The sequence below is a fragment of the Flavobacterium koreense genome (genome assembly GCF_054776075.1).
The window spans coordinates 57,672-115,342 of the sequence record NZ_BAAHCF010000034.1 but is presented as its reverse complement, the minus strand read 5'-3'; the positions used below and the strand labels follow the sequence as shown (position 1 = coordinate 115,342).

60 protein-coding genes and 1 pseudogene (2 of these 61 cut by a window edge) are annotated in these 57,671 nt (G+C 31.1%); 40 read left to right on the top strand and 21 right to left on the bottom strand.

Annotated elements, in window-relative coordinates:
* From ACYU7A_RS12905 to ACYU7A_RS12820, 18 genes are all read left to right on the top strand, one after another.
* Positions 1–697: the 3' portion of a hypothetical protein gene (locus tag ACYU7A_RS12905; RefSeq protein WP_460577174.1), read on the top strand. Its footprint begins 206 nt before the window's first position; the window shows 697 of its 903 coding nt (coding positions 207–903); the start codon falls outside the window, past its left edge; it ends in the stop codon at positions 695–697.
* Between the two features lie 70 nt (positions 698–767).
* Complete coding sequence (locus tag ACYU7A_RS12900; RefSeq protein ID WP_460577172.1) at positions 768–1,319, top strand: hypothetical protein; 552 nt, start codon at positions 768–770, stop codon at positions 1,317–1,319.
* Positions 1,320–1,529: 210 nt separating this feature from the next.
* A complete protein-coding gene (locus tag ACYU7A_RS12895) occupies positions 1,530–2,144 on the top strand; it encodes a hypothetical protein (RefSeq protein ID WP_460577170.1) in 615 nt (204 codons plus the stop codon).
* Positions 2,145–2,335: 191 nt separating this feature from the next.
* Positions 2,336–2,935, top strand: coding sequence for a hypothetical protein (locus ACYU7A_RS12890; RefSeq protein ID WP_460577169.1), 600 nt, complete (start codon positions 2,336–2,338; stop codon positions 2,933–2,935).
* A gap of 174 nt (positions 2,936–3,109) precedes the next feature.
* Positions 3,110–3,796, top strand: coding sequence for an HNH endonuclease (locus tag ACYU7A_RS12885; protein ID WP_460577167.1), 687 nt, complete (start codon positions 3,110–3,112; stop codon positions 3,794–3,796).
* Positions 3,797–3,875: 79 nt separating this feature from the next.
* Complete coding sequence (locus tag ACYU7A_RS12880) at positions 3,876–4,676, top strand: hypothetical protein (RefSeq protein ID WP_460577165.1); 801 nt, start codon at positions 3,876–3,878, stop codon at positions 4,674–4,676.
* A 14-nt stretch (positions 4,677–4,690) separates the two neighbouring features.
* On the top strand, positions 4,691–5,107 hold the full coding sequence (locus tag ACYU7A_RS12875) for a DUF4348 domain-containing protein (RefSeq protein WP_460577163.1): 417 nt from the start codon (positions 4,691–4,693) through the stop codon (positions 5,105–5,107).
* 186 nt (positions 5,108–5,293) lie between these two features.
* Positions 5,294–5,884: a hypothetical protein gene (locus ACYU7A_RS12870; protein ID WP_460577161.1), complete on the top strand. Its 591-nt coding sequence runs from the start codon at positions 5,294–5,296 to the stop codon at positions 5,882–5,884.
* A 46-nt stretch (positions 5,885–5,930) separates the two neighbouring features.
* A complete protein-coding gene (locus ACYU7A_RS12865; protein WP_460577159.1) occupies positions 5,931–6,332 on the top strand; it encodes a hypothetical protein in 402 nt (133 codons plus the stop codon).
* Between the two features lie 11 nt (positions 6,333–6,343).
* On the top strand, positions 6,344–6,721 hold the full coding sequence (locus tag ACYU7A_RS12860; protein ID WP_460577157.1) for an energy transducer TonB: 378 nt from the start codon (positions 6,344–6,346) through the stop codon (positions 6,719–6,721).
* Positions 6,722–6,771: 50 nt separating this feature from the next.
* Entirely contained in the window at positions 6,772–7,131 is a 360-nt protein-coding gene (locus ACYU7A_RS12855) for a hypothetical protein (RefSeq protein WP_460577155.1), read from the top strand.
* A 624-nt stretch (positions 7,132–7,755) separates the two neighbouring features.
* Positions 7,756–8,259 (top strand): hypothetical protein, encoded by a 504-nt coding sequence (locus ACYU7A_RS12850; protein WP_460577153.1) that lies wholly within the window; start codon positions 7,756–7,758, stop codon positions 8,257–8,259.
* Between the two features lie 65 nt (positions 8,260–8,324).
* Positions 8,325–9,065 carry a DUF2625 domain-containing protein gene (locus ACYU7A_RS12845; RefSeq protein WP_460577151.1) on the top strand — a complete coding sequence of 247 codons (741 nt, stop codon included), beginning with the start codon at positions 8,325–8,327 and terminating at the stop codon, positions 9,063–9,065.
* 25 nt (positions 9,066–9,090) lie between these two features.
* Positions 9,091–10,047, top strand: a complete 957-nt coding sequence (locus ACYU7A_RS12840) for a hypothetical protein (protein ID WP_460577149.1) — start codon at positions 9,091–9,093, stop codon at positions 10,045–10,047.
* A gap of 145 nt (positions 10,048–10,192) precedes the next feature.
* The gene (locus ACYU7A_RS12835; protein ID WP_460577147.1) at positions 10,193–10,816 is read left to right on the top strand and encodes a hypothetical protein; all 624 of its coding nucleotides are present in this window, start codon (positions 10,193–10,195) and stop codon (positions 10,814–10,816) included.
* 32 nt (positions 10,817–10,848) lie between these two features.
* Complete coding sequence (locus tag ACYU7A_RS12830) at positions 10,849–11,040, top strand: hypothetical protein (RefSeq protein WP_460577145.1); 192 nt, start codon at positions 10,849–10,851, stop codon at positions 11,038–11,040.
* Positions 11,040–11,435, top strand: a complete 396-nt coding sequence (locus tag ACYU7A_RS12825; protein ID WP_460577143.1) for an RDD family protein — start codon at positions 11,040–11,042, stop codon at positions 11,433–11,435. Before ACYU7A_RS12830 ends, ACYU7A_RS12825 begins: the two co-directional genes overlap by 1 nt.
* A 21-nt stretch (positions 11,436–11,456) precedes the next feature.
* Positions 11,457–12,167, top strand: a complete 711-nt coding sequence (locus ACYU7A_RS12820; RefSeq protein ID WP_460577141.1) for a hypothetical protein — start codon at positions 11,457–11,459, stop codon at positions 12,165–12,167.
* Positions 12,168–12,169: 2 nt separating this feature from the next.
* On the opposite strand, the gene ACYU7A_RS12815 is transcribed toward ACYU7A_RS12820, so the two are convergent.
* From ACYU7A_RS12815 to ACYU7A_RS12755, 13 genes are all read right to left on the bottom strand, one after another.
* Positions 12,170–13,450 (bottom strand): alpha/beta fold hydrolase, encoded by a 1,281-nt coding sequence (locus tag ACYU7A_RS12815; protein WP_460577139.1) that lies wholly within the window; start codon positions 13,448–13,450, stop codon positions 12,170–12,172.
* 100 nt (positions 13,451–13,550) lie between these two features.
* On the bottom strand, positions 13,551–15,458 hold the full coding sequence (acs, locus tag ACYU7A_RS12810) for an acetate--CoA ligase (RefSeq protein ID WP_460577137.1): 1,908 nt from the start codon (positions 15,456–15,458) through the stop codon (positions 13,551–13,553).
* Between the two features lie 231 nt (positions 15,459–15,689).
* Positions 15,690–16,160, bottom strand: a complete 471-nt coding sequence (locus ACYU7A_RS12805) for a hypothetical protein (protein ID WP_460577135.1) — start codon at positions 16,158–16,160, stop codon at positions 15,690–15,692.
* A 10-nt stretch (positions 16,161–16,170) separates the two neighbouring features.
* A complete protein-coding gene (locus tag ACYU7A_RS12800) occupies positions 16,171–16,857 on the bottom strand; it encodes a hypothetical protein (RefSeq protein WP_460577133.1) in 687 nt (228 codons plus the stop codon).
* Between the two features lie 141 nt (positions 16,858–16,998).
* A complete protein-coding gene (locus ACYU7A_RS12795; protein ID WP_460577131.1) occupies positions 16,999–18,894 on the bottom strand; it encodes a propionyl-CoA synthetase in 1,896 nt (631 codons plus the stop codon).
* Positions 18,895–19,025: 131 nt separating this feature from the next.
* On the bottom strand, positions 19,026–19,895 hold the full coding sequence (locus ACYU7A_RS12790) for a winged helix-turn-helix domain-containing protein (RefSeq protein WP_460577129.1): 870 nt from the start codon (positions 19,893–19,895) through the stop codon (positions 19,026–19,028).
* 100 nt (positions 19,896–19,995) lie between these two features.
* Positions 19,996–20,361: a response regulator transcription factor gene (locus tag ACYU7A_RS12785; protein WP_344816336.1), complete on the bottom strand. Its 366-nt coding sequence runs from the start codon at positions 20,359–20,361 to the stop codon at positions 19,996–19,998.
* Positions 20,362–20,363: 2 nt separating this feature from the next.
* Positions 20,364–23,057: an ATP-binding protein gene (locus tag ACYU7A_RS12780; protein ID WP_460577127.1), complete on the bottom strand. Its 2,694-nt coding sequence runs from the start codon at positions 23,055–23,057 to the stop codon at positions 20,364–20,366.
* Complete coding sequence (locus ACYU7A_RS12775; protein WP_298303928.1) at positions 23,050–23,244, bottom strand: hypothetical protein; 195 nt, start codon at positions 23,242–23,244, stop codon at positions 23,050–23,052. The genes ACYU7A_RS12780 and ACYU7A_RS12775 overlap by 8 nt, the downstream gene beginning before the upstream one ends.
* A gap of 167 nt (positions 23,245–23,411) precedes the next feature.
* The gene (locus ACYU7A_RS12770; RefSeq protein ID WP_396145471.1) at positions 23,412–23,627 is read right to left on the bottom strand and encodes a DUF6814 family protein; all 216 of its coding nucleotides are present in this window, start codon (positions 23,625–23,627) and stop codon (positions 23,412–23,414) included.
* Positions 23,628–23,638: 11 nt separating this feature from the next.
* On the bottom strand, positions 23,639–25,177 hold the full coding sequence (locus ACYU7A_RS12765; RefSeq protein ID WP_460577125.1) for an MFS transporter: 1,539 nt from the start codon (positions 25,175–25,177) through the stop codon (positions 23,639–23,641).
* Positions 25,178–25,205: 28 nt separating this feature from the next.
* Entirely contained in the window at positions 25,206–26,483 is a 1,278-nt protein-coding gene (locus tag ACYU7A_RS12760) for a hypothetical protein (protein WP_460577123.1), read from the bottom strand.
* Between the two features lie 99 nt (positions 26,484–26,582).
* Positions 26,583–27,002: an IS1/IS1595 family N-terminal zinc-binding domain-containing protein gene (locus ACYU7A_RS12755; protein WP_460577121.1), complete on the bottom strand. Its 420-nt coding sequence runs from the start codon at positions 27,000–27,002 to the stop codon at positions 26,583–26,585.
* A 257-nt stretch (positions 27,003–27,259) separates the two neighbouring features.
* Between ACYU7A_RS12755 and ACYU7A_RS12750 the strand changes: the two genes are divergently transcribed.
* The 13 genes from ACYU7A_RS12750 to ACYU7A_RS12690 all read left to right on the top strand — a co-directional run bounded on the left by ACYU7A_RS12750 (position 27,260) and on the right by ACYU7A_RS12690 (position 39,761).
* Positions 27,260–27,859, top strand: coding sequence for a flavin reductase family protein (locus ACYU7A_RS12750; protein WP_460577119.1), 600 nt, complete (start codon positions 27,260–27,262; stop codon positions 27,857–27,859).
* A gap of 62 nt (positions 27,860–27,921) precedes the next feature.
* Positions 27,922–30,222: an oxidoreductase gene (locus tag ACYU7A_RS12745; RefSeq protein ID WP_460577117.1), complete on the top strand. Its 2,301-nt coding sequence runs from the start codon at positions 27,922–27,924 to the stop codon at positions 30,220–30,222.
* 65 nt (positions 30,223–30,287) lie between these two features.
* Positions 30,288–31,877, top strand: a complete 1,590-nt coding sequence (locus ACYU7A_RS12740) for an AMP-binding protein (RefSeq protein WP_460577115.1) — start codon at positions 30,288–30,290, stop codon at positions 31,875–31,877.
* Between the two features lie 41 nt (positions 31,878–31,918).
* Complete coding sequence (locus ACYU7A_RS12735; RefSeq protein ID WP_460577113.1) at positions 31,919–33,499, top strand: FMN-binding glutamate synthase family protein; 1,581 nt, start codon at positions 31,919–31,921, stop codon at positions 33,497–33,499.
* 44 nt (positions 33,500–33,543) lie between these two features.
* Positions 33,544–33,966 (top strand): acyl-CoA thioesterase, encoded by a 423-nt coding sequence (locus ACYU7A_RS12730; RefSeq protein WP_460577111.1) that lies wholly within the window; start codon positions 33,544–33,546, stop codon positions 33,964–33,966.
* A 3-nt stretch (positions 33,967–33,969) separates the two neighbouring features.
* Positions 33,970–34,653 carry a hypothetical protein gene (locus tag ACYU7A_RS12725; protein WP_460577109.1) on the top strand — a complete coding sequence of 228 codons (684 nt, stop codon included), beginning with the start codon at positions 33,970–33,972 and terminating at the stop codon, positions 34,651–34,653.
* Between the two features lie 4 nt (positions 34,654–34,657).
* On the top strand, positions 34,658–35,638 hold the full coding sequence (locus tag ACYU7A_RS12720; RefSeq protein WP_460577107.1) for a carbon-nitrogen hydrolase family protein: 981 nt from the start codon (positions 34,658–34,660) through the stop codon (positions 35,636–35,638).
* Between the two features lie 4 nt (positions 35,639–35,642).
* Positions 35,643–36,212 (top strand): hypothetical protein, encoded by a 570-nt coding sequence (locus ACYU7A_RS12715; protein WP_460577105.1) that lies wholly within the window; start codon positions 35,643–35,645, stop codon positions 36,210–36,212.
* Positions 36,213–36,224: 12 nt separating this feature from the next.
* Positions 36,225–37,334 carry a cupin domain-containing protein gene (locus ACYU7A_RS12710; protein WP_460577103.1) on the top strand — a complete coding sequence of 370 codons (1,110 nt, stop codon included), beginning with the start codon at positions 36,225–36,227 and terminating at the stop codon, positions 37,332–37,334.
* A 55-nt stretch (positions 37,335–37,389) separates the two neighbouring features.
* Positions 37,390–38,298, top strand: a complete 909-nt coding sequence (locus tag ACYU7A_RS12705; protein WP_460577101.1) for a fumarylacetoacetate hydrolase family protein — start codon at positions 37,390–37,392, stop codon at positions 38,296–38,298.
* 44 nt (positions 38,299–38,342) lie between these two features.
* Positions 38,343–38,771 (top strand): hypothetical protein, encoded by a 429-nt coding sequence (locus ACYU7A_RS12700; RefSeq protein ID WP_460577099.1) that lies wholly within the window; start codon positions 38,343–38,345, stop codon positions 38,769–38,771.
* A 5-nt stretch (positions 38,772–38,776) separates the two neighbouring features.
* Positions 38,777–39,526, top strand: coding sequence for a maleate cis-trans isomerase family protein (locus tag ACYU7A_RS12695; protein ID WP_460577097.1), 750 nt, complete (start codon positions 38,777–38,779; stop codon positions 39,524–39,526).
* The gene (locus ACYU7A_RS12690) at positions 39,513–39,761 is read left to right on the top strand and encodes a 4a-hydroxytetrahydrobiopterin dehydratase (RefSeq protein ID WP_460577095.1); all 249 of its coding nucleotides are present in this window, start codon (positions 39,513–39,515) and stop codon (positions 39,759–39,761) included. The genes ACYU7A_RS12695 and ACYU7A_RS12690 overlap by 14 nt, the downstream gene beginning before the upstream one ends.
* 162 nt (positions 39,762–39,923) lie before the next feature.
* On the opposite strand, the gene ACYU7A_RS12685 is transcribed toward ACYU7A_RS12690, so the two are convergent.
* Positions 39,924–40,562: a M13-type metalloendopeptidase gene (locus tag ACYU7A_RS12685; protein ID WP_460577320.1), complete on the bottom strand. Its 639-nt coding sequence runs from the start codon at positions 40,560–40,562 to the stop codon at positions 39,924–39,926.
* Positions 40,563–40,757: 195 nt separating this feature from the next.
* Positions 40,758–41,947 (bottom strand): annotated as a pseudogene (locus ACYU7A_RS12680) (M13 family metallopeptidase); the annotation flags it as partial.
* Positions 41,948–42,085: 138 nt separating this feature from the next.
* Between ACYU7A_RS12680 and porX the strand changes: the two are divergent.
* From porX to ACYU7A_RS12660, 4 genes are all read left to right on the top strand, one after another.
* Positions 42,086–43,639, top strand: a complete 1,554-nt coding sequence (porX, locus tag ACYU7A_RS12675) for a T9SS response regulator signal transducer PorX (RefSeq protein WP_460577093.1) — start codon at positions 42,086–42,088, stop codon at positions 43,637–43,639.
* Between the two features lie 74 nt (positions 43,640–43,713).
* On the top strand, positions 43,714–44,121 hold the full coding sequence (tsaE, locus tag ACYU7A_RS12670) for a tRNA (adenosine(37)-N6)-threonylcarbamoyltransferase complex ATPase subunit type 1 TsaE (RefSeq protein ID WP_460577091.1): 408 nt from the start codon (positions 43,714–43,716) through the stop codon (positions 44,119–44,121).
* A 78-nt stretch (positions 44,122–44,199) separates the two neighbouring features.
* A complete protein-coding gene (locus tag ACYU7A_RS12665; RefSeq protein WP_345094667.1) occupies positions 44,200–45,393 on the top strand; it encodes an alanine dehydrogenase in 1,194 nt (397 codons plus the stop codon).
* A gap of 56 nt (positions 45,394–45,449) precedes the next feature.
* Positions 45,450–45,827, top strand: a complete 378-nt coding sequence (locus ACYU7A_RS12660) for a DUF4258 domain-containing protein (RefSeq protein ID WP_460577089.1) — start codon at positions 45,450–45,452, stop codon at positions 45,825–45,827.
* 51 nt (positions 45,828–45,878) lie between these two features.
* Here the strand turns inward: ACYU7A_RS12660 and ACYU7A_RS12655 are convergent, their stop codons facing one another.
* Positions 45,879–46,919 (bottom strand): PLP-dependent cysteine synthase family protein, encoded by a 1,041-nt coding sequence (locus ACYU7A_RS12655; RefSeq protein ID WP_460577087.1) that lies wholly within the window; start codon positions 46,917–46,919, stop codon positions 45,879–45,881.
* 70 nt (positions 46,920–46,989) lie between these two features.
* Positions 46,990–49,050 (bottom strand): S9 family peptidase, encoded by a 2,061-nt coding sequence (locus ACYU7A_RS12650; protein WP_460577085.1) that lies wholly within the window; start codon positions 49,048–49,050, stop codon positions 46,990–46,992.
* Between the two features lie 151 nt (positions 49,051–49,201).
* Between ACYU7A_RS12650 and ACYU7A_RS12645 the strand changes: the two genes are divergently transcribed.
* On the top strand, positions 49,202–49,525 hold the full coding sequence (locus ACYU7A_RS12645) for a YbaB/EbfC family nucleoid-associated protein (protein ID WP_460577083.1): 324 nt from the start codon (positions 49,202–49,204) through the stop codon (positions 49,523–49,525).
* 61 nt (positions 49,526–49,586) lie between these two features.
* Here ACYU7A_RS12645 and ACYU7A_RS12640 read toward each other — a convergent pair whose 3' ends face one another.
* A complete protein-coding gene (locus tag ACYU7A_RS12640; RefSeq protein WP_460577081.1) occupies positions 49,587–50,612 on the bottom strand; it encodes a threonine aldolase family protein in 1,026 nt (341 codons plus the stop codon).
* A 47-nt stretch (positions 50,613–50,659) separates the two neighbouring features.
* Here ACYU7A_RS12640 and prfB point away from each other — a divergent pair.
* A protein-coding gene (prfB, locus tag ACYU7A_RS12635) for a peptide chain release factor 2 (protein ID WP_460577079.1) occupies positions 50,660–51,755 on the top strand; the annotation gives its coding sequence in 2 pieces (ribosomal slippage) (positions 50,660–50,722 and positions 50,724–51,755; 1,095 coding nt in all).
* A gap of 156 nt (positions 51,756–51,911) precedes the next feature.
* Here prfB and ACYU7A_RS12630 read toward each other — a convergent pair.
* The 3 genes from ACYU7A_RS12630 to ACYU7A_RS12620 form a co-directional block, all read right to left on the bottom strand.
* Complete coding sequence (locus ACYU7A_RS12630; RefSeq protein WP_460577077.1) at positions 51,912–53,135, bottom strand: porin; 1,224 nt, start codon at positions 53,133–53,135, stop codon at positions 51,912–51,914.
* A 176-nt stretch (positions 53,136–53,311) separates the two neighbouring features.
* Complete coding sequence (locus tag ACYU7A_RS12625; protein WP_345094688.1) at positions 53,312–54,637, bottom strand: inorganic phosphate transporter; 1,326 nt, start codon at positions 54,635–54,637, stop codon at positions 53,312–53,314.
* Between the two features lie 25 nt (positions 54,638–54,662).
* Positions 54,663–55,307, bottom strand: coding sequence for a DUF47 domain-containing protein (locus tag ACYU7A_RS12620; protein WP_345094690.1), 645 nt, complete (start codon positions 55,305–55,307; stop codon positions 54,663–54,665).
* Between the two features lie 190 nt (positions 55,308–55,497).
* Between ACYU7A_RS12620 and ACYU7A_RS12615 the strand changes: the two genes are divergently transcribed.
* The 3 genes in view from ACYU7A_RS12615 to ACYU7A_RS12605 are tightly spaced (at most 45 nt apart) and all read left to right on the top strand, a layout consistent with a single transcriptional unit that may run on beyond the window.
* Complete coding sequence (locus ACYU7A_RS12615; RefSeq protein ID WP_460577074.1) at positions 55,498–57,126, top strand: acyl-CoA carboxylase subunit beta; 1,629 nt, start codon at positions 55,498–55,500, stop codon at positions 57,124–57,126.
* A gap of 32 nt (positions 57,127–57,158) precedes the next feature.
* Positions 57,159–57,452, top strand: coding sequence for a hypothetical protein (locus tag ACYU7A_RS12610; protein WP_460577072.1), 294 nt, complete (start codon positions 57,159–57,161; stop codon positions 57,450–57,452).
* A gap of 45 nt (positions 57,453–57,497) precedes the next feature.
* Positions 57,498–57,671, top strand: the 5' portion of a protein-coding gene (locus ACYU7A_RS12605; RefSeq protein ID WP_460577070.1) for a M1 family metallopeptidase. 1,443 nt of this gene lie beyond the right edge of the window; 174 of the gene's 1,617 nt are visible here — the first part of the coding sequence; the start codon lies at positions 57,498–57,500; its stop codon lies beyond the right edge, outside the window.

The window sequence follows — 57,671 nt, the reverse complement described above, 5'->3', positions numbered from 1 at the left end:
GTTGTGGAAACGCTACAAAGACAATAAAAAAATTCAAGCCATTGAAAAAGGAAGAGTTGAATTTCATGTAGATAATTTAATTATCGAAGGCAAAATGAGTCAGGACGTTGAAGACACCAAAATTATTTGGGAAGAGTTTAAAAATGAAGTAGCGCAAGATTTTACAATACGAAAAGCTAATGAGCACGAACTTCGTTATTATTGGTCAGTCATATCGTTTGACATTGATGAGCCGTTGCTGATTGTTGAAACTAAAGAGCATAATTACATTTTAAACATCCTAAAAAAAGATTTAAAATTGATGTGGTTAGACGAAGCTCCAAGAGTGAAAACCGAAAAAACTATAGCTGAAAAAGGAAAAAAAGAAACTAGGATTGAAAAAATTAAGTTGTTGAATACAGATGAAGAACTCAAAGAAAATACAAGCTTAGAAGATATTAAATTCATTCTAGACAGAACCAACTTAATTTTTGAAGAGCTATTCAAAACTTCTACTAAATCTGGAAGAATTTTTGTTCAATTTGAATTAAAAAAAGACACCAATGAAATGCGATATGCTGTAAAAGATGACATCGATGAGGAACTAATGAAAGAATTTGAGAAAAGAATCAACAACGAGAAGTTTCCCAATTCTAAAAAAGATGCTGTAAAATTTCAAATAGTTTTTATAGTGAATTCGGTTAGTGATATGGAGTAATTGATTTGTTATTAATTATATCTCAATTTTAAAATAGGTTTTTTAAACATTAATTATTTGGAGTTAAACAATGAAGAAAATTAACTACTATCAAATTATACCATATTTAATTACTACTCTAGTTGTTTTACTCAATGTTTTAGTTTTAAGACCTTATGTGAATTTATATTATTATGATCGGCAAGTAATTGAATTTAAAAAGTCTTCATGGTTTTTTACCATCGTTTTGGCTCTACTTTTACTATTTGCACTAATAATTTATGCCTACAAAAAAAGAAAACTTAATAAACCGTTTTTATTGAATAGTTTATTTATAGCAGTTTTATTTGCCTTCTTTATAAAAATATGGATTGATAATGCTTTGCTTTATATTAATACCAAATTCGATAACGGAACAATTGCAAAATCATATACCATAAGAAAATTTGTTGATTTGGATGCTCCTTTATTTTATGACAAAAAAAAAGGAATACTATTTTCTAAAGACCAATTGGAGAAAATAGATGCTATAAGAAAAATGAAAAACCTGAAATCAATTTATCTACTAAAAAACTACGACACCATAAATATCAATTACAAAACTGGTTTTTTAAAGATTAACTATTTAGAAATTAGAGACTAAACCCATATTTAAAATACTACACCACACAAATAGTTAAGATTATAAAAAAGTAATAGGTTTTTGAAAAAACAGGTGTTTTTACGTAGTTTTTATTTGTAGGAATTGGTTATATTTGGGAAGATTTATCATACATAGCGTTCTGTTTTTGGGTGTATATGTATGATGGAGTCGTACATATACAAAAGTTGTGGGCAATGTAAATAAACAATTATGACAGAAGAAGAACTAATTAAGGTAGCAAAAGAAATTTTAACTGTGAAGAATGATTATAGAGGATTGTTGTTTGAGAGTTTAGAATTTTTAAGAATTTATGCCGGCGAAAAAAGTGCATTTTACAAACAGATTTCTCAGATTAGTTTAGTTGCTACCGATTCGTTTATTACCAACGTTGTTAACTCGACAATGAATGCCTATATAAGATTCTTAGAAAAAGGATTGGCAGATGGAGTATCAATAGAAAGGAAAGCACAAATCGATGTTGTTTCAGATTTTTTAGAACAAGCAAATAAACTTATCAATTCTAAAGATGTACATCCAGCTGCTCCAACTGTTTTAATCGGCGCATCTTTAGAAGAGTTTTTGAGAAATTGGATAGAAGAAAAAGGATTAAGTATAGGTCAATCCAAGCCAAGTATAGATTCGTATTCTAAAACACTAAGAGAAGCTGAATTAATTACTAAGCAAGATTTTAAAGATATAACATCTTGGGCTGGACTCAGAAATCATGCAGCACATGGACAATGGAGTGAAATTGAAGATAAGCGTAGGATAAATTTAATGCTTGAAGGAGTTAACCTATTTATGCGAAAGTACGGAATGGAATAATACTCTGCCCACAACACATGCTAAAACTTCATGGCTAGTTTTTCGGTAAATTGTCCGTTTCTTTTTCCTAACTTCGCTTCTACTTGGTGAAAAAAAACTCGGTTCCCAAGCCGCCACGAGTTCTAGCATGGGAAAGTTAGTGGAAATGCAACTAAAAAATTGAAAATTATAATAAAATATATATATTGGAATTGAACAAAACACTTCATAAAATAATAGATCAAAAAGGAATAGAGATTGCGGGATTGGTATTATCAGTTTTTGCTTTATTATTTAGTGTTAAATCTTGTTCAGACTCTAGTGAAGCTATAACTATTTCAAGGAATCAATCGATGGCTTTTATACAAGTTACTGATGCAGAACTAATTGAACCAATAGATTCTTCTTCATTTATACAAATCAGATTAACCCTCAAAAATTTAGGTCAAGTTCCTGCACAAGATGTTAGAGCTGAATTTGATTACAGTGTACAAATTGGAGATTTTGAAACCGATGGAAATGCAACTACAAGAAAAGATATTGGAAGCATTGGACAAGGCTTTGAAAAAATTGTAATCTTAAAATCAAATAAAAGAAATATTGAAAAATGGAAAACTAGTTATCGAATTCCTGATGTCTTATGCTTTTATGGAACAGTTTTTTACAAAGACAAGTTGAACACCAATTTAGAAAATAAGGTAGATTGGTGCTATGAATTAAAATTAGATAACGAAAAAGTTTTAAAAATTAAAAAACTAGACCCATCAGAAAGTACTAAATTTAAATCCAAATACTCTCAACAAAATCAATAATCACTTCCACTAACAGCCGTTTTGAGAAATACCGAGGCTCAGGATTTATTTGAAATGGAAAGGTTTTTAATTTTAAGTTTTGATAAATTTGTGAAGGTTTGGTCTTGGTTCATCACCATTTCATGAAGCCGAAACGTTAGAAGCAAGCACTTCAAAAATGCGAAAATAAACGATATGGATAAAGAAAAATATTTTGAAATCAGCCAAGCTAATAATCTGCCTTTACGATGCCCAATACTAAATATTTGTTCAAGAAGAGCTTTTACAATATATTTCAATTCAAATTACGAAAAACACGATCCTCAAAATGATGTAATTAAAGCTCTTCAAAAAGACGGGACTTTATCCGCAGATTTTGAAAAGAATAAAATTGAATTACAGGGCGAAGCTCCAACTTGGGTTGGCGGAAACAATAATTTCTATTTTTCAGATATGTGTCCTGAAGTAAATTTGTTTGACAATAGTAATTCTCTTTTTCCAAATATAGCATGTGTTGAAGGTGATTATGATAGTTACAGAAGATCTAATAAAAAGAGAGTAATTAAGTGTGAACATTTCTCAAAATGCCCAGAATTTAATAAATTTATGTTTGACAGAAGCAGAAAATTAATTAATAAAAAAAGACGACCTGCAATTCCTCAAAAAATAAAATCTCTTTTACAAAAAGAAATAAATTCAAAATGTCCAATTTGTCCAAGTGAAGATGTTGAACATTTCCAGATTCATCACATAGACGAAAATCCTGAAAATAATAATTTTGAAAATTTATTAATGCTCTGCCCTACTTGTCATTCAAAAATTACAAAAAAAGATATTAATTTGAAAGAAGTAATTGAAATCAAGAATAGTTTACAAAAATAAGCAATCTGTTAAAAGCCGTTTCAATAAATGAAGAGGCACGTTAGCAAACACCATAAAAAACTTAATAACAAACAAATTTATGAAAATCACTATCTATCTTTTTATTGCATTATTTGGATTTAATTGTCTTGGACAATCAAAAATTGAAAAGGAAACAGCAAAAATTGTTGAAGAAGGAAAGATGTTATATAAATCTGAAATGGCTTCATGGTATGGAAGTGACATTTTTATGGAAAAATATAGTGAAAAAGAAAAAATTGGAGGCTATTTATCCTATACCGAAAATGAAATATCAACTTGCATTTTCTTCTCAAAAGGAGAAAATCCAAAAGTTTTAGGGACAATTGACTTTGATGCTACATTTAAAATTGAAACAGCAAAAACTAATTTAGTTGAAAGAGAACTAACCGAAAATGAATTTGTTTTATACAAAATGAGAACTGAAGCATTAAGAATCATTAATTCTGACACTTTATACAAAACATACAAAAACTCAAATCTCAACCTGATTCCAATAATCATCAATAAAGAGAAAAAAGTATTTGTCTTAACTGGCCCAAAAAACAATGGTGTAATGCTTTTTGGAAATGATTATTTACTCACTTTTGACAAAAACAATAAGTTATTAAAGCAAAAGAAATTACATAATAGTCTTATCCCTATCGAATTTGGCGATAAAAAAGAAATTGAAGCCTCAATTCATAGCCATGTATTAGATGATTTGATAACTTCAACAGACGTTTGTACGCTAATGTTATATGGGAAATTTGCAAAAATAAAAACTCATCTTGTTATGTCAAAAAAGTATGTCTCGATATGGGATTGCAAAAACGAAACTCTAACAGTAATGACCAGAGAAGCTTTTGAAAAAATTAAATAACAAAATAGCACAAAATGAAAAACATCTTTTTTACACTATTTATGATTACAACTTTAATTAGTTGTAAAAATGAAAAACAAAACTTTAGTAAAATTGATGAAGATTTTAAAGTGTTTCTCGAAAAATTTAGTAGGGATTCTTTGTTTCAAATAAGCCGAGTAAATTTTCCTTTGACAGTCAAAGAACTAAATGATGATTATGAATCGTTTGAAAAGAAAATTGAAAAAAATGAATACCAGAAAATGGATTTGCGATATCATGATTCTATTTCAAAGCGTGAATTAAGCAAATATACTCAGCAAATAAAGTTAAATAAAAACAAAGCAACTATAGAAATTCGTGGAATAGATAATGGAATTATGACTGATATTTACTTTGAAAAGCATGATGGTAAATGGATAATGGTAAGTTGGAATGATTCTTCAACTTAATTTAAATACAACAGCTGGAAACTCCATTTTTAGACTTGCTCATTGCTTTTAGCAAAAAATAAGCTGTTTACTACTACTCTATCTTTCTTAGAAATTTTGTAGATTTGTTTTGATCAGTGAGTGAAAATCAACACTAATGCAAACTTCAAAACTTTATATGCAATTTCTCAACACATAATCATGAATATGAAATTACTAACATTAATAACTCTTTTTTTTACATTTAATGCATTTTCCCAAGCTAATGAAGCTCGCATCAATCAACTTCGAAGCGATACAAAAATAGATAGTAATGATAAAGCTGTATTTGATTTATTAGACGAATTCTACATGCAAGCTTTACAATCAGATTTGGGTAATCTAAATCCAGATACTGGGAAAAAAATTGAAAAGATGTATCGAAGTAAAAAAACTAAAAATCGACATTTACTATTAATGTTTATGGCATATCAAGATCATGTAAGTAAAACAGCTGCAGTGGGAAAAAGACCAAATTCAAAATTTCAAGTAGAATTGATGACAGACTTAGCATATGAGTTTAAAAATATTTTCAATAAAATACCTGCAATAATTTATATTTATAAATTTGAAGCTTTGGATGGAAGTGGTCAAAATGAAGAAGCCATTAAAACAATTGATGAAGGATTAACTGAATATCCAGATTCAGTTCCTCTTAAAGTCTATAAATTCATTAGTTCAAAAGATGAGAATATAAAAGCTGATTTGATTAATAACCATTCTAATCATTGGATGGTGAAACAATTTGCAATAAAATAAACTGCTATAAAAGCCTTTACAGTTTGAATAAAATAATTTGAATACCATGAAAAAGCTACATATCGTTTTGTTCTTATTGTTTTTTAGTGTCAGCTCATTATTTGCACAAAATAAAGCACTTAATGATGGAAAATATCTTGTAAAATTAGATTCCAAAAGTAAAAAATCGGGATTTAAAGACTATGAGGTTTACATAGAAAAGGAAAGTGTTTACCTATTTTTAGCCAATAAACTGGAAAGGTTAGAAATAGTTTGGATAGATGATAATTTATTCAAAATACTAGGTCTTACCGAACCTTTAAACCCAACAGAACTTGAAAAGAAAATTTTAAAAGACATTGATATTTGCTTTGAAATTATTACTATTGTTGGCAATGAATGTTCTTTTAAATTAGAAGACAAAAAAAACAATAGAATACTATATTCTGGAACGTTTGTAAAAATATAAAAAATCAAAAAATGAAATATTTCTTATTAGTATTCTTATTAATCACTTCTAACATTTATTCACAAGAAAACAGTGATAAAGTCTATAATAGTTCAGAAGTTGACGAAAAACCTGAATTTGTCGGAGGTATGGAAAAATTTTATAAGTTCACAGCTAAGAATTTCAATGTACCTTCAGGAGAAGGAATAAAAGGAAAAATTATAGTTGAATTTATAATAGAAAAAGATGGATCAATAACTAACATCAATGTAATACAAGATATTGGTTATGGAACTGCAGAAGAGACAATTAGTTTTTTAAAAAAAAGTCCAAGATGGAAACCTGGTAAAAAGAATGGTGAAATAGTCAGGACATTGTATAGACTTCCAATTACACTTGCTGAAAAATAAACTGCAATAAGTTTCGTCAATTTTAAACCAAAAAACTAATTATGAATTATATGAAAAATTTTATCTTCACTTTTGCATTTCTTCTAATAGTTTGTTTTGCTCATGGTCAAATTCCAAAAAAAGGAATTTATTTATATACAATTCGTCATGCAGAATCGCCAAGTTTGATAACCAAAGTAAAATGTAGCGTAGAAATCGATGGCGATAAAGTAAAAGTAATTTTTCTGAGTGGAAATCTTTCAAAAGTAAAAAAAGGAGATGTTCTAGATGAGGGAATACTTATGAAGCATAAAAGTGGTAAATGGATAATTGGAAAGACAAAAAAAGATACTGAACTTGACGAAATTGGCGGTTGTACTGATGGACCAAGTGAAATTGATTTTAAAAAGAAAATTTATTGGATTTGCTAATATAAAAATGCCATAGCTCCAATTTCTTATAGCAGACATTGTAAAAAAATATTACATGCTTAAAAATATATTTTACATTAAATATCTTATTTCATTTTTACTACTTTCAATATTAATTATTCCAATTTTTGAAGTATGTAATCCATACGAAAATAAACCAGAAAAGGAATGTTGGGAGTTTCTATACATTTGGCAAGACTCACACTTATTTATATTCTATATTATCTTTGTACTAATTTGGGTTACTTTTTTAATTAAATCCTATAAATTTCTTAGCCCTATATTGATTGTCTATTCTTTGCTGAACTTAGTTTTGATTTATAATACAATAGCTTTCCCATCACCTGATTTTTCAATCTTTTGGGGAACAATGATTTACTCAATCGTCTCTTTACTATTGCCTTTTTACATTATTGTTGATTGGTTTAGAAAAAAAACTTCTTCTAAAAACCGGTTTGTGTAATTGTTGAGCTTGCTCGTGCTATTTTTGACTTCGTGAAAAATAAGATGGTGACTTCTACTCTACTTTTCTGATAAATTTTGTAGATTTGTTTTGGTCAGTTATTACAGCAGCAATAGACAAAAAACTGCAAACGTTACTCCACTTTTTAAACATTGCATGATATGAAACATCTGAAATTTATATTGGCTTTTTTCTGCTTGACAATAGGACAGATAACCTTTGCGTGCGATTGCGGTTCACAAGGTGAATTTTTAAAGGTTGCGAAAAAAACTCAATTTGTCGCTTTAGTAAAAGTTACCAAATATTTAACGTTCAAAGATATTTACAAAGAAAAAATGCCAATGTCAATGGAAGTTGAAATTATTGAAGTCTACAAAGGAAAAGAAACTCGAAAAAAAGTTACTGTTTGGGGCGATAATGGAATATTATGCAGACCTTATCTTTCAAAATTCAAAACTGGTAAATATTATGTAATTGCTTTTAATAATGCCTCAGAAACCTCAAGAGGACTAGCAAGTGAAAATGAAAAAGTAACGGACTATTCTATTTCAATTTGTGGAGAATATTGGTTAGACGCAGACATTAATAACAAAACTGCAGCTAGCGCATCAACAGAATACCAGACAAACTTTAAACTAAAAGAGTTAAAATCAGAATTAATGTAAATTATAAGAAATTGCATAAGAGCGGTTAGCCAGGAAACATTGATTATTCAAAGCCAAAACTACAAATGAAGAAATTCGCATTTATAATTTTACTACTATTTTCACAAACAACATTTTCACAGACAAAAATGCGACCAATTGAAGAACTAATAAACGAAACCGATTCGGGTTGGCCATTCGTAACAGAATGGATAAAATCAGCAAAAAATAAAGTTGAAATTTTGTCCGTTGATAAAGAAAAAGCAAAGGATGCTTTATATAAAACTCAAGTTACAACACGTTCGCCAATGGGTTCAATCATTTACGAAACCGGCGGAATATTAATTGACAATGGTTGGATAAGAATTTTAGGCTCAGGAAATGCAAAATTAAACCGAAGTTTACCTGAATGGAATCTTGGCAAAAGTTTTACAGAGTTTGGTCAACAAGCACCATTTCTACTAGTAGCAGACGATGCAATTGGTGGTTTTTTTATATTAAATGGTGGCGCACTTGGAAAAGACTTGGGCAAAATTTATTATTTTGCACCAGATAGTTTAGAATTTGAGCCACTTGATATAACCTATTCTGAATTTTTAAATTTTTGCTTCAACAACAATCTTGAAGAATTTTACAAAGGTTACAGATGGAACACTTGGAAAGAAGATGTTGCAAAACTAAATTGTGATGAAGTTTTTAATTTCTTTCCTTATTTGTGGGCAAAAGAAGGAAAAGATATCGAGAAAGCATCAAAAAAAGCGATTGCAATTGAAGAGCAGTATAACTTGAATTTAGACTTTAGAAAACAATTAGGAATAGAAAAATAATAATCAGAATCTTAAAAAAAAACAAATGAAAAAAAATATTCTACTTTTTTTAGTCTTATTTACTTTTAGTTGTGAAACAAATTCTCAAAGCATAAGTATTCCAGATAAGATTGAAATAAAAGATTTAGAAAAGAAAATAACTGTTCCTGGAACAAAAGTATTAATTGATAAATCAGAAAAGTACACATTTTACAATGAATTGAAAAGGTTTCAAAAAAACCAAAATAATTTCTTTCAAGTAATTGAATATATTGGACAAGATTGTAATGTACTTATTGAGAAAACATCAAATAAAATTGATGAATTACATAATAAAGGAGGAAATATAAGAGTAAAAAAGAAGTTTAAACTAGGCGAATACAATGCTTACTTTGGCATTGCTCCACAAGGTGAAACGGAACAAATTTTTCTCGTGTTTGGCGATAAATCATTTACGGTTATGCTTGCAGGAATTTATCCAAACAACGACAAAGAAAGGAAAGAAATAATGGATTTAGTTTTAAGTTCCTATTACAATAAAGATTTAAAAGTTAATGCTGAGGATAATTTATATTATTCAATAGATTTAAAAAAATCAAACTTCAAATTAAGTTCAGTTACATTAAATCTCGGAACTTACACTTTAGGAGGAGAAAAAATTGCAGATAGCAATACCCATTTTATTATTAGTACAATCCCTATTTCAAAAGATTTTGATTTGAAAGCCTATAGTGATAGATTAATTAATAAATATCAAAATAACATCTACAAAGAGAAAAGTATTAAAATTGAAATTTTATCCGAAAAAGACTATCGTGAAGGAGAAAATAGAATAATAAAAGTGGAAATACTTGGAGAATTGAATGGAAGAAAACAACAAATTTATCAATTCATAAAATATACTCCAAAAGGAATCTATCAATTCATAGGAACAGATTATTCAGATAATTTTGAATATATGAATGAATTCAAAACAATTGCAGAACAGGTAATTTTAAAATAATTAAAACTAACAGAAGTTTATAATAAATTGCAATTTAAAGCTAAATTAAAAGTTTGTTTTGTAGTTTTGATTATCGGTGTTTAATCGAAAATACTCCTACTTTAAAATTTTAAAAAAACTAAAAACCAAACCTAAAATTCAACAAATGAAAAAGACTTTATTATTGCTTTTATTAATGCCTTTACTTGCTTCAGCTAAATTTTATAAAGCTAAAATTACTTTTAATGATGGGAAAATAAAAAATGGTTTCCTCGAACTGCCTGATTATTATGATAATCCAAAAATTAAATTTAAGGAAGAGGAAAAAGGTAAAATTGAAAAAATTGGCATTGAAGAAGTTAGCGGTTTTGAAATAACAAATGACAAAAATGATGTCATTAAGTACGTAACTTTAAAATTAGCGGAACAAAATTCTTTTAATCTTAAAAAAATTAAACCTGGTGACAAAAAAATTTGGGCAAGAATAATTGTTGAAGGTAAAATATCTATTTATGCTGGTTATGTTGCTTACGAGCCATCAAATAGATCTGGCGGTGGCGGAATATACTACATCAAAAGACAAAATGAAGATTATGCATTATATTTAGATGAATTTGGTGGCGATGGTTTAAGTGTTTGCATGAATTGTTTCACTAGTTTAAAAAAGACATTGAAATTATATTTTGATGAAACTTGTCCACAATTTTCAGAACTATTGAACAAAGATGAATTAAAGAAAAATGGTGTTAAACACATCGTTGATTTGTATGAACAAAATTGCGGAAAATAACATAAGACACTCTGACGAAATAATCTAAACCCATGGAAAAAAACAACCCACCAGTATTTACCTTAACCATTGTCGCTATAATTGTTGGCGTAGCTTTGTTCAAGCAAATTGATTTTAAAAACTTAACAGTTGAGAAACCGGCGCTTTCGGCTGTCTACTTTGTTACTTTTGCGTTTTCGGTTTATGTTTTGGCAAAGCATTATATTGGTAAATCAAAGAAGTAATGACTACAAATTATCCTACCGTATTAGATAGAATTAAATCAACAACTATTGATACCTTGATTCTTATTGTTTGTATGTATTTCTTCTCAGATATTCTCAATTCTTATGAAAATGTTCCTAATTGGGTTAGAGCAGTTTTGTTTGGTTCGTTATTAATGTATGAGCCCATTTGTACAGCTTTTGGTGCTACTATAGGAAATCATAAAATGAATATCAGAGTTAGAAAAGTATCTAATGAAAACGAAAGAATCAATATTTTTCAATCAATAATTAGATTTTTTTTCAAAATCATATTGGGTTGGTTGTCGTTTATTACTGTTTTTACAAGTCCAAAAAGCAGAACGTTGCATGACATTATTTGCGGAAGTATTATGATAAAAGTTGAGGAGAAATAATCTATTAAAACACAAACCAAAATGATAGATAATTTACCTCTTTATATTTCATTACTTTTTGGTTGTACGACAATTGCCACTTTGCTCCTATTGGTTTGGACCATTAAAAACTCAACTTCCGAAAAGACTAGAAAATCTGCCAACTATATAGCTATTGTTAGTATTGTTTGGTTAGTAATTCAAGCGATTTTATGTTGGAATAGTGTTTATAATACCAATACCGAAGCTTTTCCTCCAAAGATAATTTTGTTTGGGGTTTTACCAATAATTTGCACTATTATCGTAGTTTTTTCAACTTCAAAAGGAAGACAATTTATTGATAATTTACCTCTCAAAAATCTGACTTATTTGCATGTTGTTCGAATTCCTGTTGAACTTGTTTTGTGTTGGTTGTTTCTAAACAAGACAATTCCGCAAATCATGACATTTGAAGGAACAAATTTTGACATTCTTGCAGGAATTTCTTCGCTATTCATAGCCTATTTTGCTTTCGAAAAGAAACTTTTAAACCTAAATTTAGTGTTAATTTGGAACATCATTAGTTTAGGGCTTTTGTTGAATATTGTAGTAACAGCAATGCTTTCCGCACCTTCACCAATTCAAAAAATAGCTTTTGAACAACCAAATATTGCCATTCTATATTTTCCTTTTTGTTGGTTACCAACGTTTATAGTTCCCTTAGTTTTGTTTAGCCATTTGGTTGCTATTCGAAAGTTGATTTTGATAAAATGATTTTAATCTAAAAATTCTAAAACTTTAGAATTAAAATCACTTGAATTATCTTTAGGATAATAATGTGTTTCATTGGGAACAATCATTAAAGTTGCTCTTTTTATGTTTTTAGCTATTTCTTTAGTGTGATTTTCTTTGATAACATCATTTTCTCCAGCCATTATTAATACTGGACAATTTATTGCTTTTAGTTCTTCAAAAGAATGTTTGGGTTCGGTAAGAAGTAAATTTATCAATCGCGTTCTATTTTGTGCTTCGTATGAATTATCAGTGCTTAAATTTGTTAGTTGATTATTTAATTCATTAAAAATCCAGCTTTCAACAACTGAATTATCAATAAATAGGTTTGCTCCCATTGCAACAAGTTTTTTAACTTTTTTTGGATACTTCATAGCCAGTATCAATCCTGTATTTCCGCCATCACTCCAACCAACGATGTATGCCGATTTGATTTTTAAGGCATCCATAAACAAATTCATATCTTCAGCAAATAAATCGTAGGTGTACAATTTTCCATCTTCTGAAGATTTTCCTTGACCTCTTGTATCGACAGCAATTACACGATACTTTTTGGCAAACTCCTTAACTTGTAAATCAAAAGATTCTATCGATTCTGAATTGCCGTGAAGCAGCAATAATGGCTCGCCTTTTCCGTATTCTTCATAATATAATTTAACGTTATTTACTTCAATGTATTTTCCAACGAGTTCATTATTTCCAATAGTATTTTCGTTTTTGAATTGCGAACCATCAACTTTACATGCGTTTTTTCCAAAATGAGCTGTTTCAGAAGTTACTGAAAGTGTAAATCCTTTTTGATCTCTAAAATACATCCAATTGGATAAATGTGTTTCGGCTTCAAAACCGCCATTTTTCACTTCAATTTCTTCGTAAATATCATTATTGATTTCGATTAGAAATTTAAAATCATCAAAAAAGAAAATCCCTTGTCGGTAATACAATCCGCCAAAAGATAAAAATTCGGCATCTTTATCAATCAATCCTTCAATCGTAACTGGTGTCCATTCATTTTGAGTTACTGGCGTTTCTCGAGTATCAAAATAGAAACCCATTTTTTTGTTTGTTTTCTCCACTCGAAACCAAATTTCAGCTTCTGATGTTTTGTCAATCATTTGTGTTTTGACAACAGCTTCCAATTTGAATTTCTTACCAGCATAAGGTTTGGCATCAATTACTTGTTTGAATGCACCCCAATCGTTTGGTTGTTGTGAAAAAACAATTTGCAAAATGAATAGAAATAATAAAGTAATTGAAAATCTCATAGAAATAAATTAATTAAAGATAAACGAAAAATGTAAGTATATAGTATAAAAAAACTGCTTCGTTTCCAAAGCAGTTTTTAACTAAATAAACTAAAATAAACTATAATTTTCCGTTTTTGATTTCTTCAACAATCTCAGGGTTTAATAAGGTTGAGATATCTCCGAAGTTTGAGAAGTCACCTTCTGCAATTTTTCTTAAAATTCTACGCATGATTTTTCCAGAACGTGTTTTTGGTAAACCACTCACAAACTGTATTTTATCTAATTTAGCAATTGGTCCAATTTGATCAGAAATCAATTGATTAATCTCTTTAGCAAGATTAGCTCTATCACGACTTTCACCAGTTTCTTTCAAGATTACAAATCCGTAAAGTGCATTTCCTTTGATATCATGTGGGAAACCAACGATAGCACTTTCTGCCACAGCTGGGTGTTCGTTTATAGCATCTTCAATTGGAGCCGTTCCTAAATTGTGTCCTGAAACAATGATAACATCATCTACTCTACCGGTAATTCTGTAATAACCTACTTCATCACGTAATGCTCCATCACCTGTAAAATATTTTCCTGGGAAAGCAGTGAAATACGTTTCTTTATAACGTTGATGGTCACCCCAAATCGTTCTAGCCATTGATGGCCATGGAAATTTGATACACAAACTTCCTGTTACTTGATTGCCTTCAATTTCGTTGCGCAATTCGTCCATTAAAACGGGTTGAATTCCTGGTAATGGTAAAGACGCATACGTTGGTTTTGTTGGTGTTACAAACGGAATTGGCGAAATCATTATACTACCAGTTTCTGTTTGCCACCATGTGTCTACTAGCGGACAACGCTTTCCTCCTACGTGGTCATTGTACCAGTGCCAAGCTTCTTCATTGATAGGTTCACCTACCGAACCAATAACTTTTAAGGAACTTAATGGAAATCTTTGTACATAATCTAAACTTTCTTTTGCCAAAGCACGAATAGCCGTTGGCGCAGTGTAGAATTGATTGACTTTATGTTTTTCAATTACTTCCCAAAAACGGCTAAAGTCTGGATACGATGGAACTCCTTCAAAAATTACGGTTGTGGCACCATTTAAAAGTGGTCCGTAAAGAATATAAGAATGTCCAGTTATCCAACCAATATCGGCAGTACACCAATAAATGTCATTTTCTTGGTAATTGAATACATTTTTAAATGAATAGGCAGTTTGCACCATATAACCTGCTGTTGTATGAACCATTCCTTTAGGTTTTCCAGTTGAACCAGAAGTATAAAGAATGAATAATGGATCTTCTGCGTCCATAATTTCGGCTACACAATTAGGAATCGCTGCGTCCATTAATGGTTGCAACCAAATATCACGACCTTCTTTCATTTTTACTTCCGAATTGGTTCTTTTTACAACCAAAACTTTTTCAACGCAAGGTGATTTTTCTAAAGCTTCATCTACAATTCCTTTTAGGTCGATGGCTTTATTTCCGCGGTAACTTCCGTCTGATGTAATGACCATTTTACATTCAGAATCATTAATACGTGCCGAAACAGCAGAAGATGAAAATCCTGCAAAAACCACTGAATGGATAGCACCAATTCGAGCACAAGCCAAAATTGAAACGGCCAATTCAGGAATCATTGGAAGATAAATACAAACGCGGTCGCCTTTTTTAATTCCTTGCTCACGAAGAACATTCGCCATTTTGGAAACTCTTGCGTATAATTCGTTGTAAGAAATATGTTGTGCTGCTTCGCTAGGATCATTCGGTTCAAAAATGATAGCCGTTTTATCGCCTCTTTTTGCCAAATGTCTATCAATACAGTTTTTAGTAATATTTACTTTGGCATCCAAAAACCACTTGAATTTGGCTTCTTGAAAATCAAATTCCATTACTTTTTCCCATTTTTGGTACCACGTAAAGTTTTCATCAGCTACTCTGTCCCAAAATTTTCTTGGTTCACGAACTGATTTCTTATACATTTTAAAGTAATGCTCTAAATTGTCTATTGTATAGTAACTCATTATTATTCTATTTTTTATTCGTTTGTTAATGTAAATGTAACGATAAAATAAATGTAGAAAAGAATTTTCTTGCTAAATTACTATAGCTAAATAATGATACCTCTGATTTAAAAGGATTTTAAGATGAAGATGGATTTATTTATTTCTAAAAGTTAACTAGTTACTACAATTAAATTTATATTTAAAAAAAACCAACAAATTAATTGTTGGCTTTAAAATATATAAAATCGATCAACTTGAATATTGTTCCATCATATCTTCAATAGTTTCCCAATCAGCGTCTGTTCGTAAACTGCAACCAAAATCAACTAATAAATCTTCACTAGCATATATTTCTTCAAGTTTGTCATTGATTTTATCTAAATCTTCTATGTAAAACAAAATTTCGATACCTCCTTCAACAGGAACTCTTGAAATCAAATGACAAACACAAGCTTTGTTTAATTCTTTATCAAAATATTCTTGTATTTCACCAATATCGTTTCCATTCATATCTTCATAATCTACATTCAAAAGTCCTAAAATTGGACAATATTCTTTGTAAGGATAGTTTTTATATCCAATGTTTATCCAAGCTGTATAATGTTCGTCATCTTCACCTGTAAAAGAAACGATAGAAATTTTAGTTTTTGGAAACGCTTTGCCTGATGCTTTTATGGATTCCCAACTTTCGTTGTTTTTCTTTTTAAAAAAATTGAGCATAATTTATAGTTTAATAGATTTCTAAATGAAATTCTTTTATTGATAGTTCGTTGTTAAAACCGATACTTTCATATTCAAAATCAAAATTCATTTTCATTTCTAATGTTAGTTTTTGGCTTTCTAGTTTGAGAAAATTTATTTCAGTAACATCAACAGGATTGTGACAATTTCTCAAATAAATAGAACCATCAATATATCCTTCAACAGGATTTATTGGAAATTTGATAGTTTTTCCAATACATGAACTTAATGATTCTTTCAATTGAATTCCGTCTAATCTTATTGAAGTTTCAATAATTTCATCATCAAGAACGAATTTAGAAATTGGAAGAAATATTGTGAAAAAATTATCTTCAAATTCTTGAATACTTCCTTCTAAAAATTCAAATTTAGTAATTGAAAAATTTTCAGTAAGATTTAGATAATCTTCTTTATTTTCCTCCACTTCTTGAAAATCTAAATGGGTTTTTCCTTTTTCAAATTCTTTTATAAAATCTTGTACGTATTCGTTTTCTGATTTGGCTCCATGTTTCCAAAAGATTTCCATCATTTGAATATCGTCTGTGTAAGATGCCCATTCAATACCAGTTGTATCGTTGTTTAATAATTTATTTACATCAAAACCGTTTTTTAATGCAACTTCAACAGCTTCATAATCTCTTTCTACAACAAGATTCAAAAGTTCTTTTTCGGTCATGCTTTTTATTTTCTAAATTTAATTTTATTCATTAAAAATATAAATCTAATTGATTAGTCATCAATTTTTATGCAATATAAAAAAAGCAACCATATAAATAGTAATCTATACAGTTGCTTTAAATTTAATGTCATTAGATATTTATCTAAACGAACCTATTTTAGCTTTTTCAAATTCTTCTCTTACTTCGTCAATGATAGCTTCATCGTCAATAGTTGAAGGAATTTGGAAGTTTTCTCCATCAGCAATGCTTCTTAATAATTTTCTTAAGATTTTACCAGAACGTGTTTTAGGTAATCGTTGAACAATTACAACATCTCGTAATGATGCAACGGCACCAATTTGATCTCTAACCAAATGAACCACTTCGTGTTGCAATTGGAAATGCTCAATATCTTCACCTGATTTATTTACAACTAATGCTAATGGAACTTGACCTTTCAATTCGTCATTAATTCCAATAACGGCGCATTCTGCAACCGAATGATGTGAGGAAACTATTTCTTCCATTTCGGCTGTTGATAATCTGTGTCCTGCTACATTGATAACGTCATCTACTCTACCTGTAATGAAAATATAATTTTCATCGTCTTTAAATCCTCCATCGCCTGAGAAATAATAACCTGGAAATTTATTCAAATAACCTGCTTTGAAACGCTCGTTATCTTTCCATAAATCCAACATGGTTCCTGGTGGCAATGGTAATTTGATAACTACATAACCTTCTTCATTTGGGCCTAATTCTTGTCCGTTTTCACCAAATATTCTGATGTCGTAACCTGTAACGGCTTTTCCTGCAGAACCTGGTTTTATTGGTAAATATTCAACTCCCATCATGTTTGCAATCATTGGCCAACCTGATTCTGTTTGCCACCAATGATCAATTGCAGGAACTGGAATGTGTTCGCGATACCATTCTAAAGTGGCTACATCGCAACGTTCACCTGCTAAGAATTGGGTTCGCAAGCAAGACAAATCATATTGTTTGATAAATTCACCATTTGGATCTTCTTTCTTGATGGCACGAATGGCTGTTGGAGCAGTAAACATAATACTAACTTTATGTTCAGCAATCACTCTCCAAAATGTACTTGCATCTGGAGTTCTAATAGGTTTTCCTTCAAATATTACTGTTGTATTTCTATTAATCAATGGTCCGTAAACGATATAACTGTGTCCAACTACCCAACCCACATCGGATGCAGCCCAAAAAACTTCGTCTTGTTTGGCTCCATAAATGTATTGCATTGAAAATTTAAGTGCCGTAGCATAACCTCCAGTATCTCTGACAATTCCTTTTGGTTTTCCTGTAGTTCCAGAAGTATATAAAACGTACAATGGATGTGTTGCATTTACAGGAACACAAGGAGCTTCTTCTGAGCCATAAACTAGTGCATCATAATCAACATCATACTTTTTGAAAGGAATTCTTGCGCCTAATTTTCTATTGAAAACGATGACTTTTTTTGGTTTGTGTTCTGCTAATTCTATGGCTTCGTCCACTAAAGGTTTGTAAGCAATCAATCGGTCTATTTCAATTCCTGAAGAGGCTGTGATTATTAATCTTGGTTTGCAATCGTCGATTCTTATGGCTAATTCGTGTGGTGCAAAACCTCCAAAAACCACAGAATGCGTTACTCCTATTCTAGCGCAAGCCAACATGGCAAAAGCTGCTTGAGGAATCATTGGCATGTAAATTACAGCCGTGTCACCTTTTTTCAATCCTAAAGAAATCATACCGCCAGCTAGTTTAGCTACTTCCGATTTGACTTCGTTATAAGTATATCGCTTTACATTTTGAGTTACTGGCGAATCGTAGATGATTGCCGTTTGATCTCCGAAACCATCTTGAATGTGCTTATCTAAAGCTAAATAACACATATTTAACTCTCCATCTTTAAACCATAATGGATAATCGTTTTCATCTTTTGATAAAATGGTAGATGGTTTTGTATACCACTCGATTTGGTCTGCTTGCTCTTTCCAAAATGCTTCAGGAGATTGAATACTTTGGTTGTAAAATTCTTGGTAATTCATTAGTATTGATTGGTTTGCGGTTGTTTTAATTACATAAGTAAATGTAAATAATTAATCAATACGAGTTAAAATATTCTTGCTAAATAGGTATATACGAAATCGTTTGCGTAATCCTCTATTCAAACTAAAAATTAATTCTTAATTTCTAATTTATAACCAACACCATGAATGTTTACGATATTTATTGAGGAATCTTTATCTAATTTTTTTCTAAGTTTTGAAATAAACATATCTAAACTTCTAGTAACTATTACACCTTCGTTTTCCCAAATTTCCTTTTGCAAAGTGTTTCTATCAATAATTTCATTGGGCGATAATGAGAGAATATGCAATAATTTAGATTCTTTGGGAGTCAATGAAATTTGTTCGTTTTCAAATTGAAGTTGATTTTTTTGGAAGTAAAAACTATATTTTCCTATTGTTATATTGGTTTCATCGTCAGCAATAATAGTTTCTTTTTTACTTTTTGTATTTCTAAATCTTATCAAAAAGAAAAGTGAAACTGCTAAAAACAAAATAACAAAAAAGGAATATTTAGTAAATAAAATATTGGTTTTTGAAACAAATTTTAAAGTTATAACATAACAATCAAGTGGCATTCTTCTTCCAACGCATGCAATAACATTTTTACTTGAATCAGCATCAATATGAAAACCATAAACTATAGCTTCGTTGGAACATTTCTGAACTGAGACAGAATATTCTTTTGGAAAAGTACTTTTTGAAATGTTATTTTTAACAATGTTTATAAGAGAATCTGGAGCAAAAGCAAACTTATTTTCAAAGCTAATTTGAAATTCATTTTTTGAAATTACTTTTATAGGTAGTACTTTGGAAGTTTTATCATTGGAACTAATCAAAACCTCATGCCCTATTTTTCTTAATAGTATTTCATTTTTTGGATCATCTATTGCAGATTCTGTTAGATGAGAACAACTAAACGGAATTATAAAAATGGCTAAGACTAATAAAAATAATGTATAAATATGCTTTTGTTTCATATCCCAAAAGTATTTAGTTTTTGGTTTATTAAAAACGTATTTAATAAAGATTTACATTTTTTTTACAAACAATTTATTTAGAGTAGAATAAAAAACGCTATTATTTAGAAAGTAACTCCATCACTTGATCTACCACTTTTTTAATTGAAAATGGTTTTGTTAGGTAGGCATCAGCACCAAGAGCCATTCCTTTTTCAATGTCACTTTCTTTATTTTTAGCAGAAAGAAAAATTACTTTGGTGTGTTTTAAGTTGTCATCTTTTCTAATTTGCTCAATGGTAGCATAACCGTCAACCATAGGCATCATAACGTCAAGGATTATCATATCTGGATAATTGGTTTTCACAATATCCAAAGCTTCTTGTCCATCACGTGCTATAAATACTTCAAAATTATTTTTTTTGAAAGTATATTCAAGTGACATTACTATGTTAGGTTCGTCGTCGACTATTAAAATCTTTTTCATTTTTATAATTCTATATTCTTATTTTTCGGCAAAGTAAACACGATACAAGCACCTTTTATACTTGGTTGTGCCCAAATTTTACCTTTGTGATGGTCAATTATTTGTTTGCAAATAGCTAATCCTAATCCGCTACCAACAGGTTTTTTAATATTTTGATTGGTAGATTGATAGAATTTTTCAAATATGGCTTCAAAATCATTAGGGTTTATCCCTTTTCCGTTATCATGTACGAAAGTATGAATAAAATTATCTTTTTCAATAATTTGAATCGTAATTAATCCTTCGCTATCTGGACAAAATTTAATAGCATTTGATAATAAATTAGTTACAACTTGTACAATTCTATCTTCATCGTAGTAAGCATTGATTTTATCTTTACTTTCAATATGAATTGTAATTTTTTTATTTCTAATAAGTTGTTGTAAGGGTTCGATAGATTTTTCAACAGTTTCCACCAAATTATTTTTACTTGGATTGATGGTCTGTTTTCCAGTTTCAAACTTTTCTAAATCCAAAATTTTATCAATCAAACGATTCAGTCTATCTGATTCAGAAATGATATTTTGAAGAAATTGTTTTTTCAAATCTTCAGGAATTTCGTCATCATCATGCAAAATTTCACTGGCAGCACGAATTGCAGTAATTGGTGTACGAAGTTCGTGAGTTACCGTATCTAAAAACTCATCTTTTTGCTTGTCTTTAATCATTAACGATTCATTGGCATTCTGCAATTTGGCTGTAATTTCTTTTAATTCGTTAGAGGTTTCAGTCAACTTTTTATTAATTATAATGTTTTCTTTTGATTCTTCTAATATTTTTAAAACTTCAGGTAAGGTGATTTTTTCTTCTTTTACCACACTAGAAATCAATATTCTAGCCGAAGCCGTTCCGATATGACCTGTAAGAAGATTTTCGGCAAATTTGATTAATCTGGCATCAGCAAGTTCAATATTTTTATCAACATTATATTTTACATTGAAAATATTCATGGCACGTTTAGTACGTTCTTCACCAAGAAAACGAATCAATACTTTTTCAATATCATTTCTGTAAGCCGTTCCTTTCCAAATAAATGCGTCTTCGTGATTCGTGATGTATTTGTTTATATCAACAAACATTTCGGCATAATTACGTTCACGATAATTTCCTTTAAAACTTACAGAAACTGCGAAATATGTAACCGAATTAAACAACAAACTCCAAAATAACGCATGTGGCACTGGTTGTAAATAATCCAATCCAAAAAGTTGAAATGGTTTTAGCAAATGAAATCCCATAAAACCTTCAGAAATAAAATTACTTGAACTATTCGAAATTCCAATGGCGTAAGGAATTAGTAAGGTATAAATGCAAATAGCAAAACCTACCAAAATACTGTATACAGCTCCTAATCGCGAACCTCTTCTCCAAAATAAAGCTCCGAAAAAAGCTGGTGCTAATTGCGAAATAATAACAAACGCAACCAATCCGATAGAAACTAAATTATAATCTAATCCGAAAAATCTATAGATAAAATAGGACAAGATGATTAATGAAAAGATTCCTATTTTTCTACTATTTAAAATGCTTTTACTACTTACGGAATCTTCACTTTTTAGTTTTCCTAACAAGTTGTAAGGAATTAAAATGTTATTGGTAATCATGGTTGAAAGTCCGATAGATGAAACAACAATCATTGAAATTGCTGCAGAAAATCCACCAAGAAATACCATTACAGTTAATGTCTTTTCATCAAACAATTGCGGAATTAACAACGAATAAGTATCTGAATTTACATTTTTTCCATCAAACAAAATATTTCCACCCCAAGCAATTGGATACACAAAAATATTAAACAATAAAAGATACAATGGAAATAACCAAACGGCAGTATTGATATGATTTTCGCGATTGTTTTCAATTACTGATACCTGAAATTGCCTTGGTAAAAGAAAAATAGCAAACATAGAAAGTACGCAAAGTAAAAACCAATTGATTGCTTGAGGCAAACCTCCAATGGTATTTTTTTCTTTAAAATGTTCTAATAAACTTGCTTTTTGGTAAATATCATCAAAACCATCAAAGACAAAAAAGGTAACATAAACACCAATGATTACAAAGAATACTAATTTTAAAACACTCTCCATTGCAACAGCAGTAACAATTCCTTTTCGTTTTTCGGAAGCATCGACATATCGAGTTCCGTAATAGGAAGCAAAAAGTGCTAATGCAACTGCTACAAGTGTTGTAGTGTCATCAAAAATGTATTTACTTGTTGGCGTGTTGGTTACTACATGAAAAGTTTCTGAAATAGCTTTAAGTTGTAATGAAATGTAAGGAATGATTCCTGTGAGACAGATAATCGTTACAATTGCTCCAAGAAATCTACTATTACCATATCGGAGCGAAATAAAATCGGCTATACTTGAAATTTTATTAACTCTCGAAATTCGGATAATTTTTCGAAGAATTAATATCCATGAAGGTGCGATGATTATTGGTCCGAGATATATTGGAAGATAACTCAAACCACTTTCGGCTGCAACGCCAATACTTCCGTAATAGGTCCAAGCGGTACAATAAACTGCTAATGATAAAGTATAAACATAAGGATTATTCGTCCATTTACTATTACCTTTTTTTTCAGCCCAATGAGCGATGTAAAAAAGTACAGCCAAATACCCAGAAAGAATTACTAAAAGCGCTATACTATTCATTGTATCGTTTTACAATTAGAAGTGAAACCAATATTGAAAACAACCAAATAGAGAAAAAGTAAATGTAAACTACAGGAAAACCAAGAAAATTTTGTGCAGAATCAAATAGCAATGCAATAGGAAGATTAAAACCTATTAACAAGACTATAGAAACGATAACTAATTTTTGTTGATGTCTTTTTTTCATACTATTTGCCACAAAGGCACCAAGTCACAAAGTTTTATATGTAAAACAATATCTTACGAAAATACACAAACTTTTAAACTTATTAAACTTTTAAACTCATAAACTTCTTAAAATGCTCAAAAGCCCTTAAGTGAATAAGAGCTTCTGAGACTAACCAATAAAATTATTTAATCTTCGTATTCATCGGTGATTGCATACCAACCAAAAATGGTTAAACCGGTAACAATCATAGGTAATAATATGAAGAAAACAATAATTCCAAAAACTAAATCGTCTTGTTTTCCTGTGGTTAATTTATAACCAAAGATTCCAATTGAAAAGTAAGCAACTGCTGCAGCAAGAGCAATCCAAACTAATCCTAAATATTTTTTTAATGCGTTCATAGTTTTATATTTTAGTCGTGAAGAGTATTAATTTTTCTGTCAATATAGATCATTCCGATAACGAAACAAACTGCGGCAATACCAATTGGATACCATAATCCTTCAAGGTAAAATTCTACATCGCCTGCTTCTTTTGCATTCGTTACAAAGTAAGTTGAAATTGCAGGAAGTAATCCTCCAAAGATACCATTTCCAACGTGATAAGGTAATGACATCGACGTATATCTAATTTTAACTGGGAACATTTCTACAAGGAATGCAGCAATTGGACCATAAACCATTGTTACAAAAATTACTTGAATGAAGACCATAAAGATTAAGAACCAACGATCACTACTATTAATCATTTTGGTAACTTTAGTTTCAATTTTGTCTTTTCCTTTGTCGTCAACCATTACTTTTCCTGCTTCAAAATGGATAGTTTTGATTTCTTCAACTGTAGTTCCATCAGTGTAAGCTTTTGTTGTAGTATAAATTGAATCCATTTTTGTAGCATCAACTTCTTTAATTGAAGGAACTACTTTTGTTTGGGCAACAATTTCTGTTTTCTGAGTTAAATCTGTTGAATTATACATCGCTCTATAAATTGGACGATATAATAAAATCGCTAATAACATACCTGTCATCATAATCGATTTTCTACCCCATTTATCACTTAACCATCCAAATACGACGAAGAATGGAGTTCCCATAATTAATGCTACACCTAAAAGCATATCAACTTGTGAAGAATCAATACTTTGAACCGTTTTCAAGAAATTCATTGCATAGAATTGTCCAGTGTACCAAACAACACCTTGTCCCATTGTAGCTCCAAATAATGCAAGAAGAACGAATTTTAAATTGAATTTATTTCCGAAACTTTCTTTTAAAGGATTAGTAGAAGTTTTTCCTTCTGCTTTAGTTTTAGCGAAAGCTGGAGATTCGTGCATGTTTTTACGAATCAAGTAGGATACATAAACCATTAAAATTGAAACCCAAAATGGAACTCTCCAACCCCATTCGTCAAATGCTTCTTTTGATAATGATGCTTTTGTAATTAAAATAACCATTAACGAAATGAATAAACCTACAGTTGCTGTTGTTTGAATCCATGAAGTCCAATATCCTTTTTCTCCTGCTGGCGCGTGTTCTGCTACATAAGTTGCAGCTCCACCATATTCACCTCCAAGTGCTAAACCTTGAAGTAAACGAAGAACTAGTACTAAAATTGGAGCAGCAAAACCTATAGTTTCATAACTTGGAATACATCCAATTACAAACGTCGCTCCACCCATTAACATTAACGTTACCATGAACGTATATTTTCTTCCAATTAAATCACCTAATCTACCGAAGAAAAGTGCTCCAAACGGACGTACTACGAAACCAGCAGCAAATGTTGCTAAAGTTGACAAGAAGGCAGCTGTTGGATTATCAGTTGGAAAGAATTTGGTAGATAATACTACGGCCAAACTACCGAAGATGTAAAAGTCATACCATTCAATCATTGTTCCCATTGAGGAAGCGGAAATTACTTTCCAAATACCTGTTGTTTTTTTATCGCTCATATTTATATAGTTTTTAGTTGATTATGTTTTAGAATGTATAAGCACAAGAAATCATTGCTCTAAAGTTTCCTACTTCTTTTTGGTTTAAATCTGCTGCACCACTAGCATCTGATTTTAAATCTCCCCAAGTAGCTTTTGTGTATTCAACTTCTGGTGTTATTCTGAATTTATTTTGTTTAAAATCTACTCTTGCAGAAGCTCTCCAAACATTATCAACTACTCTAGTTCCTGAAATACCTCTCATATAGTATTTCACAGTTTCGCCAGCAGCAAGTCCATTTTTATCAGCTCCATCGTTTTTTGTATACCCAAAGAATAATCCAGGCGAAGTTTTTTTGTTGTTACTAGCTAAATCAAACCAAAAAGAAGTTGTTTTAGTTGCTTCATATTTTTCTTGCTGACCTGCAGCAGTGTAACCATTGAACCCTCCTAACATAACTAAGTTGTACATGTCTTTACCAGAAATACCATAAGCTTTGATTGAAAATTTATCATTTGAATATTTGAAGTATCCAACAACTGAAGTACTATTTACTTTTTCTGTTGAAGCTTTTCCTGCTGATTCCGTTAAAGGTTGTAATGATTTGTATTCAGCTCCTAAACCAGCAATCCAATTTTTGTTTTTAAATTGAAATTGTCCGTGTAATGTTGGCAAAGCAGAATTGAATGAAGCAGAATTTTGTGTTCCTCCTGTAGCAGTTTGTGTAGTAAACTCTCTTTCTTTATATGCTGTCAAAGCAAATGAAATTTCTTTTGAAAGATTTTGTTTTAATCTAACTTGTGATGCCCATCCAAAAGGATTAAACATGATTCCTGTACTAAAGTTTGCAACACCTGGAAAAACTTCCGGAATAAATGTTGGATACCAAGTTTGTCCTAAAGTAAGTGTCGTTTTAGACCACTCCATATTAGCATAAGCATGTCGTAATCTTAAAAGTCCAATAGAAGCTTCTGTATTACCAAAGAAATCACCTTCAAGCGTTCCTGACATTTTTGCACCCCATACATTAGGTCCTTTTACTTTAACTCCTAATCTAGAAACTACCGATAAAAAATTTGAAGCTCCAACTCCGTTCAAATCATCCCCATTTGCATCAAGAACTTCATCTAACGGATAAAGATTTAAATTGTATTCTCTAACTTGAGCTGATTTTCTAGTATCCCAAATATAATCGGTTCTAACAAAACCATAAAGGCTAACATCCCATTCTTTTTCTGCTGATGCAGCAGGTGTTGCTGGTGTTGTCGTTTGTGCATTTCCAATGAATGAGAAAGCTGCAAATGATAACAAAATAATTTTTTTCATAAGGTTTAAAATTTGGTTAGTAATTTATTTTTGCATGACCAAATTCTAAATTTTTGTTAATGAAAAAAATTATGATATATATTTATGTAAATACTATAGTTAATCCTTGAAACGTTCCCATTTTATTAGCATAAATTTATCACCAAGTTCGGTAATAATCATACCTGCTCCATTTAATTGGTCTTTATTTTTTAAAAATTCTACCAATTCTAAGTGGTTATATATCTTATAAGTAGGATGATAATCGGTATGATTAGGCTTAGTTACTTTATATTCCTTAACCCAATTACTAACAGTTACATGAGAAACACCGATAATTCGCTCTATTTCTCTAAAACTTAAACCTTCCAAATAAAGTTGTAAAGCCTTAGTAACATAGTAACTATCAATCTTTTTTCCGAGTTTATTTACGGTAAAGTAATAATTGCATTTTTTACATAAAAACCTTTGTCTGTCTTTGATTACACCACTTTTTACAATGTTGTCACTTTGACATTTTGGACATGCTAAAATCTCCATATATATAAATTTTGCATAAATATACTAATTTAGCAAATATACAAAAACATTTTTGCTATTTTTTTTAGTATAAAATTATATAGTATGCAATTTTATTAGGAAATTATTTCATTTATACTAATTTTTAGCTAAAAATTACTTTTTCAATGTTTTAATCGACGCTTTCAATGTGAAATTAATAAAGTTGATAATTTTTACCAATCGATTTTAGAATATTCCTATTAATTTCATTTAATTTGTAAAAACAATACAACAAAATGCAATTTGATCCCAAAGATTTAGATTCATCATCCTTATACAAACTTATTACAGGTTCGATAATTCCAAGGCCTATTGGTTGGATTGCAACAATTGACCAAAAAGGAATTAACAACCTTGCTCCTTTCTCCTATTTTAATATTGTTGGTGAAAAGCATATTATGTTTTCGACAGCTAAAAACAAAGGAAACAATAAAGACACTTTAAACAACATTCTTCAAAATAATGAATTCGTTCTAAACATGGTTACAGAAGATGTTGTTGAAGCCATGAATATGACATCAGCAGAATTACCAGCTAATGAAGATGAATTCATTCATGCCGGTCTTACTCCTATTGATTGCAAACTAATAAAGCCTAAAAGAGTTAAAGAATCTAAAATTTCTTTTGAGTGCAAAATGATTCATAATTTTACAATGCCTCATCCAGAAAACAATGGAGCAACTATGATTGTTGGTGAAATTGTAATGATGCATTATGATGATAATGTGCTCTTAGATAATTACAAAATCAATATGGAAAATTACAACCCTGTTTCAAGATTAGCAGGTTCAAATTATAGTAAAATTGGAGAAATTTTCTCAATTAAAAGAAGTTAAATAAAAAAATCCGCGGAAATCAGCGTTGCATAGCATCCGTTTTATCCGCGTTCCATTTAAATATGAAAATAGCAGTAATTGGTGGTGGTCCTGGCGGACTTTACTTTTCAATATTAACCAAAAAAGCTATGCCTCTTTGCCAAATCGATATTTACGAACGTAATAAATCGGACGACAGTTTTGGCTTTGGTGTAGTATTTTCTGATGAAACTTTGGGAGAATTTCTAAAACGTGACATGCAATCGTATGAACTCATTCGTAGCAAATTTGCCTATTGGGATGATATTATAATTGCTCGTGACGGACAAACGGTTAACATAGCAGGAAATGGATTTTGCGGATGTTCTAGAAAAACGTTACTACAATTATTACAACAAAGATGCATAGAAGAAGGTGTGAATTTGCATTTCGAACACAATGTAGATGATTTAAGTCAATTTGAAGAAGCAGATATTATAATCGCTTCTGATGGAATTGGAAGTCAAATACGAACAAAATTTGCATCAGAATTTGGAACCAAAATCGAATTAAAGCAAAACCGATTTGTGTGGTTGGGCTCAACAAAACCATTAGACGCATTCACTTATTTTTTCAGAAATACTGAACATGGTTTAATCGTAGCGCATTCCTATCAATACGAAGCCGGAATGAGTACATGGATATTTGAATGTTCAGACGAGACTTGGCAAAAATTCCAATTTGAAGTTACTAACGAAGAAGATACTATTACCAAAATTGCTGAAATTTTTAAAGAAGAACTCGATGGTCATCAATTAATTTCTAACAAATCGCATTGGCGTCAATTTCCACATGTAACTAATGAAAATTGGTATTATAAGAATATAGTTTTACTTGGTGATTCAAAAGCTACAGCCCACTACTCTATTGGTTCGGGAACAAAATTAGCAATGGATTCTGCTATAGGTTTGTTTGATGCATTAATAGCTAATCCAAACGATGTACAAGCAGTTTTTCAACATTATGATAAATCCCGAAGAAATACTGTAGAAATGATTCAGTATGCTGCTTTAGTATCGTTAGATTGGTTTGAAAACATGAATCGTCATAATCAACATCCTTTTTATCAGTTTGCTTTCGGGTGTATGACACGCGCTAAAAAAGTAACTTATGAAAACTTGCGTTTACGTGATAAATCATTTACAGATAAAGTTTTAGAAGAGTTCAACAAAAACCTAGAACCTACAACCCAAAACCTACAACCTATTCCTGCTGCATTTTCAACTTTTAAACTTCGAGATCTAGAATTACAAAACCGAATTACAATGTCATCAATGGGACAATATTCGGCAGAAAACGGATTGGTTAACGATTGGCATTTTCAACATTATAATTCAAGAGCCATTGGTGGATTAGGATTGATTTTAACGGAAATGACAGCAGTTTCAGGAACCGGACGCATTACTTTAGGTTGTACAGGTATTTACAATGAAAATCAAATAGTTGAATGGAAACGAATAAATGATTTTATTCATAAAAATACGCAAACTAAAATCGGAATTCAATTAGGACATTCAGGTCGAAAAGGTTGTTCTAAAATTCCTTGGGAAGACAGTTTTTCTGGAGAAAGTTGGGGATTACTTTCCGCGTCTGCAATTCCATTTAATGAAGGTGGAATTGTTCCAAAAGAAATGACTTTGGACGACATGGATTTGGTTACTTCGCAATTCGTTCAAGCAACCATAAATTCAGACAAAGCTGAATTTGATTTAATCGAATTACAAGTGCATCACGGATTTTTATTAGCTTCTTTCCTATCGCCATTAACTAACAACAGAACTGATGAATTCGGCGGAAGCATCGAAAACAGATTGAAATTTCCATTACGAGTTTTCAATGAAATGCGAAATGTTTTCCCAAAAGAAAAACCAATGTCAGTTCGAATTTCAGCAACTGATTGGGCAGAAAACGGAATTTCTGAAGAAGATGTAATTACAATTGCAACTGCTTTTAAAAATGCTGGAGCAGATATTATCAATGTTTCGACAGGAAATACTGTTGCAAATCAGAAACCAATAACCGGTAGAATGTGGCAAACACCTTTTTCAGATGCGGTAAGAAATACAGTTCATATTCCAACGATTACTGCAGGCTACATTCAAGATATTGATCAAATAAATACAATAATTTTAAACGGAAGAGCCGATTTAGTAGCTTTAGGAAGACCATTATTATTGGATGCAAATTTTGTGAGAAACGCACAAGCTTATGAACAATTTCAGCCAAATGACATTCCAAATCAATACAAAATGGGAATTTCACATTTATATCCATTAAAAGCTTCAGAAAGAAAACAAACCGAAGGAATGAAAAAAGCTTTGAAACCGAAGAGTAATAAGAAATAGTATTAAGATTTGTAGCATTAAGACAAAACTTTGTGACTTCGCGTCTTTGCGAGAAATATAAAATTATGAAGCATTACGAAGATAATTTTGCACACATAAACCTACCAAGTTTAGACTTGCAACCTAATTATGTTTTTACTGATTTACCGCAATTTCAGCATCCCGAGATGCTAAATTGTGTTGAAAAATTATTAGACAATCACATCAAAGAAGGTCGAGGTAATAACATATGCATTAGAACATTTGAAGAAACTTGGACTTATCAAGATTTACTTGAAAAAGCCAATCAAATCGCCCATATTTTAGTAGATGATTTAGGATTAAAATCAGGTAATCGTGTATTGATTCGTTCGGCTAATAATCCAATGATGGTGGCTTGTTGGTTTGCAGTTTTAAAAGCTGGTGGAATTGTAGTTGCCACTATGCCTCTACTTCGTTCTAAAGAATTGACAACAATTATAGATTGTGCTGAAATTTCACATGCATTTTGTGATAAAGAATTAGAAGAAGAAATCCATTTGATAAAGTCCAATCTTTTAAAGAAAATTTGTTTTTACGGAAATTCTCAATTAGAAGAATTGATGAAATCAAAGCCAAAAACATTCGATAATTATCATTCAAAATCCGATTCGGTGGCTTTAATTGGATTCACTTCTGGAACTACAGGTTTGCCCAAAATGACTTCACATTATCATAAAGATATTTTGAATATTTGCGAATGCTTTCCGCAATATTCGTTGCAACCAACTCAAAATGATATTTTTACAGGAAGTCCGCCATTAGGTTTTACCTTTGGTTTAGGCGGATTGGTTTTATTTCCAATGTATTTCGGTGCTTCTACTTTTTTAATCGAGAAACCAAGTCCTGATTTACTTTTAAAAGCCATTCAAGATCATAAAATCACCATTTGCTTCACAGCACCAACAGCTTGGCGTATTATTACTACTAAAGTTAAAGAATTTGATATTTCTAGCTTACGCAAATGTGTTTCTGCTGGCGAAACCTTACCATTAAAGGTTTGGCAAGATTGGTATGATGCAACAGGATTGAAAATTATTGACGGAATTGGAGCAACAGAAATGCTACATATTTTTATTTCATCTAATGAAGAAAACATGAAACCTGGAGCAACAGGATTATCCATCACAGGTTATGAAGCCAAAATTATTGATGCAAAAGGAAACGAATTGCCAAGAAACGAAGCAGGAAGATTAGCCGTTAGAGGAATTACAGGTTGCAAATATTTGAACAGAGAAGACAAACAAAAAGAATATGTTGAAAACGGCTGGAACATCACTGGCGATATTTTCCGTCAAGATGAAGAAGGCTATTTCTGGTTTGTAGCTCGTGGCGATGATATGATTATTTCTTCTGGCTACAATATTGCCGCAATTGAAGTAGAATCCGTACTTTTAACACACGAAGATATTCTAGAATGTGCAGTAGTCGGAATGCCAGATGAGGAACGTGGAATGTTAGTTTGTGCACATATTGTGCTAAATGATCAATCTAAAGCAACAGATGCAATGAAAAACCGTATCCAGCATTGGTTCAAAGAAGTAGCTGCGCCTTATAAATATCCAAGAGTAATTAATTTTATAGAAGCATTACCCAAAACAGAAACAGGAAAAATTCAACGATTTAAGTTGAAATAGTAGTAAAAAGTGATTAGTAAATAGTCCATAGTTATAAAACAATGAGAAAAGCATTCCTAATAATAAGCATCACCATCCTTTCCTTAACTGGAATTCTAATTTACGTCAATTGGAAATTTAGTTTTATGCTATTGATATTTATTCCATTGATTTTAATGGGATTATACGATATGTATCAATCAAAAAAAACCATTCGTAAAAATTTTCCTTTACTCGGAAGAATGCGTTATTTATTAGAAGGGCTTGGTCCAGAAATTCGTCAATATTTTGTAGAAACCGATTTAGAAGGAAAACCATTCAATCGTTTGCAAAGAAGTATTGTTTACCAACGAAGCAAAAAAGAATCTGATTCTATGCCTTTTGGAACGCAATTAGATGTTTATGAAGACGGCTACGAATGGATTAATCACAGTATTCGCGCCATTCCATTTTCAAAAGTAAATGAAAATCCTAAAGTTCATATTGGTTCTTCGCAATGTACTAAACCTTATGATGCAAGTATGTTCAATATTAGCGCAATGAGTTTTGGTTCATTGAGCAAAAACGCAATTTTAGCACTGAACAACGGAGCAAAACAAGGCGGATTTTATCATAATACTGGTGAAGGTGGACTTTCTCCTTATCATCTTCAAGGTGGTGATGTCGTGTGGAATATCGGAACAGGTTATTTCAGTTGCCGCACCGATGAAGGAAAATTCAATTACGATGAATTTGTAAAAAGAGCTACTTTAGACAATGTCAAAATGATTGAAATTAAGTTTTCACAAGGCGCAAAACCTGGTCATGGCGGAATCTTACCAAAAGAAAAAGTTACGGATGAAATTGCAGCAATTCGTTTGGTTTCAAAAGGTCAAGATATTTTGTCACCTCCAACCCACTCTGCTTTTACAACACCTTTAGAATTAATGGATTTTGTAAAATTATTACGAAAAGGTTCCGAAGGAAAACCAATTGGAATCAAAATTTGCATCGGAAATAAATCGGAGTTTTTATCGATTTGCAAAGCAATGGTTGAAACCAAGACGTATTTAGATTTCATCACTGTCGATGGTGGCGAAGGCGGAACTGGTGCGGCACCACAAGAATATTCTGATCACGTTGGAATGCCTTTGCGAGATGCAATTGCTTTTGTTTACGATTCATTAAATGGTTTCGGAATCAAAGATCAAATCAAAATCATTGCTTCTGGGAAAGTTATAACTGGTTTTGATATTGTTCGTACACTTTCATTAGGTGCCGATTTATGTAATTCTGCTCGCGGAATGATGTTTGCTTTGGGTTGTATTCAAGCGCTCGAATGCCACAACAACACTTGTCCAACAGGAGTTGCAACACAAAATCCCGATTTAATGAAAGGTTTAGTTCCTGAAGAAAAAAGCGTTCGTGTAGCACGTTTCCAACACGAAACCGTAAAAAGCGCAATGGATTTAATGGCATCAGCAGGATTATCGCATCCCGACGAAGTAACTCGTGACGTAATCACCACAAGAATCGACAGAAACAAAGTAGAAACCTTTGCCGAAATATTCCCCGAATTAGAAACTGGTTGTTTGTTATTTGAAAGTACAGTTCCCAAAGAATTTTTGTACTTTTGGAGGAAAGCAAGTAGTGAGAAATTTTAATTTGCTCAAAAATCTAAAATCGTTAATCTTCAATCGTTATTCAAATGAACCAACCTTTCATAAAACAAGAAAAAATCCGTTTCAAACACATCGACTATGCAGGAATAGTGTTCTATCCTCGTTTTCTCGAAATGCTTAATGATTTAGTAGAAGATTGGTTTGAAGAAGCATTAGAAAGACCTTTCTCCAAAATGCACGAAACCAATGGAATTCCAACGGTAGATTTGAAAGTACAATTCAAAAATGCTGCACGAATTGGAGAAACTTTAACCAAAAAACTTTGGGTAAAAGAACTAAAAACCTCCTCAATAATTTGCGGATTTCAATTTTTTAATCAAAATAAACAAACCGTTTTAGAAGGCGAAGTCACTTTGGTAAACGTAAAAATCCAAGAAGACAGACAAAGCATCAAAGCAGAAGCTTTTAATGAGGAAATGAAGAGTAGAATTATGAATTATGAATTATGAATTATGAAGTTTCATCAATTATTCATATTAACTCTTTTACTTGTAAGTTGTAAAAACAAGGAAAATGATTACCTAGAAGTTATCAAACAAAATAACCTTTTCTTGCAAGAAGAAATTAATATTTACAATGCTCGACATAAAATAAGAAGTTATGAACTACCAAATATTTATGACACAATAACTTTTAAAAAGATGAATAATCTTCTTGATGAAATAAATCTGTTTAAAAAATATTCTGAATATGAGTTGATTAATTTTAAAATAAATAAAATTGCAAAAGATGAAAAATTAAATATCAAACTAAATTCAATTATAGAAAGTGATAAAAATGTTTTAAAAAATAATTTACTTTTAAATTTAATAGCTCTTAATAAACAATTTATCAATAAAAAATCAAATACTATTTACGATATAACTTATACACCTTATATTAAAAACACAACTAAAAATGACACCTTAATTTTAGATTTTTTATACCATAATTCCTATGTAGTAAAAACTGATTCACTTATTGATGGAAATGATAAAATCATAAATTTTCATAATAATAATAATAATTGTAGAATTTGGCAAGTTAAATACAAGCCTAAATCAAATAAATCAACATATTATGGAAAAATATTTGAAGTAGATTCAGATGGAAATACATATTTAGTAAAAAATATTAAACATTCTATAACAAAATAAAATTATGAATTTTCCAAAATTCAAAGCCGCCGCAGTTCAAACATCACCAGTTTTTCTTAATGTAGAAAAAACGATTGATAAAGCTATATCTTTTATCAAAGAAGCCAGTCAAAACGGAGCGCAATTAATAGCATTTCCAGAGGTTTTCATCGCTGGTTATCCATATTGGAATTGGATTATGACACCAGTTCAAGGTAGTAAATGGTACGAACAATTGTATAAATCTTCAGTGAAGACGGAAGATCTCGTAATGAAACCGTTATTTCAAGCTGCAAAAGATAATAACATACACATTGTAATCGGAATCAATGAACGCGGCGATTCTTATGGTGAAATTTACAATACCAATTTAATAATCGATAACAACGGAAATTTAATTGGTAAACACCGAAAACTTGTTCCGACTTGGGCAGAAAAATTAACTTGGACAAGCGGTGATGGTTCATCTTTAAAAGTTTATAATACAGAAATTGGACCAATTGGAACTTTAGCTTGTGGTGAAAACACTAATACTTTAGCACGTTTTACGTTACTTTCTCAAGGCGAATTAATTCATATTGCAAATTATATTTCGCTTCCTGTAGCACCACCAGATTATAATATGGCTGAAGCAATAAAAATTCGTGCTGCTGCACATTCTTTTGAAGGAAAACTGTTTACCATAGTTTCGTGTTCTACAATTTCTCAAGAAATAAAAGACGCTTTACGAGAAGATGTTCCAAATGTTGATGAACTTTTAACTAGAAAAAATTCTGCTTTTTCAGGATTTATTGGTCCAAATGGAGCAGTAATTGGAGAACCTTTAATTGACGATGAAGGAATGGTTTACGCTGATATTGATTTGGAAAAATGCATCCAACCGAAACAAATGCACGACATTCTCGGACATTACAATAGATTTGATATTTTTGATTTAAGAGTAAATATTGCTCCTACTCGAAAAATTACGTTTATTGATAATCACGAAGAGTTTAATAAAAGATAATATAATGAGCTTTTTCAAAAATATTTTTAGAAGTAATTCTAATGAAAAATTGAGAAATATAACTTCAAATCAAATTGAAGAAGATAGTTGGAAAGATTTGGTTTTTGATATTGTTGAAAGTAGTAAAATAGAAAATAATATTTGGACATTTGTTTGCAAAGCAAAGTATAAAAATTTGGTTGTGGGTTTTAGATTATTTATTATCGACAGTATTGAACCTGGAATAAATAATGATAAAATTGATGAAACAAGGTTTGTTCAAGAAGGATTATCAATTGTTGGAATTGGGGAAGAAAGTGATAATTTTATATATGCAATTTCTTCATTGTATGGAATTCAAAGCATTCAAAAATTTACTAATCAAAAATTATTATACACAGTTTTTCCTTTAAATAATTATGTTGCGAAATTAGAAAAAGGTAAATTTAAATTTAAAGTTTTCTATGATGATTCAGATGAAAAAAAATTATATTCTGAATTTTATATCAATATAGATTTAACTAATAAAATTCTTGAGTTAAATGAAAAAGATAAAGACTATAGAGAGAATATTTTAAAAGCATTTATGCAATAAAAAATTTATAAAATGGAAGATAAATTTTCAGACGATCAAATAGGAAGAGCAAGAGTTCAAGATACACCTGAGCTTGAAGCTTATTACAAAGAATTAGAAACACTTGGTGCTGGTGCATTATGGACAGTTGCTAACGATATAGAACCTTGGGAACCAAGAAGTTCATCGGTTCCAATGCTTTGGAAATATGATGATTTACGAGAATTAGTTTTAAAATCTTCCGAATTAGTTACACCAGAACAAGCAGGAAGACGCGTAGTTTATTTGGTAAACGACAAACGAAAAGACGTTTCTGCAGCTGTTGGTTGGTTGTACACCGGAATTCAAGTGACTCGTCCAGGCGAAAGTACTTCGGCTCATCGTCACAAAGCTTCTGCCCTACGCTTTATTATGGAAGGCGAAAAAGGTTACACAGTTGTTGATGGCAATAAAATAATGTTAGAAGTAAATGATTTTGTGATTACACCCAATTCCACTTGGCACGAACATGGTGTTGAAGAAAGCGGAAAAACGTGCATTTGGCAAGATGGTTTGGATATACCGCTAGTTAATGCATTAGAAGCAAATGATTACGCGGTTTACGATGGTAAACAACCTTTAGTTAAACCATTAAACTATTCACCAATAACTTATGGTTGCGCAGGATTGATTCCAGCTGATAAAACTTGGGACAAACCTTATTCTCCTTTGTTTAAATATTCTTGGAAGAATGTTTATCCAGCACTTTTAGAAGCTCAAAAAGTCAATGAGGTCAATCCGTTTGATGGTATATTTATGCAATATTCCAATCCCTTAACTGGCGGACATGTGATGCAAACTATGGGTGCAGCAATGCAATTATTACCTGCAGGTTTCAAAGGAAAAGCGCACAAACACACAGGTTCATTTGTATACCAATGTGCTAAAGGAAAAGGATATTCCATAATCAACGGCAAACGTTTTGATTGGAAAGAACGAGATATTTTCTGTGTTCCAAGTTGGGCATGGCACGAACATCACAATTTATCTGAAACCGAAGACGCTTGCTTGTTCAATTTCAATGATTTACCGGTGATTGAAGGATTGGGATTATATCAAGGAAGAGAATTGGAAGAAAATAATGGTCATCAGAAAATAGATTAAAGAGAATAGAAAATAGACTTTTAACTTGGCGCCTTTGCGTCTTAGCGGCTTAAACATGAAACTACTTACCTACAAAACAAACGACACCGAACCAAGATTAGGATTCCTACACAACAATCAAGTAATTGATATGGAAGATTTTGGAGAGATATCCAACTTTCCGTTACCAACTTCAATGTTAGAACTAATCGACATGGGATTTGAATTAGTCGAAGAACTTAACGATATGATTGCTGAAACTGATCAATCGTTTTTTGATGAAATCGCCTATGAAATGGACGAAGTAACGTTCCTTTCTCCTATTCCAAAACCTCGTAAAAACATCATTGGAATTGGTTTAAATTATACAGAACACGTTGCTGAAAGTGCAAGAACATTAGACACCACAGGAAAATTACCTCAAAAACCAATCATATTTTCCAAACCGCCAACGACAGTTACAGCAACAAATACTGAAATTATTAAAAATACCAAACTAACCGAACAATTAGATTGGGAAGTGGAATTGGCAGTTGTTATTGGTAAAAAAGGAAAATACGTTCCAAAAGCCGAGGCAATGGATTATGTTTTTGGTTACACAGTAATCAACGATATTTCTGCTCGTGATTGCCGTCGTGAAGGACAATGGATTGTCTCAAAAGGACAAGATACTTTCGCACCAATGGGACCAATTTTGGTTACTAAAGATGAAATCGAAAATCCACATAACTTGAATTTATCTTTAAAAGTTAATGGAATTGAAAAGCAAAATTCAAATACCAAATTCTTATTATTCAACATCAATGATTTAATTGAAGATTTGAGTATCGTTTTCACTTTAGAACCAGGTGATATTATTGCAACAGGAACTCCAGCAGGAGTTGGCGCAGGAAGAAATCCTCAAGAATGGTTATATGATGGCGATGTTGTAGAAGCAACTGTCGAAGGAATTGGAACTATAGTAAACACTGTTAAAGAAATATAGTTAGATTTTTTTATCCAAATATTTTTAAAAATTAAATACGTTTTATGAAAAAAATATTCATTTTAATTTTATTAATATCTTTTAATTCGTTTTGTCAGATAACGGATAATCAAGATGACGATTCTGCTAATGGTGAAAAGATTTCACATGTTGATTTTAATATTTCACTCATAAGACTTATTGCTACACCTGAAAGATATGATGGGAAAGTTATTCAAGTTGAAGGTTTTTTAAATTTAGAATTTGAAGGAAATGCAATTTATCTTCATAAGGAAGATTATGAAAACTCATTATGTGAAAATGGTTTTTGGGTCAATTTTTCAGACGAGATAAAATTGACAAAAAAAACTATTGACTATAATAAAAAATATGTAATAATAATCGGCACATTTGATATGAAATCAAATGGGCATATGGGATTATTTGGTGGAACTATAAAAAATATTACAAGATTAGATGTCTTGAAAAATTAACTAAAATGAAAAAATACAGAATAGGACAAATAGTTCCATCTTCAAACGTAACGATGGAAACCGAAATACCAGCAATCTTTCGTTCACGTGAAACGATTTTACCTGAACGTTTTACTTTCCATTCGAGCAGAATGAGAATGAAAAAAGTAACCAAAGAAGAATTGGAAGCTATGGATGCCATGAGTTTGAAATGCGCACAAGAACTTTCAGACGCTCATGTCGATGTTATGGGTTATGCTTGTTTGGTAGCAATTATGAGTATGGGACGCGGTTATCATTGCGTTTCTGAAGTTAATTTACATCAAGAAACGGTTGCTAACGACTTTCCTACTCCAATTGTAACTTCAGCTGGAGCTTTGATTAATGGTTTGAAAGTTTTAGGTGCCAAACAAATTTCAATAATTACACCTTATATGCGACCATTGACAGATATGGTTGTCGATTATATCGAAAATCAAGGTATCAAAGTAAAACAAAGTATTGCATTAGAAATTCCTGATAATTTGGAAGTTGCTGCACAAAACCCAATGAACTTATTGGAAATTTATAAGCAATTGGATTTAACAGATGTTGATGTTTTAGTTGCTTCTGCTTGTGTGCAAATGCCTTCATTAGAAGCTATTGATTTAATTCAGGCTGAATGTGGAATTCCAGTAACATCGGCTGCAGTCTGCACAACTTATGAAATGATGAAAAAAATAGGAATTGAAGCTAAATCTGCCATTGGTGGCGAACTATTAAATGGAAAATATTAATTGGGAAACCGTAAACGGAAAATTAGTAACTAATTTAAAGTTCAAGTCACAAACAGAATTGGTTGAATTTCTTCTGAAAGTAGCTAAACTTGCTGATGAAATGAATCATCATCCGGATTGTAAAATTCACAAAGCTTTTCAATTAGAAATTTCATTATTTACACATGATAAAAATGAAATTACAGATTTAGATTATCAATTAGCTGAAAAAATAGATAGTATAATTACTAAATAAAAAATCTATGAAAAATTTAATCGCATTCATTGCTGCTTTTTTTGCTGCCAAGAAAACTAAATTTGGTTGTTTTGGTACTGTTATAGTTTTTATTGTTGTGTATTGGTTGGTGAAGAGAATCTTATAAAAAAAGGAGTTCAATATTGAACTCCTTTTTTATTTTTACCAAATAACAACTCTCAACGAATCTGGCTGATACATTGCGCTTCCGGGTTTTATATTGAATGCTTTGTGAAACTCTGGAATATTTGCCAACGGACCATTAATTCTATATTTTGCTGGTGAATGAACATCGGTCATTACTTGCTGCGATAAATATTCTTTGGTTCCATTAACCATCCAAGCGTAACCGTATGCTAGAAAATATCTTTGGTCTGGAGTTAATCCACTAATTTTTTCGTTGGTTTTAAATTGTTTTGTTTTTTTGAATGCTTCATATCCCATAACTACTCCACCTAAATCAGCAATGTTCTCTCCTTGTGTAGCGTCTCCATTCACATTCTTATCGCCTACTTTAAATTTGCTATACTGAGAAACAATTAATGCTGTTTTTTGTTTGAACTTCTTCAAATCTTCAGCGGTCCACCAATTGTTTAAATTTCCTTTGTCATCATACTGACTTCCTTGATCATCAAAACCATGTGTGATTTCGTGACCAAAGGTAGAACCACCAATAATTCCATATAAAATCGCATCATCAGGCATTCTTCCTTCAAATCCAGGAACAATGATATTACATGCCGGAACACAAATTTCATTATTGCTTGGATTGTAATAGGCATTATAAGTTTGTGGATACATTCCCCATTCCGTTCTATCTACAGGTTTTCCATATTTATTAGTCATATAATCGTAAGACCATTTATTGACAGCCATCACATTTTTTAAATAATTATTTCTGTCAATGGTTACAGAACTTAAATCTTTCCATTTATCAGGATAACCAACTTTCATAACAATTTTGCTCAATTTATCTAAAGCTTTTTTCTTAGTTGATTCACTCATCCAATCAAGATTTTTGATACGAACTGCATAAACATCACGAATATTATTACCAATTTCAAGAAGCTTTTCTTTCGTTCCTTTTGGCAAATATTCATCAACATAAACTTGTCCAATTAATTCTCCTAAAGAACCATCTGTTTGCTCAACAATACGCTTCCATCTTGGTTTTTGAACTTTAACACCGCTCATCACAGTAGAATAAAATTTGAAGTTTTGGTCTTCGATTTCCTTGTTCAAATAAGAAGCATACGTATTAACTAAATCCCATTTTAAATATGTCTTCCAATCTTCAATGGCATAAGATTTTAGCATTCCATTTAATGCTTTATAAAATTCTGGCTGTCCAACTATTACAGTATCAGCTTTTGCAATACCAAAATCTTTTAGAGTTACATTCCAATCGATATTTGGAGTAATTCCATTCAATTGGGCAATACTCATTTTGTTATAGTTCTTAATTGGATCACGTAAAGCTTCTAATTTCCTTGAAGCCTTCGCTAAATCGGTTTCTAATTTCATGATTGAAGCCGCATTTTTTGTAGCTAAATCTTGTTTAACTCCTATCAACTCCATCATCTTTTGAACATGTTTAACGTATTCTGTACGAATAGTAACAGTTTCTTCATCAGTATTGAAATAGTACCTAATCCTAAACCTCCTTGATGAAGAAAAATAGCATTTTTAGCACTATTTTTATCATCTTGTCCTACATAAAAACCGAAACCAGCTCCAGAACCAATAGTATGCAAATGACCAATTTCTTTCAGCAAACTTGGAACATCTTTAATGGCATCAATTTTAGAAAATTCGTCTTTTAAAGGATTTATTCCTAGTTTATTTATGGTTGTAGAATCCATTCCAGAAGCATAAAAATCGCCAATCTTTTGTTTGTTACTACCTTTTTCAGCGCCAGCTTCAGAAGAAGTTTCGCAAATAGATTTTATTTGATTGTTGATGGTGTCCTGAATCATTCTAAAAATACCATTACTTCTCTCAGAAGAAGGAATAGGATGGTTTTTAAACCAACCTCCATTAGCATAATTAAAAAAATCATCTGATGGATTGATGGTCGTATCTCTATTAGTTAATAATGGATCAACAAAAGTGGTTTCTTTTTTATCACAACTTACTATAGTTATTGCAGTCAAAGTTATAACTGATAATCTTTGTATTAATTTCATATAAAATATTTTAAAATTCAAATTTAATCATTTTTATCTTTTAATATACCTATTGCTATTTATTACTATTTTTTTTACAATAATTTTAATACATCGTTCGTTCTATAAATAGTAAATTGCACCAAATTAAATACCATTATGGATAAAATCAAAATACTTTGGGTGGATGATGAGATTGATTTGTTAAAACCACACATCCTTTTTTTAGAGAAGAAAAATTATGAAGTAACTACTTGTAATAATGGTCGTGACGCAGTAGATATTTTTGCTGAAAACAATTTTGATGTAGTTTTCTTAGACGAAAATATGCCTGGAATGAGCGGATTGGAAACGCTATCAGAAATTAAAGAGAAGAAATCTTCTACGCCAGTAATAATGATTACAAAAAGCGAAGAAGAATATATAATGGAAGAAGCAATTGGTTCTAAAATTGCCGATTACCTTATCAAACCAGTAAATCCAAATCAGATTTTATTGAGTTTGAAAAAGAATTTAGATCATTCTAGATTGATTTCAGAAAAAACAACTTTAGATTATCAAAAGGAATTTAGAAAAATTGCTTTAGAACTTTCTATGGTGAATTCCTATGAAGATTGGATTGAGCTATACAAAAAGTTAATCTTTTGGGAATTAGAACTTGAAAACATTGAAGATTCTAATTTAATTACAATTTTAGAATCACAAAAAGTAGAGGCCAATTCACAATTTGGAAAGTTTATTGAACGAAACTATGAAGATTGGTTCAGTCCTAAAGCTGATAAACCTATTCAATCTCATACTCTATTTAGAGAATTAGTTGTTCCCGAATTAGTAAAAAAAGACAAACCAGTACTTTTTATTGTTATTGACAATTTACGTTATGATCAATGGAAAGCTATGGAAAGTACCATTAATAATTATTACAAATTAGAGAAAGAAACTCCATATTTTGCTATACTTCCAACGGCAACACAATATGCTAGAAATGCTATATTTTCTGGATTAACGCCATTAGAAATGGAAAAGCAGTTTCCTCAATACTGGAAGAATGATGTTGAAGAAGGTGGAAAAAACTTATATGAAGCTGAATTTTTAACAGCACATTTAAAACGTTTGGGATTAAATATAAAACAAGATTATTTCAAAATCACAAATTTGGCAGGTGGAAAAAAATTAGCAGATAATTTTAGAGCACTAAAAGACAATAATTTAGTTACTGTTGTATACAATTTTGTTGATATGCTCTCTCATGCTAAAACAGAAATGGATGTTGTAAAGGAATTAGCATCAGATGATAAAGCCTACCGTTCATTGACATTGAGTTGGTTTAAAAACTCGCCATTGTTAGATATAATTCAACAAGGTCAAAAACTTGGATTTAAATTAATAATCACAACAGATCACGGAACTATAAATGTAAAAAATCCATCTAAAGTGATTGGTGATAAGAATACAAGTTTAAACTTAAGATACAAAACAGGACGAAGCTTAACTTATGAAGATAAGGATGTTTATGCCATTAAAGACCCAAAAAAAATTGGTTTACCAGCAATAAATATGAGCAGTTCTTATATTTTTGCAAAGAATGATAACTTTTTGGCTTACGTAAACAATTATAACCATTATGTAAGTTATTACAGAAATACTTACCAACATGGAGGTATTTCCTTAGAAGAAGTTATTGTTCCATTTTTAGTATTTAATCCGAGATAAAAATAGTTTGCAGTAGTCAGTGTTCAGTAGGCAAAAATCTGAACACTGAACACTGAACACTGAACACTGAATATATGGAAATAATTTTCACTTTAGATGAAATTGATGCAGTTGCACAAAAAATCAATTCAGAAAATCCCAAAAAAGTTATTCTTTTTAATGGATTAATGGGCGTTGGAAAGACAACTTTAATAAAATCTTTAGCTAAAAATTTAGGTGTGAATGACGCTACAAGCAGTCCAACCTTTTCTTTAGTTAATGAGTATCAAATATCTAATAATCAATATATTTATCATTTTGATGTTTATCGATTAAAGAATGAAACTGAAGCATTAGATATGGGTATTGATGAATATCTTTATTCTGGAAATTGGTGTTTTATCGAATGGGCAGAAAATATTCCAAATTTAATTCCTGAGGAACATTCTAAAATCAAAATCGTGATGCTTCCAGACGGAAGAAGACATTTAACTTTAACATAGAATAGATAGCTAAAATGAAATTGCTATTGTAATTACTATTTAATTTTTTGTAACTTGTGCCATAATTCATTTGTAACTATGTCACTTACACCTTTTACAAAACAACAACTTCTTCCTCAAGAAGAAAAATTAGAAATTGCTCGTCACAAAAGCGAATTGTTTATTGGTATTCCAAAAGAGACAAGTTATCAAGAGCGACGCATTTGCTTAACTCCTGATGCGGTAAATTCTTTAACTTCACACGGACATCGCGTAATGATGGAAGCTGGTGCAGGTGAAAGCTCAAGCTACACTGATAAAGAATATAGTGATGCTGGTGCTGAAATTACAAATGATACTAAAAAGGTGCTTTCTTGTCCGATGCTTTTAAAGGTTGAGCCACCTACTATGGCGGAAATTGAATTGATGAATCCAAATTCTTTAATCATTTCAGCAATTCAATTAAAAACCAGAAAGAAAGAATATTTTGAAGCACTTACCAAAAAGAAAATTACTGCATTAGCATTTGAATACATAAAAGATGAAGACGGTTCTTATCCTGCTGTTAAATCATTGAGTGAAATTGCAGGAACTGCTTCGGTTCTTATCGCAGCTGAATTAATGATAAACAATCAATTTGGAAAAGGATTATTATTTGGAAATATAACTGGGGTTCCTCCTACTGATGTTGTTATACTTGGCGCCGGAACAGTTGGTGAATTTGCAGCAAAAACAGCTATTGGACTTGGAGCAAGTGTAAAAGTATTTGATAATTCAATTACTAAGTTAAGACGACTTCAAAATAATTTGAATCACCGAGTTTTTACATCTACAATTCAGCCAAAATCATTATTGAAAGCTTTGCGTCGTTGTGATGTTGCCATTGGAGCCATGAGAGGAAAAGATCGTTGTCCTGTAGTTGTTACAGAAACAATGGTTGAACACATGAAAAAAGGCGCTGTAATTGTTGATGTAAGTATTGATACTGGAGGTTGTTTTGAAACTTCGGAGATTACCACTCATGAAAAACCAACCTTTATTAAGAGTAATGTTATCCACTATTGTGTTCCTAATATTCCATCAAGATATTCTAAAACAGCATCGCTATCAATAAGTAATATTATTACACCTTATCTCCTTCAAATAGCAGAAGATGGCGGAATTGAAAGCGCCATAAGATGCAATAAAGGTCTAAAAAATGGTATTTACTTATATCACGGCATTTTAACAAACAAAGCTATTGGTGATTGGTTTAATCTTCCTGATAGTGATATAAATTTAATAGTTTTTTAAATTAGTATTCCTTCCAAAATAATTTTGTTTAGTTTACATTTGCAAAAAAATTAACAATGAAATTTTATCAAAGATTAGCTTATTATCTTGTAGGTTTGGTTATGGGTGCATTTGTTGTGGCCCTTGTTTTATCTGGTAAAGATACGCGTTGTAATTATTTTCCAAATGCACGCGTTTTAAATGATTTAAGAAATAAACCTTTCAATTATAGTATAGAAGCTTCAAGAAAACTTTCAGAAGATTGGATTGATACTATTGATATAAAAAATACACTTACTTATGGTGATGTAGATTTTGATAAAAGCAATGTTGTTTATCAAAAAGGGAAGTTATATATAATTGAAGGAAAAACAACAAAGAATGATACAATTACTTTGAGAGTAATTAATTATCCTAGTAAAGCTGTTTTAGAAGATATTATTAGAAAGAAATAAAAAAAACTCCGATAAATTATCGGAGTTTTTTTTATGTATAAAGTAAATCTATTACTTAATAAATTCAATTTTTTGAGCTTCTTCAACATTAACACTGTCAAAAAAACCTTGCTCATTCATCCAATCATCACTAAATACTTTACTCATGTATCTAGAACCGTGATCTGGAAAAATTACAACTACATTACTCTCTGATGTAAATTCACCTTCTTCAGCAAATTGTTTTACCGCTTGTAAAGCAGCTCCAGAAGTATATCCTACAAATAAACCTTCTGTTTTAGCAATTTCTCTTGTAGTGTGAGCACTTTCTTCGTCTGTAACTTTCATGAATTTATCAATAGATTCAAAATCGGTAGCGGTTGGAATTAAATTTTTTCCTAAACCTTCAATTCTGTATGGATAAATTTCGTCGTTATCAAATTCTTTAGTTTCATGATATTTTTTCAAAACCGAACCAAAAGCATCAACTCCTAAAATTCTAATGTTTGGATTTTTCTCTTTTAAAAATTTTGCAATACCTGAAATAGTTCCTCCTGTTCCACTACAAGCAACAAGATGTGTTATTTTTCCTGAAGTTTGTTCCCAAATTTCTGGACCTGTAGTCATATAATGTGCATCAATATTCAATTGATTAAAATATTGATTGATATAAACAGAACCTTTAGTTTCTTCGTGCAAACGTTTTGCAACATTGTAATAAGAACGCTCATCATCAGCAGAAACGTGAGCTGGACAAACATAAACTTTTGCTCCTAAACTACGAAGCATATCAATTTTGTCTTTTGATGATTTTGAACTTACTGCTAAAATACAGTTGTATCCTTTAATAATACTTACCATCGCAATACTAAAACCAGTATTACCTGAGGTAGTTTCAATAATTGTATCACCAGGAGTCAAAATTCCTTTTCTCTCGGCTTCTTCGATAATATATAATGCAATTCTGTCTTTTGAAGAATGTCCTGGATTGAAGGCTTCAACCTTAGCATAGAAGTTTCCTTCTAAATTTTCGGTTACTTTGTTCAGCTTAATAAGAGGTGTATTTCCTATTAATTCCAAAACATTATTATAGGCTTTTATTTCTTCTTTCATAAATAAAAAATTAGTGTCGAGGCAAAATTTTTAAAATTAGCTTGCCACAAAACCTTGCAAATTTAATAAATTAATTTTTAATTTTTTCTAAATCTAACAAAAAACTGAATTCTTTGGCAACTTCTTTAAGAGATTCAAATCTTCCCGATGCTCCTCCATGACCTGCATCCATATTTGTGTCCATAAATAATTGTTTAGAATTGGTTTTTAAAACTCTCAATTTAGCCACCCATTTAGCTGGTTCCCAATATTGTACCTGCGAATCATGCAATCCTGTAGAAATATATAAATTTGGATAATCTTGCTCTTTTACATTATCATAAGGTGAATAAGACAACATATAATCGTAATATTTTTTAACATTTGGATTACCCCATTCATCATATTCTCCTGTTGTTAATGGAATAGTATCATCAAGCATCGTTGTTACAACATCAACAAATGGCACTTGAGCAATTACACCATTATATAATTCGGGATTCATGTTGATAATCGCACCCATTAATAATCCTCCAGCAGAACCACCTTCAGCATATAAATGTTCGGCAGAAGTATATTTTTCAGCAATTACATGTTTAGAACAATCAATAAAATCGGTAAAAGTATTTTTCTTTTTTAATAATTTTCCATCTTCATACCACATCCTTCCCATGTCTTCACCACCACGAACATGAGCTATGGCATAGATAAATCCTCTATCCAATAAACTTAATCGCGTTGTTGAAAAATAAGGCTCCATTGTCATTCCATAAGAACCATAAGCATACAAAAGAAACGGATTTTTACCATTCAACATCATTCCTTTTCTATAAACCATAGACATTGGAATTTTGGTTCCGTCTTGAGCAGTTGCCCAAATACGTTCTTCGATGTAATTGTTTTTATCAAATTTTCCTCCGAGAACTTCTTGCTCTTTCAAGATAGTTTTCTCTTTAGTACGCATGTTAAAATCAATCACCGATGACGGAATTGCCATAGATTGATAACCATAACGAAGAATTTCTGTATCAAAATCAATATTCGTTGTGGTATAAGCTGTGTATGTTTCAAGTTCAAAAGGCAAATAGTATTCTCCTTCTCCACTCCAAGGCATAATTCTGATTTTATTCAAACCATCAAAACGTTCTGAAACCACCAAATAATCTTTAAAAATATCAATGCCTTCCAATAAAACCTCTTCTCTATGCGGAATCAAATCCACCCAATTTTCTTTAGAAGTTTTATCTTCAGGAGTTTTCATCACTTTAAAATTGGTAGCATCATCTTTATTGGTAACGATATAAAAACTATCTTCATAATGTGAAATAGAATATTCTAACTCACGAGTACGTTTTTGAAAGATTTTAAATTGTTCATCAGGTGTTGCCGATAAAAGAATCTGAAATTCAGAAGTTAAAGTACTTTCAGAAGAAATAATCAAGTATTTTTTTGATTTCGATTTGTAAATAGAAACATTGAAAGTGTCGTCTTTTTCGAAATAAACTACAACATCTTCTGATGGATTTGAACCTAATTTATGTTTGTAAATTCTATCAGGACGAAGTGTTACTTCATCTTTTCTTGAGTAAAACAAAGTCTTATTATCACTTGCCCAAGTTGCGCCTCCAGTAGTATTTTCAATTTTGAGAGGAAGAATTTCGTTAGTTTCTAAATTCTTAATTTGAATGGTATATTGACGCCTAGAAACGGTATCAACTCCAAAAGAAACCCATTCATTATCTTCACTTATACTAATTCCATTTAAGTTAAAATACGAATGTCCTTTTGCCATTTCGTTGCAATCAAACATTATTTCTTCTTTGGCATCAAGTGAACCTTTTTTTCGGGAATGAATTGGATAATCTTTACCTTTTTCAAATCTAGTAATGTAATAATAGCCATTGTAAAAATAAGGAACCGACGAATCATCTTCCTTAATTCTTGCTTTCATTTCTTCAAATAAATCTTTTTGAAACTCTTTAGTATGCGCTGTTGATTGATTGTAATAATCGTTTTCTTTATTCAAATAATCAATAACTTCAGGGTTTTCTCTATCGTTTAACCAATAATAATTATCTATTCTAACATGACCATGTTTTTCAAGTTCATGAGGAATCATTTTAGCAATTGGCGGTTGTATTTCTGTACTCATAATTGTATTAAAATTCAAAGCAAATGTATTGCAAACTAGTCTTTAATAAATGTTAAGTGCTAAGATTGTTATTGACATTGATATTAACATAAAATGATATTGACTTGCTCAGATGAAATTCCTAATTTTGCGAAATTAAAGACTTAAAATTATGTTTGGAGATATCATGGGAATGATGGGTAAACTTAAAGAAACCCAACAAAAAATTGAAGAAACTAAAAAAAGATTAGATACTGTTTTAGTGGACGAGCAAAGCAATGACGGCTTGTTAAAAGTAACTTTAACTGCTAATAGAAAAATAAAGACAATAGAAATTGATGAAAGCCTATTGCAAGACAAAGAACAACTTGAAGATTACTTGATTCTTACTTTAAATAAAGCTATAGAAAAGGCGACTAACGTTAACGAAGCCGAGTTAGGTGCTGCAGCAAAAGATGGAATGCCAAATATTCCTGGAATGGATATGTTTAAATAAATTCCAAAAATTAAATTCTAAATTCCAATTTTTGATAATTAAAGATTGGAATTTGGGATTTTTAAAACTGCATTTTGGAAAGTGCTTCCATTACATAACTATGCATCACTTCTTTGTAATCCAAATGGGTTACGATACGAAGTTTTCCTTGTCCCATAGAACTTATGTGGATGTTTTTTTGTTTTAATTTTTCAATAACCCATTTATCTTCCAATGATGGTCTTACTGAAAAAATTAAGATATTAGTTTCAATTGGCTCTACTTTTTCAACCCAAGGAAGTTTACTCAATAATTCACCTAATTCTTTAGCACGTCTATGATCATCTTCCAATCGAAGCATATTGTGTTGCAAAGCATACATTCCGGCGGCAGCTAAATATCCAGATTGTCGCATTCCTCCTCCAAATATTTTTCTAATACGAAGTGCACGTTTCATATCGGCTTTGGTTCCTAGTAACAAGGAGCCAATTGGAGCGCCAAGTCCTTTAGATAAACAAACTGAAATGGTATCAAATAATTCACCAAATTGTTTTGGATGCTGTTTTTTAGCCACCATAGCATTCCACAATCGAGCACCATCCAAATGATATTTTAAATTATTCTCTGTGCAAACTTGCTTTATTTTTCTCAATTCAGCCAAATCATAACAAGCGCCACCACCTTTATTTGTAGTATTTTCAATACTAACTAAAGAAGTTAATGGTGCGTGATAAAATTCAGGATCATTTATGGCGTTTTTTACTAAATCAGCGGTAATCATTCCTCGTTTTCCATCAACCAAACAACAAGAAACACCACTATTAAAAGATGCTCCACCGCCTTCATAATGATAAATATGAGAATATTTATCGCAAATTACTTGTTCGCCAGGTTGCGTATGAAGTTTGATTGCTGTTTGATTAGCCATAGTTCCACTTGGAAAAAACAAAGCAGCTTCCATTCCAAATAACTGAGCAACAGCAGATTCTAATTCATTTACTGTTGGATCTTGCTTGTAAACATCATCACCTACTTTGGCGTTAAACATAAACTGCAACATTTCGTTGCTAGGTTTGGTTACAGTGTCACTAACTAAATTTATTTCCATATCAATTTCTGATGCATTACATTTGCGTTTACAAAATTACATTATTTATGACAAATACCGAACAAATTAAAGGTATTGTAGAACGTCTTGGTGCGTTGAGGAGGTATCTTTGACATTGATGCCAAGCTTATCGAGATAACCAACGAAGAGGAAAAGACCTTTGCGCCAGACTTTTGGAACAATGCCAAAGAAGCAGAATTGATTGTAAGAAACCTGCGTTCTAAGAAAAAATGGGTGGAAGATTTTGAAAAAGCAAATTCGCTTGCCGAAGAACTTCAAATGACTTATGACTTTTATAAAGAAGGTGATGCCACTGAAGAAGAACTAGATACACAATATGAATTAACCAATAATTTATTGGAAGATATCGAATTCAGGAATATGCTTTCTGATGAAGGTGATAATTTGAGTGCTGTCTTGCAAATTACTGCTGGTGCTGGCGGAACTGAAAGTTGTGATTGGGCTTCCATGTTAATGCGAATGTATTTAATGTGGGCTGAAAAACAGAAGTATAAAGTAAAAGAATTAAACTTTCAAGAAGGTGATGTTGCCGGAATTAAAACCGTGACGCTAGAAATTGAAGGTGATTTTGCTTTTGGATATTTAAAAGGTGAAAATGGTGTGCATCGATTGGTACGAATTTCGCCTTTTGATAGTAATGCCAAACGTCATACTTCTTTTGCATCAGTTTATGTTTATCCTTTGGTTGATGATACTATAGAAATTGAAATTAATCCAGCGGATATTGAGATTACAACAGCACGTTCAAGTGGCGCAGGTGGACAAAATGTCAATAAAGTTGAAACTAAAGTTCAATTAGTTCACAAGCCAACCGGAATTCAAATTCAGTGTTCAGAAACGCGTTCGCAACATGACAATAGAAATCGCGCGATGCAAATGTTGAAGTCGCAATTATATGAAATTGAGTTAAAAAAACAATTAGCACAAAGAGCAGATATTGAAGCCGGAAAAATGAAAATCGAATGGGGTTCACAAATTAGAAATTATGTGATGCAACCTTATAAATTGGTCAAAGACGTTCGCACTGGAAAAGAAACTAGCGATGTTGATGGCGTAATGAACGGCGAAATTGATGGATTTTTGAAAGCTTACTTAATGATGATGGGACAAAAAGAGGAATAATTATGAGTTAAAAATTACGAATTACGAATTTTAAAATAATTTGCAATTCGTAATTCATAATTCATAATTTCAACTTATATTTGCATCGAGGATTCCGAAAGGAAGTTACACCTCACCACAATAGCCGATCGCTCCAGATCGGCTTTTGTATTTTTATTAGATTCCTATTTCTACTTGAAAACGTAGATACCAGTTGTTTTTAGTAGCTCCACTAAAACTTTCTAAAGTATCATAATTCAATTCTGCTTGAAGTTTAAACGTGTGTTCCCAAATATATTTTGTTACACCAAAAGAATACTCTTTAACTTTTGGTGCAAGAGTTTCAATGTCACTTCCAACATTTTGTATAGAATATCTTCCAATAAATTCGTAGTTCTTTCTAGTATTATAACTCAATTGATAATCAAATCCATTTCCAACAAATACATAATTTGACTCTGTTAAATCATCTGGATTATATGTAATTGCATTGTCGTTAGTAGTTCTAGACATAAAACTTGTCATGGCTGCCCAACCATTGTATTTGAACATGGCATCCAATAAAACAGATTTCATGGTGCGTTGTTCAAACAAATCATTACCCAATTGGCCTTGAGTTCTTCGAGCATGATTATTTTGCTGAAAAGCACCAGAGATCATTAATTTTGGTTTCTTTTCTCTGATAACATCTCCTTCAAAATAAGTCCCATCTTTGGTAAAAGCTCCAAGTGGAAAGAACTCCACCTTTCCAGTAACTGCAATTCCATCGTCAGCTTTTCCAGTAACATTTCTACCTTCACCTGTTGATAAAGCTGCTTTTAGATTATAAGAAAACTTATCTTTAAATTCATTCATGTTGTGGACTTGAAATCCAAAATCTCTATCGATAGTAAATTTTGCATTATTAATGGTTCTATCGGTCAACTGCAAACCTCCTGAAGAATTCACACGCTGTCTATTTCCTGGTAACTTTGTTTGACCAAAACCTATATTCCAATGTTTATTTGGACGATAAAAAACAACAGCATCACGAATAATATTGATATTCTCACCTTCTCTAATTTCTCCAACATCGCCTGGAGCAAAAGATAATTGAATTGCATAAAGAAATTTTGGATTTCCAACATATCCATCAAGTCGTAAACGCAAACGACGAATTTGTCCATCATATGCACCATTTTCACCATCATTTTCAAGATAAGTAACTCTATTTTGCATTCTAAAACGAATGTTTAATTGGTACAAACTATCAGGTGAAGTTATTCCAACACCTTTACCAAAACTATAATAAGGTAAAGCAGATAATTTAATATCATTATCATGTTTAGTTTGCTCAATAGTAACCTGAGCTTGAGTAAAAATTGTTGAAATTAATACTCCAATAAAGATTATTCTTTTCATTTCTAAAAAATTGTGTTGTCTATGTTAAGTTGTTGTTATGAGTTGATTTTGTAATAGTTTTAAAATTTTTAATTTAAGATTATGAAAAAAAATAGACACAACTTTAAATTAACATTGAAAAAAATGATTTAAAAAAAACTGCCCGAAGACAGTTATTTTATAATATAATAATTTTATTAAATAAATATTTTTAATAAATAATATACAATTGCAGCCAAAACAGCTGAAACAGGAATGGTCAAAACCCATGCCCAAAGCAACTTAACGGTAACACCCCAACGAACTGCAGAAACTCTTTTGGTAACTCCTACTCCAATAATTGATCCGGTAATAGTATGTGTTGTAGAAACAGGAATTTTAAAATGCTCTGTTGTAAACAAGGTTAATGCTCCTGCAGATTCAGCTACAACGCCTTCAAAAGCAGTTACTTTTGTAATTTTAGAGCCCATTGTTTTAACAATTTTCCATCCACCACTTAATGTTCCTAACGCAATAACGGTATAACATGTTAATGGAATCCATCCTGGCATATTTGATTTTATACCTTTATCTTCATCAGGTAAAACTACATTCAAATCTAGCCAACCATCTGACATATTCATGTTTGGATTCATTCGTATGTAAACAGCAACAGCTGCTGCAATAATACCCATTACTTTTTGAGAGTCATTTCCACCATGTCCTAAACTAAATGCTGCTGATGACAATAATTGCATTTTCTTTAAAACTGCTTCAGCTTTAGCTGTAGAAAGTCTGCTAAAAAACAAGTTGAAAATTGCTAAACTAAAAAATATGAAGGCTACTAATAGCCATTTGATATTATGAGGTTCTGTAACTACACTCCAAAAATGACTATCAAATCTTGGTTTTTTAATATCTTCATAAGATATCATTACAGATGTTAAAAACCAAATCATTAAAATCATTAAAGTAACAGTTACAATCTTTGGATAAATGTTTTTCTTAGAGGAATACATTAACCAAATTGACATGAAATAGGAAATTATCATCCCTAATAAAGGAGCAAAAACTATAAAAATAATTACAATTACAACTCCAGAAGGCATTAACTCGCCTTCTTTAGCCGCTTTAAACCAGTTTACAATTTTAAATCCAGCATGTTCAGGATCGGTTACACTTGATAATCCGTGAGCTATTGCTGCTCCTGCAAAACCACCAATTAAAGTATGAGAAGAGGATGATGGAATTCCTTTCCACCAAGTCAATAAATTCCATATAATAGCAGCGATAACACCAGCTAAAATTGTAATCAAATCAATACTACTTGTATGAGCCGTTTTTGCAACGGTATCAGCAACACCAAATCCGAAAACCCAATAGGCCAAAAAGTTGAAAAAAGCTGCCCAAAGTACCGCTTGAAAAGGAGTCAATACTTTAGTTGCAACGATCGTAGCAATTGAGTTTGCTGCATCGTGAAAACCATTGATGTAATCAAATACTAATGCTAGAAATATGATTACTATTAATAGAGTAAAATCCATAAAAGTGATTTTTTTAGCTAACTATTTATGAATGTTTAACTGAAATTTGCTCCATTACATTAGAAACACTCTTACATTTGTCTGAAGCTGATTCTAAAGCAGATAAAACTTCTTTGTATTTTATGATGTTTTTAGCATCAGTCTCATTTTCAAAAATATCAGCTACTGCTTTATCAAATACTGAATCTGCTTTGCTTTCTAATTTGTTTATCTTTTTGCAAGTATCTTTTATCGCTTTATGGTCTTTCATGTCTTTCAATTCCTTGATTCCAACACCAATTAATTGACAAGCTTCCAAATTAATTTCAGTTAATTTTCTGATTGATTTAGTGATTTTTTCAACTTGATATAATCTCATTTTACTTGCAGCACCATGCATGTAATCAGCTACATTATCAATAGCTTTTATTAATGAATGGATGTCTTCTCTGTCGAATGGGGTAATAAAATTTCTACTCAACTCTAAGTGCGTTTTGTGAGTTATCTCCTCAATCGTTGCCTCTAAATCTTCAATTTTTTTATAATAATCTTCACGTTCTGTTTTTGGTGCATTAACAGCTTCATGCAATGTTTCTGCTAATAAAATTAAATTTGCCGAAGCTTGTTCAAATAATGGAAAGAACTTTTTATCTTTCGGAACAAAAAACTGAAAAATGTTGTTTAATGACATTTGGATATCTATTTAATAATTTTGACGCAAAAGTAGTAGTGCTATGTTAAATTATCGTTAACATAACAACAAATAGAAGTTATTAATTTTAACATTTTATAATAATAATTTAACACGAACAAGGATTTACAATAGTAATATTTCAAACGTTTTCGTATTTTAGCAAAAACTAAAACAAGCATCTAATTTTATGGACTTAAACTTCAACAAAAACGAAGATCATAACAAACTTTTATTATCTGATTTAAAGCAAAAATTTGCCAAAGTTAAACTTGGTGGTGGTGAAAAAAGAATCGAAAAACTTCATGCAGAAGGCAAAATGACTGCACGAGAACGTATCGATTATTTACTTGATAATAAATCAAATAGCATTGAAATTGGAGCATTTGTTGGAGACGGAATGTATGCCGAACATGGTGGTTGTCCTTCCGGTGGCGTTGTAGTGAAAATTGGATATATTTCAGGAAAACAATGTATTGTTGTTGCCAATGATGCGACTGTAAAAGCTGGTGCATGGTTTCCAATTACTGGAAAGAAAAACCTTCGTGCGCAAGAAATTGCTATGGAAAATCGTCTTCCTATTATCTATTTAGTCGATTCTGCTGGAGTTTATTTGCCAATGCAAGATGAAATTTTCCCTGACAAAGAACATTTTGGTAGAATTTTTAGAAATAATGCTATTATGTCAAGCATGGGAATTACTCAAATTGCTGCTGTTATGGGAAGTTGTGTTGCTGGTGGTGCTTATCTTCCAATTATGAGTGATGAAGCCATGATTGTAGATAAAACAGGAAGTATTTTTCTAGCAGGAAGTTATTTAGTAAAAGCTGCTATTGGTGAAAACATTGACAATGAAACTCTTGGTGGAGCAACAACGCATTGCGAAATTTCTGGTGTTACCGATTATAAAGCCAAAGATGATAAAGATGCATTAGATAGAATAAAAAGCATCGTTGGAAAAATTGGTGATTATGATAAAGCTGGTTTCAACAGAGAAAAACCTCAAAAACCTGCCTTAAAAGAAGAAGATATTTACGGAATTATTCCAAAATCTCGTTCTGATCAATATGATATGATGGAAGTTATCAAACGATTGGTTGATAATTCTGAAATGGATATGTATAAAGAAGATTACGGAAAATCTATCATTACTTGTTATGCAAGAATCGATGGTTGGGCAGTTGGAATTGTAGCTAATCAACGAACGGTTTCTAAAACTAAAAAAGGTGAAATTGAATTTGGAGGTGTAATTTATTCTAGTTCGGCAGATAAAGCAACTCGTTTTATTGCCAATTGTAATCAGAAAAAAATACCATTAGTTTTTCTTCAAGACGTTACAGGTTTTATGGTTGGTTCAAAATCAGAACATGGCGGAATTATTAAAGATGGAGCAAAAATGGTAAACGCAGTTTCAAATTCTGTAGTTCCAAAATTTACTGTTGTAGTAGGAAATTCTTATGGTGCAGGAAATTACGCTATGTGCGGTAAAGCATATGACCCAAGATTAATTTTTGCTTGGCCAAGTGCCGAATTAGCTGTTATGGGTGGAACTCAAGCTGCAAAAGTTTTAGCACAAATTGAAGCATCATCACTAAAAGCAAAAGGCGAAACCGTTGACGAAAAAGTAGAACAAGAATTATTTGATAAAATCAAAGCAAGATACGATGCACAAGTTTCTCCTTATTATGCTGCATCAAGATTGTGGACCGACGCTATTATTGATCCATTAGAAACTAGAACATGGATTTCTATGGGAATTGAAGCAGCTAACCACTCGCCTATTGAGAAGAAATTTAATTTGGGTGTGATTCAAGTTTAATATTTTATATTTTAAACCGTAATGAGAGTCCGATGAATGAAATAAGTAAAAAAATACTAAAAGTAATTTTTATCATTTTAGTTGGTTTTCCATCAAGTATTTTCTTTTATATTAAAATTGAAGAGCTAATTATAGAAGATAACGGTGGTTTCGGTAATAGATATAGAAATCCTAAATTAAGTTGGTTGTTTGATTATTTCTATAATTTAAATGACTATCGATATACTGCTAATGCTCTATTTTCTATTATTATGTTTTTCTTTGGATTTTGCTTTGCAATAGTGCTGATGCATTCTTTAAATAAATTATTAAAATTAATCAAGTAACAAATCCCTAAAACCATCTACTAATCAATTATAAATCACATCATCATGAAAAAAATCTTTATCATTGGTTTAACTTTAATTGGCTTCCAAACTGTATTTTCTCAAAACTTTACGCGTAGAGATTCACTTCAAGGTGGTTTGCGTCTAGAGAGAACTTGTTATGATGTGCAACGTTATGATTTGAATATCAAAATAAATCCTGACGAAAAAACTATTGTA

Excerpts from the sequence above, each read along its gene's own strand:
- ACYU7A_RS12900 (WP_460577172.1), top strand. The coding sequence starts at position 768 with ATGAAGAAAATTAACTACTATCAAATTATACCATATTTAATTACTACT.
- ACYU7A_RS12895 (WP_460577170.1), top strand. The coding sequence starts at position 1,530 with ATGACAGAAGAAGAACTAATTAAGGTAGCAAAAGAAATTTTAACTGTG.
- ACYU7A_RS12885 (WP_460577167.1), top strand. The coding sequence starts at position 3,110 with ATGGATAAAGAAAAATATTTTGAAATCAGCCAAGCTAATAATCTGCCT.
- ACYU7A_RS12880 (WP_460577165.1), top strand. The coding sequence starts at position 3,876 with ATGAAAATCACTATCTATCTTTTTATTGCATTATTTGGATTTAATTGT.
- ACYU7A_RS12875 (WP_460577163.1), top strand. The coding sequence starts at position 4,691 with ATGAAAAACATCTTTTTTACACTATTTATGATTACAACTTTAATTAGT.
- ACYU7A_RS12870 (WP_460577161.1), top strand. The coding sequence starts at position 5,294 with ATGAAATTACTAACATTAATAACTCTTTTTTTTACATTTAATGCATTT.
- ACYU7A_RS12865 (WP_460577159.1), top strand. The coding sequence starts at position 5,931 with ATGAAAAAGCTACATATCGTTTTGTTCTTATTGTTTTTTAGTGTCAGC.
- ACYU7A_RS12860 (WP_460577157.1), top strand. The coding sequence starts at position 6,344 with ATGAAATATTTCTTATTAGTATTCTTATTAATCACTTCTAACATTTAT.
- ACYU7A_RS12855 (WP_460577155.1), top strand. The coding sequence starts at position 6,772 with ATGAAAAATTTTATCTTCACTTTTGCATTTCTTCTAATAGTTTGTTTT.
- ACYU7A_RS12850 (WP_460577153.1), top strand. The coding sequence starts at position 7,756 with ATGAAACATCTGAAATTTATATTGGCTTTTTTCTGCTTGACAATAGGA.
- ACYU7A_RS12845 (WP_460577151.1), top strand. The coding sequence starts at position 8,325 with ATGAAGAAATTCGCATTTATAATTTTACTACTATTTTCACAAACAACA.
- ACYU7A_RS12840 (WP_460577149.1), top strand. The coding sequence starts at position 9,091 with ATGAAAAAAAATATTCTACTTTTTTTAGTCTTATTTACTTTTAGTTGT.
- ACYU7A_RS12835 (WP_460577147.1), top strand. The coding sequence starts at position 10,193 with ATGAAAAAGACTTTATTATTGCTTTTATTAATGCCTTTACTTGCTTCA.
- ACYU7A_RS12830 (WP_460577145.1), top strand. The coding sequence starts at position 10,849 with ATGGAAAAAAACAACCCACCAGTATTTACCTTAACCATTGTCGCTATA.
- ACYU7A_RS12825 (WP_460577143.1), top strand. The coding sequence starts at position 11,040 with ATGACTACAAATTATCCTACCGTATTAGATAGAATTAAATCAACAACT.
- ACYU7A_RS12820 (WP_460577141.1), top strand. The coding sequence starts at position 11,457 with ATGATAGATAATTTACCTCTTTATATTTCATTACTTTTTGGTTGTACG.
- ACYU7A_RS12815 (WP_460577139.1), bottom strand. The coding sequence starts at position 13,450 with ATGAGATTTTCAATTACTTTATTATTTCTATTCATTTTGCAAATTGTT.
- acs (WP_460577137.1), bottom strand. The coding sequence starts at position 15,458 with ATGAGTTACTATACAATAGACAATTTAGAGCATTACTTTAAAATGTAT.
- ACYU7A_RS12805 (WP_460577135.1), bottom strand. The coding sequence starts at position 16,160 with ATGCTCAATTTTTTTAAAAAGAAAAACAACGAAAGTTGGGAATCCATA.
- ACYU7A_RS12800 (WP_460577133.1), bottom strand. The coding sequence starts at position 16,857 with ATGACCGAAAAAGAACTTTTGAATCTTGTTGTAGAAAGAGATTATGAA.
- ACYU7A_RS12795 (WP_460577131.1), bottom strand. The coding sequence starts at position 18,894 with ATGAATTACCAAGAATTTTACAACCAAAGTATTCAATCTCCTGAAGCA.
- ACYU7A_RS12790 (WP_460577129.1), bottom strand. The coding sequence starts at position 19,895 with ATGAAACAAAAGCATATTTATACATTATTTTTATTAGTCTTAGCCATT.
- ACYU7A_RS12785 (WP_344816336.1), bottom strand. The coding sequence starts at position 20,361 with ATGAAAAAGATTTTAATAGTCGACGACGAACCTAACATAGTAATGTCA.
- ACYU7A_RS12780 (WP_460577127.1), bottom strand. The coding sequence starts at position 23,057 with ATGAATAGTATAGCGCTTTTAGTAATTCTTTCTGGGTATTTGGCTGTA.
- ACYU7A_RS12775 (WP_298303928.1), bottom strand. The coding sequence starts at position 23,244 with ATGAAAAAAAGACATCAACAAAAATTAGTTATCGTTTCTATAGTCTTG.
- ACYU7A_RS12770 (WP_396145471.1), bottom strand. The coding sequence starts at position 23,627 with ATGAACGCATTAAAAAAATATTTAGGATTAGTTTGGATTGCTCTTGCT.
- ACYU7A_RS12765 (WP_460577125.1), bottom strand. The coding sequence starts at position 25,177 with ATGAGCGATAAAAAAACAACAGGTATTTGGAAAGTAATTTCCGCTTCC.
- ACYU7A_RS12760 (WP_460577123.1), bottom strand. The coding sequence starts at position 26,483 with ATGAAAAAAATTATTTTGTTATCATTTGCAGCTTTCTCATTCATTGGA.
- ACYU7A_RS12755 (WP_460577121.1), bottom strand. The coding sequence starts at position 27,002 with ATGGAGATTTTAGCATGTCCAAAATGTCAAAGTGACAACATTGTAAAA.
- ACYU7A_RS12750 (WP_460577119.1), top strand. The coding sequence starts at position 27,260 with ATGCAATTTGATCCCAAAGATTTAGATTCATCATCCTTATACAAACTT.
- ACYU7A_RS12745 (WP_460577117.1), top strand. The coding sequence starts at position 27,922 with ATGAAAATAGCAGTAATTGGTGGTGGTCCTGGCGGACTTTACTTTTCA.
- ACYU7A_RS12740 (WP_460577115.1), top strand. The coding sequence starts at position 30,288 with ATGAAGCATTACGAAGATAATTTTGCACACATAAACCTACCAAGTTTA.
- ACYU7A_RS12735 (WP_460577113.1), top strand. The coding sequence starts at position 31,919 with ATGAGAAAAGCATTCCTAATAATAAGCATCACCATCCTTTCCTTAACT.
- ACYU7A_RS12730 (WP_460577111.1), top strand. The coding sequence starts at position 33,544 with ATGAACCAACCTTTCATAAAACAAGAAAAAATCCGTTTCAAACACATC.
- ACYU7A_RS12725 (WP_460577109.1), top strand. The coding sequence starts at position 33,970 with ATGAAGTTTCATCAATTATTCATATTAACTCTTTTACTTGTAAGTTGT.
- ACYU7A_RS12720 (WP_460577107.1), top strand. The coding sequence starts at position 34,658 with ATGAATTTTCCAAAATTCAAAGCCGCCGCAGTTCAAACATCACCAGTT.
- ACYU7A_RS12715 (WP_460577105.1), top strand. The coding sequence starts at position 35,643 with ATGAGCTTTTTCAAAAATATTTTTAGAAGTAATTCTAATGAAAAATTG.
- ACYU7A_RS12710 (WP_460577103.1), top strand. The coding sequence starts at position 36,225 with ATGGAAGATAAATTTTCAGACGATCAAATAGGAAGAGCAAGAGTTCAA.
- ACYU7A_RS12705 (WP_460577101.1), top strand. The coding sequence starts at position 37,390 with ATGAAACTACTTACCTACAAAACAAACGACACCGAACCAAGATTAGGA.
- ACYU7A_RS12700 (WP_460577099.1), top strand. The coding sequence starts at position 38,343 with ATGAAAAAAATATTCATTTTAATTTTATTAATATCTTTTAATTCGTTT.
- ACYU7A_RS12695 (WP_460577097.1), top strand. The coding sequence starts at position 38,777 with ATGAAAAAATACAGAATAGGACAAATAGTTCCATCTTCAAACGTAACG.
- ACYU7A_RS12690 (WP_460577095.1), top strand. The coding sequence starts at position 39,513 with ATGGAAAATATTAATTGGGAAACCGTAAACGGAAAATTAGTAACTAAT.
- ACYU7A_RS12685 (WP_460577320.1), bottom strand. The coding sequence starts at position 40,562 with ATGTATCCACAAACTTATAATGCCTATTACAATCCAAGCAATAATGAA.
- porX (WP_460577093.1), top strand. The coding sequence starts at position 42,086 with ATGGATAAAATCAAAATACTTTGGGTGGATGATGAGATTGATTTGTTA.
- tsaE (WP_460577091.1), top strand. The coding sequence starts at position 43,714 with ATGGAAATAATTTTCACTTTAGATGAAATTGATGCAGTTGCACAAAAA.
- ACYU7A_RS12665 (WP_345094667.1), top strand. The coding sequence starts at position 44,200 with ATGTCACTTACACCTTTTACAAAACAACAACTTCTTCCTCAAGAAGAA.
- ACYU7A_RS12660 (WP_460577089.1), top strand. The coding sequence starts at position 45,450 with ATGAAATTTTATCAAAGATTAGCTTATTATCTTGTAGGTTTGGTTATG.
- ACYU7A_RS12655 (WP_460577087.1), bottom strand. The coding sequence starts at position 46,919 with ATGAAAGAAGAAATAAAAGCCTATAATAATGTTTTGGAATTAATAGGA.
- ACYU7A_RS12650 (WP_460577085.1), bottom strand. The coding sequence starts at position 49,050 with ATGAGTACAGAAATACAACCGCCAATTGCTAAAATGATTCCTCATGAA.
- ACYU7A_RS12645 (WP_460577083.1), top strand. The coding sequence starts at position 49,202 with ATGTTTGGAGATATCATGGGAATGATGGGTAAACTTAAAGAAACCCAA.
- ACYU7A_RS12640 (WP_460577081.1), bottom strand. The coding sequence starts at position 50,612 with ATGGAAATAAATTTAGTTAGTGACACTGTAACCAAACCTAGCAACGAA.
- ACYU7A_RS12630 (WP_460577077.1), bottom strand. The coding sequence starts at position 53,135 with ATGAAAAGAATAATCTTTATTGGAGTATTAATTTCAACAATTTTTACT.
- ACYU7A_RS12625 (WP_345094688.1), bottom strand. The coding sequence starts at position 54,637 with ATGGATTTTACTCTATTAATAGTAATCATATTTCTAGCATTAGTATTT.
- ACYU7A_RS12620 (WP_345094690.1), bottom strand. The coding sequence starts at position 55,307 with ATGTCATTAAACAACATTTTTCAGTTTTTTGTTCCGAAAGATAAAAAG.
- ACYU7A_RS12615 (WP_460577074.1), top strand. The coding sequence starts at position 55,498 with ATGGACTTAAACTTCAACAAAAACGAAGATCATAACAAACTTTTATTA.
- ACYU7A_RS12610 (WP_460577072.1), top strand. The coding sequence starts at position 57,159 with ATGAATGAAATAAGTAAAAAAATACTAAAAGTAATTTTTATCATTTTA.